A 57,671-nucleotide genomic window follows, 5' to 3' on the forward strand; every position below is an offset into this window, starting at 1 on the left:
GCTCGGTGCCGACCGCCGAGAAGGCCGAGCGCGGCAATACCGACCACGTCGCCGCGCCGTTCGCCGGCGTGGTCACCGTCGGGATCGCCGAGGGTGATCGGGTGAGCGCCGGCCAGACCATTGCCACCATCGAGGCGATGAAGATGGAAGCTCCCATCACCGCGCCCAAAGAGGCCACCGTGGAGCGGGTCGCGGTGTCGAGCACCGCGCAGGTGGAGGGCGGCGACCTGCTGGTGGTGCTCCGCTGACGCGACCGCGACGAGGCAGGGCCGAGCGATGAGGTGGGGGCACCTCCCGCTTGCGGGGGAGAGCGACGCCGATTGACCAGAATCATCGGCGGCGTCGCCGGAGGGCGGCGCATCGCGGTCCCGCAGCGCGGGACCCGGCCGACCACCGATCGGGTGCGCGAGGCGCTGTTCAACATCGTCACCGCGCGGCTGGATCTGGACGGCCTGGCGGTGTTGGACCTCTATGCGGGTTCGGGGGCGCTGGGGCTGGAGGCGCTGTCACGGGGCGCGGCATCCGCGTTGTTCGTGGAGTCCGATCAGCGCGCCGGCGCCGTCATCACGCGCAACATCGAGACCGTTGGCCTGCCCGGTGCGGCGCTGCGCCGGGGAACGGTGGCCGCCGTGCTCGCGGGCGGGGCCACGGCCCCGGTCGACCTGGTGCTGGCCGATCCGCCCTACGAGGTCGACACCGCCGAACTCGAGGCCGTGGTGGCGGCCTTGGCCGCGCATGGTTGGGTGCGCGAGGGCGCCGTCGCCGTGCTGGAGCGCGCGGCCGGCGGCGCGTCGTTGCACTGGCCGGAGGGCTGGGCCGCGTGGCCCGAGCGCGTTTACGGCGACACCCGTCTGGAGCTGGCCGAATTTGGTTGAGGCGCCCTGCTACCTTGATCGCTTATGAGCGGCGCGGTTTGCCCGGGATCGTTTGACCCGGTGACGTTGGGCCACATCGATGTTTTCGAGCGCGCCGCGGGCCAGTTCGATCAGGTGGTGGTGGCGATCCTGGCCAATCCCGCCAAGAAGGGCATGTTCGACCTCGACGAGCGGATCGCGATGATCGAGGAGGCGACCGAACACCTGCCGAACGTGCGAGTGGAGGCCGGCCAGGGCCTGGTGGTGGATTTCGTCACGTCGCGCGGACTGACGGCCATCGTCAAGGGGCTGCGCACCGACACCGACTTCGAATATGAGCTGCAGATGGCGCAGATGAACAAGCACATCGCCAATGTCGACACCTTCTTCGTGGCGACCGACCCGCGATACTCGTTCGTCTCGTCGTCGTTGGCCAAGGAAGTTGCGACCCTGGGCGGCGACGTCTCCAAGCTGCTGCCCGAATCCGTCAATCGCCGACTGCGCGAGAAGCTTGGGCGCTGAGTTCTAGAACGGCGGGTTGTCGGGCCGGGCGCCGACGGACGACTCGTCGTAGACCCAATCGGCGGGTAACGCCTCGGGCTCCCGAGGTTCGTTGACCCAGGTGCACAGCGGGCTGGTGCTCGGTATGCCCTTGAAGATGAACAGCTTGTCGCACATATGGTTTCGGAATTTGGGCGCGGCGATCCCCTCGTTGCACGCCGCCTGGCGCCGGTTGTGCAGCCGCACCTGCGCGATGCGGGCACGCCGCCGTCGCGACCAGCCGGCGCCAGGTGCCAATGGGTCCGGCCCTCGGCCAGCAGTGCCGCGACCCGGGTAGCCGGGTGTCCAGCGCTAGCACCTCGGGGCCCGCTCCTCCGAATATGCATTCGATGATGGCGATGGCGGCTGGCATGATTCCCCTCCGAATGCGCGAAACCGGTAATCACGTTTTGGCGCGCGTGCTGCCTGTTCATGACAAAATCGGTTGGATTTCGTGAGTTATAGGTATCGGGCCTTCTGGGCAATACCCGTCAGCACTGACGTTTGAGGGGAATTGGCAGTGAACGAGCGACCTACCGCCCTATTGGGACAACGCGCTGAGGCGGGCTCCGTTCTGGGTGGGTGGCGCCGGACGACTGTGCCCCCGGCATTCGCTTCGCAAGACATTGCTCACCTTCTGCAATATGTGCGGCACCCGGTTCACGTGGTGCGCGAAGAGGCGACGGGCCAATTGGGATTGACGATGGGCGGCGAGTTGGTCAGCGCCGGCGAATCCGATATTTCGTTGGTGGGAACCCTGCCCCCGATCTACCCGGAATGGTTGGGCGATCGCGAGTTCTGCGAGGCCCACGGACTGCGCTTCCCCTACGTCACGGGGGCCATGGCGAACGGTATTGCCACTCCGGAGCTGGTGGTGGCGATCGCCGAGGCGGGGATGCTTGGCTTTTTCGGCGCCGGCGGCCTCTCGTATGCTGGCGTGGAGCGGGGACTGGCCGAGATCCAGACGCGGTTGGCGGGCCGGACCGGCCTTGCCTGGGGCGCGAACCTGATTCACTCCCCGAACGAAGCCGCCCTCGAGGGGCGCGTCGCCGAGCTGTTCATCGAGCGGGATGTCCGGATCGTCGAGGCGTCGGCGTTCATGAAGCTGACGCCCGCGGTGGTGCATTACGCCCTGTCGGGCTTGTCGACGGATCCGAGCGGCGCCATCGTCCGCGCGCACCATGTGATGGCGAAGGTGTCACGCCCCGAAGTGGCCCGCATGTTCATGGAACCGGCGCCTGACGCGCTGGTGTCGGCGCTCGTGGCCGCCGGCAAGCTGACGGCCCGGGAAGCCGAGCTCGCGCGGCACGTACCGGTCGCCGAGGACATCACGGTCGAGGCCGACAGCGGCGGGCACACCGACAACCGGCCCCTGCCAGCCCTTTTCTCGGAAATCGTGATGCTGCGCGACCAGCTGGCGCAGCAGCACCGCCGGGATTTTCGGGTGCGCGTGGGTGCCGCCGGTGGACTCGGCACGCCCCAGTCCGTCGCCGGCGCGTTCGCGATGGGGGCCGCGTACGTGCTGACCGGCTCGGTCAACCAGTCGTGCGTCGAGTCGGGGCTGTCGCCGCAGGCACGCGCGATGCTCGCCAAGGCCGGGGTGGCCGATGTGATGATGGCGCCGGCCTCCGACATGTTCGAGATGGGCGTCAACCTGCAGGTACTCAAGCGTGGGTCCATGTTCGGACCGCGCGCGAGGAAGCTCTACGAGTGGTACTCCCGCAACCCGAGCGTGGCCGCGGTCGCGGAGCAACACGGGCCCGAACTGGAGAAGATCCTCGGCAAAACCGTCGACGACGTCTGGTCGGAGACGGAGCAGTACTGGGCGCAGCGCGACCCGGCGGTGCTCGAGCTCGCGACGCGGGACCCGAAGTATCAGATGGGGCTGATGTTCCGCTGGTACCTCGGTAAGTCGAGCCGGTGGGCGATCGACGGCGACGCCGACCGCGTGCTGGACTACCAGATCTGGTGCGGTCCATCCATGGGAGCTTTCAACAGCTGGGTGGCCGGTAGCTACCTGGAGGAGTGCGAGAACCGCAACGCCGTCCAGGTCGCGCTCAACCTGCTCGAAGGCGCCACTCAAATCAGCCGGGCGCAGCAGGCGCGCAAGTGCGGGATACCGGTCCCGGCGACCGCGTTTGGCTACCTTCCGCGCCCGTTGTCCCTGTAGCGGCCGCCAAGCCGTCAATGGTCTTTGCTTTCGCCCGCCGCCTTTCCGCGGGGCGCATTGCGCATTGTTATAAATCGCCTCACGGATTTCGGAATTGGTTTTCCAAAACCGGATGTTGAAAAAGCTTATCGAGAGAACCCGTCGGGGCCGTCGGCAGAATGCCACCGAACGGGCGCGCGGCATCGCGTTCCGGGCGACGACTCGGTGCGTCCAAAGGGCCGGAATCACGTCGCGAACGCCCGCGCCTGGGCGGGAAACCGGCAGGTCAACGATCGCCTGAGAGTCAATCTATCGGTATTGACAATTCGTCAGTACAGTAGTCGTCGTTCTGATAGCGTCCAGGCGAGCGCTGGAGCTGCCTCGGCTGTCAACGATGCCAGAATCCTCGATGGTCAGCCTTTATACGACGCAGGTCAACAAACGATGTTGACCTGCTAAACCGTGCAAAGGAGATTCATGGAATCCAAGCATCCTCCTGTCGCGGTTGTCGGAGTGAGCGCGTTGTTCCCGGGATCTCCGGAAGCCACCCGTTTCTGGCGCAACATCGTCGAGGGCGTGGACCTGTTCTCCGATGTTCCCGAGTCGCACTGGCGTATTGACGACTTCTACGACCCTTCTCCCCGGACGCCGGACAAGGTCTACGCCAGCCGCGGCGGATTTCTGCCGGACGTCGATTTCTCGCCCATGGATTTCGGAATTCCACCGAATGTTCTGCCCGCGACCGATACGGCCCAGCTACTCGCGCTCAGAGTCGCCCAGCAAGTATTAGAGGACGCCGCCGACGGCGACTTTTCCCACCTTGATCGGGAGCGCATCAGCGTCGTGCTGGGCGCATCCGGTGGCACCGAATTGATTACTTATATAAGTGGCCGCCTGCATCGTCCGGTCTGGGAGCGCGGGCTGCGCGCCGCGGGTCTTTCCGAACCCGAGCTGGAGGCATTCAGCGAGCGGGTGGCGTCCAACTACACGCCGTGGCAGGAGAACACCTTCCCGGGGCTGCTCGGCAACGTCATCGCCGGGCGAATCGCCAACCGCTTCGATCTCGGCGGGACGAACTGCGTCATCGACGCGGCGTGTGCGAGTTCGTTGGCCGCCCTCGAGGTCGGACTGCACGAGCTGTATCTCGGCGAATCGGACATGGTGATCGCCGGCGGGGTCGATGCCTTCAACGACATCTTCATGTTCATGTGCTTTGCCAAGGTCACCGCTCTGTCGCCGAGCGGCGATTGCCGCCCCTTCTCCGATCAGTCGGACGGCACCATGCTGGGCGAGGGGTTGTCCATGCTCGCGCTCAAGCGACTCGACGACGCCGAACGCGACGGCGATCGGATTTACGCCGTGATTCGCGGCATCGGTACCTCGTCGGACGGCCGCGCGAAGAGCATCTACGCGCCGAGTCCGACGGGCCAGGCCAAAGCCCTGCGTCGCGCCTACGCGGCGGCCGGCTACGGCCCCGAGACGGTGGGGCTCGTGGAAGCGCACGGCACCGGCACCAAGGCGGGTGACGTCGCCGAGTTCACCGCGCTGCGCGAGGTCTTCGACGCATCAGGGCGTGCCGACCGGCAGTGGTGCGCGCTGGGCTCCGTCAAGTCCCAGGTCGGCCACACCAAGGGGGCCGCGGGGGCATGCGGCCTGTTCAAGACCGTGATGGCGCTGCACCACAAGCTGCTGCCGCCGACCATCAAGATCGATCAACCCAACCCGGGTCTCGAGATCGAGAAATCGCCGTTCTATCTCTCGACGCGCACCAAGCCGTGGCTGCCCGACCACGGAGTCCCGAGGCGGGCGTCCGTGAGCTCGTTCGGCTTCGGTGGCACCAACTTCCACGTCACCGTCGAGGAGTACACGGGTAGCGGGAAGCGGGCCTGGCGGTATCGGTCCTGGGATTCGGAACTGGTCGTGCTCGGGGCGCCGTCGGCTGCGGCGCTCGCCGGGGAAGCCGCCCGCCTGTCGGCCTCGCTGGTCGACAGCGACGACATGCTCAGCTACGTCGCGCGCAGCACGCAATCGGCGTACGACGCCGCGCAGCCGCACCGCCTCGCCGTCGTCGCCGACAGTGTCGCGACGTTGCGCACGATGCTCGACGAAGCCGCAGCGAAGCTCGAAACACCGGATTTGGCGCCGTCTTTCAGTTCGCCGAAGGGTTACTTCTACTCGGCGCGCAAGGCCGGGCCGGTCGCGCTGTTGTTCCCGGGGCAGGGTAGCCAGTACGTCGGCATGGGCGCGGACATTCCGCAGCTCTATGACGCGGCTTTGGCGCCGTGGGAACTTGCACGCGCCGAGCATTTGAACGCCGACCGCGACCTGCATCAAGTGGTGTGGCCGAAGACGGCCTTCACCGACGAGGAGCGGGCGCGGCAGGCCGCCGAGTTGACGAAGACCGAGTGGGCACAGCCCGGCATCGGCGCGCACAGCCTGAGCCTGTTGTCCGTGATTCGCTCGCTGGGCATCGCCCCGGTGGCCGTCGGCGGGCACAGCTTCGGCGAGGTCAGCGCGCTCTGCGCCGCCGGTGTTTTCAGCGAAGAGGTCGCGCTGCGGATCGCGCGGGCCCGGGGAGTGCTGATGGCCCAGGCCGCGGCCAGTAGCGACGGGGCCATGTGTGCGGTTGCGGCGTCGGCCGAGCAGGTCCGCAAGCAGATCGACGAGTGGGGCCTGTCGGTCGTCATCGCGAACCACAACGCCCCCGACCAGGTGGTGCTGTCCGGCGACAGCGCGTCGATAGACGATGCGGCACAGCGGTTCAACGCGGTGGGCATGAAAGCGCGCCGCCTCGATGTCGCTACCGCGTTCCACTCCGAGATCGTGAGCTCGGCGGCCGTTCCGTTCGACTCATTCCTGGCGAATGTTCCGTTCGGCACGCCCGAGGTACCCGTGTACGCCAACGCGACGGCTCAGCCGTACGCCGCCGATGCTCGGGCAATGCGGACCACACTCGCCAACCAGATCGCTCAGCCGGTGCGGTTCGCCGAGCAGATTCAGGCGATGTGGCAGGCTGGTGCGCGCACCTTCGTCGAGGTCGGTCCCGGCGGCGTGCTGACCAGTCTGGTCGGCAAATGCCTTGCCGGCCAAGAGCATTCCGCGGTATCACTGGACGCCAAGGGCCGCAACGGCATCCGGTCGCTGTGGATCGGGATCGCGCAACTTGCGGCCGCCGGCGTGCCGATGAATTTCGCCGGCCTCTGGGCCGATTACCGGCCCAGCGATGACCCCCGGAAGCGCGAGCAGCCCAAGCTGACCCTGAAGATCAACGGATCCAACTACGGACGGCCGCAGATCAACGACGAACCTGTGCGGCGGCCGGCCCAGAAAGTCTTATCTCCCGACCACAGTGGCCACACCAACCCACACAGGACCGAATCGGAGTCCAAATTGGCGCCATCCGAGTCAATTACACCTGCTGCCCACGTCAACGGGTCGGCATCCGCGGGCGCACCTTCGGCGCCCCCGATCGTGCTGCCTCCCGCACCGGTTCCGGCCGCCCGCAACGGCAACGGTGCGCACGCGGTGGCTCCTGCCGCAGCCGCCGCCGTGAGTAACGGCGCTGTTCGGCCGGTCGCGGCGCCCGCGCCCGGCCTCAACGCCGACGCCGTAACGGCGATCCTTGCCGCTGTGGGGGCTTTGCAGGAATCTATCGGTCAGCTGCAAGGGGTCTTACAGGGCCTGGTGACCCAGAGCCCGGTCACCGCACCACCCGCCGCGCCTGCGGCGGTATCCGATGGCACCTCGGTGCTGCCGGCTCCGCGGGTTGCTCCAGCCGCTACCAACGGCAGGTCGGCGCTGCCCGTTCCGCCGGCGCCGCTCGCGCCGACAGCGGCGAATGGTGTTGCGGTAGCCCCGGTTCCGCAGCCGCCGGTGCCGGTCGTGCCGGCTGTCGTTTCGGTGGGGTCTGCGGAGTTGGTGTCGCAGATGTTGGCGGTGGTGGCTGATAAGACGGGTTATCCGGTGGAGATGCTGGATCTGTCGATGGCGTTGGAGGCCGATCTGGGGATCGATTCGATCAAGCGGGTCGAGATTTTGTCGGCGGTTCAGGAGCGGATTCCGGCGTTGCCGGAGGTGGATACGGCGACGATGGGTGCGCTGGTCACGCTGCAGGAGATCGTGGGCTACCTGCAGGGCTTGTTGGCTCCGGTGACGTCCAGCGGTGTCGCGCACGCGCCCAGCAACGGTGTGGTACAAGCGGTTTCGAATGGGGTCGCGGTGAAGCCGGTGCCGGTCGTGCCGGCTGTCGTTTCGGTGGGGTCTGCGGAGTTGGTGTCGCAGATGTTGGCGGTGGTGGCTGATAAGACGGGTTATCCGGTGGAGATGCTGGATCTGTCGATGGCGTTGGAGGCCGATCTGGGGATCGATTCGATCAAGCGGGTCGAGATTTTGTCGGCGGTTCAGGAGCGGATTCCGGCGTTGCCGGAGGTGGATACGGCGACGATGGGTGCGCTGGTCACGCTGCAGGAGATCGTGGGCTACCTGCAGGGCTTGTTGGCTCCGGTGACGTCCAGCGGTGTCGCGCACGCGCCCAGCAACGGTGTGGTACAAGCGGTTTCGAATGGGGTCGCGGTGAAGCCGGTGCCGGTCGTGCCGGCTGTCGTTTCGGTGGGGTCTGCGGAGTTGGTGTCGCAGATGTTGGCGGTGGTGGCTGATAAGACGGGTTATCCGGTGGAGATGCTGGATCTGTCGATGGCGTTGGAGGCCGATCTGGGGATCGATTCGATCAAGCGGGTCGAGATTTTGTCGGCGGTTCAGGAGCGGATTCCGGCGTTGCCGGAGGTGGATACGGCGACGATGGGTGCGCTGGTCACGCTGCAGGAGATCGTGGAGTACCTGCAGAGCTTGCTCGCTGCGCCACCCCCAAACGGATCGCCACCACTTACCGCGTCGCCACCCAACGGCAGCCCGGCAGGTGGTCGCCTCCCTTTTGAGTTAGCCGGAGCAGCGATCGCCCGCTACGCGGTGCACGCGGTGGCTGCTCCGGCCAGCGGGATGGGAATGCCGGGCCTCTACGGTGGCGCCGACGTGCAGATCGTCGCGGCCGAGGACGCCGCCGTCGCCGATGCCCTGGCCGCGACCCTGCGCACGTACGGCCTTCCGGCGTCCGTCGTGGCCGAACCCAGCGCCGACGCCGACGCAGTGATCCACCTCGGTGGCTTGCGGCCAACGGCCGGGCGGGACGAGACGCTGGCCGTCAATCGGGTGGCGTTCGCCGACGCCCAACGCATCGCCGCGAAATTCGAGGAGCGCGGGGGCGTCTTCGTCACCGTCCAGGACACCGGCGGCACCTTCGGGCTGCTCGCCGAGCCCGGCCCGCGCGCCTGGGCCGGCGGTATCGGTGCGCTTGCCAAGACGGCCGCCCAAGAGTGGCCGAAGGCACAGGTCAAGGCGATCGACATTGCAACGCAACAGTATTCGCCCACCGCCGTCGCCGAACAACTCGCCCAGGAACTGTTGGCGGGCGGGGCGGAACTGGAAGTCGGCCTGGGCAGCACGCACGGCCGCGTCACTGTCGTCGCGGGCCCGAGCCGACCGAGCGCGCACATACGCCGCATCGACAACCGCGACGTCATCGTGGTGTCCGGTGGGGCGCGCGGCGTCACCGCGGCGTCGGTGATCGCCCTGGCGCGGGAGACCCAGGCCACTTTCGTCCTGCTCGGACGGACGGAACTCGCCCACGAACCCGCGGCGGCGCGCGGACTGGCGACCGCTGCCGAGCTCAAGCGCGCCCTGCTCGCGAGCGCGGCGGCCGACGGCCAGAAGCTCACGCCCCGTCAGCTGGAGCAGCAGGTCCAGCGGATCCTGGCCGACCGCGAGGTGCGTGCGACCCTCGCCGAGCTCGAAGCCGCCGGCTCGCGGGTCCGTTACGCCGCGGCCGACGTGCGCGACGCGGCGCAGCTCAGCGCCCTTCTCGACGGCGTGCGAGCCGATTTCGGCCCGATCACGGGGCTGGTGCACGGTGCCGGCGTGCTGGCCGACGCGCCCCTGCACAAGAAGACCCTCGACGGATTCGACCGCGTCTTCGAGACAAAGGTCGGCGGCCTGGGTGCGCTGCTGGACGCCACGGCCGCCGACGCGCTGAAGATCGTCTGCCTGTTCTCCTCGGTGGCCGCACGCAGCGGCAACGTCGGTCAGAGCGACTACGCCATGGCCAACGAGATCCTCAACAAGGTGGCCCTGGCCGAGCAGGCCCGGCGCGGTCCGGGCTGCCTGGTCCGGGCATTGGGTTGGGGGCCATGGGATTCCGGCATGGTGACGCCTGCGCTCAAGACGATGTTCGAGTCCCGGGGTATCTCGTTGATACCGCTCGCGGACGGCGCGCGGGCCTTCGTCTCGGACGTGCTCGACGCCGCGACGGACGGTCCCGAGGTGACCCTGGGCGACGGTGTATTGGCGGGCCTGCCAACGCATCCGCTGCCCCCGGAGGGCCGGGTCGCTTGCGTGGCGGCCCATGTGACACGCCAGCCCTATCTGACCGACCACCGCGTCCAGGGCAACGTCGTACTCCCCGTTGTGCAGGCGTGCGAGTGGTTCGTGCGACTGGCGGAGGCCTGCCGGCCCGGGTATCACGTGGACCGGCTGCTCGACCTCAAGGTGCTGCGCGGCGTGACATTGCAGGACTTCGACCAACACGGCGAGCTCCTGCTGGTGCGCTGCGCGCCGGTGGAAGACCACCCGGACCGGCTGACCTGCACGCTGTCCGATCGCGAGGGATCGGTGGCCTACTACTCCGCGACCATCGAAATGAGTTGGGGCGCAACGGTTGCACCGACGCTCGCGGTTTCCCCGCGCGGCGTCCGCCAGCTGAGCCGCGAGACCTGCTACACCAACGGTGCCCTTTTCCACGGGCCCGCCTTCCAGGTCGTCGAGAACGTGGACTGCCAGGCCACCAGTGCGACGGCGGCGCTGCACGGTCTGACGACCGCCGGGTGGCCGGGCGACGACTGGGCGACGGACGCCGCGGCTCTGGACGGCTGCCTGCAGGTGGCGTTGGTGTGGAGCTTCGAGCAGTTGGGCCGCAAGGTATTGCCGTTGCGGGTGGGCGAGGTCGTCCGGTATCGGGCCGGTGCGCTCGACGGCAGCCTGCGCTGCGTGCTTTCCAATGGCGATGCCAAGAGCAGCAGGGCCAGCTGCGATCTCGACCTCGTCGACGCCGACAATCGCGTGGTTGCCAGCCTCAAGCGGCTCGAGTTGTACCCCTACGGCAGCTGATCCGATATGCCGCGGAGTCGTCTTGAAGTTTGAGCCCATTGCCATCGTCGGCCAGGGCTGCGTACTTCCGGGCGGCCTCAACCCCGACGAGTTGTGGACGACGGTGTGCGAGGGCCGCGACGTCCTCGGCTCACCGCGGCCGGACTACTGGGGCGTGTCCCCTACGCGGGTCTTGCGCGATCAGCGCGACGGGTCCTACCTGGACCACACCTGGTCGGACCGCGGAGGGTACGTGCGCGGCTTCGAGGACGTGTTCGACGGCCGCGGCCTGCTGCTCGGCGCTGCCGACCTCGACGGCCTCGATCCGCTGTACCTGTGGGCCATCGAGGCGGCGCGGCAGGCTCTCGCAAGCGCCGGCTGGACCGCAGGCGCGATTCCCGGCTCGGCCGGGGTTGTCCTCGGCAATCTGAGCTACCCGACCAAGTCGATGACCGACCTCGCCGAAAAGTTCTGGCGCGGAACCGGACACGGGATCGATTGGCGAAATCGCTTCATGTCCGGGCTGCCGGCCCACCTGATCGCCAACGCGCTGGGGCTGACCGCAGGAGCGGCGGCCCTCGACGCCGCATGCGCGTCCTCCATCTACGCGATCAAGCTGGCCTGCGACCGGTTGCACGACGGCACCGCGGACGTGATGCTGGCGGGCGGAGTCAACGGCGCCAGCGATTTGCTTCTCCACGTCGGCTTCAGCGCGTTGCAGGCGCTGAGCCGCACCGGCCGGTCGCGCCCCTTCCATCAGGGCGCCGACGGACTGGTGCCCGCCGAAGGTGCGGCGATTCTGATCCTTCGCAGGCTCGACGACGCGATCGCCGCCGGTCAGACCATCCTGGGCGTGATCCGGGGAATCGGCCTTTCCAACGACGGCCGGGGCCGGGGTCTGCTGGTGCCGTCGCAGGACGGTCAGGAACGCGCGATGCAGGCGGCTTATCAAATGGCCGACCTTGAGCCGCAGGACATCTCGCTCGTCGAGTGCCATGCCACGGGCACGTCACGCGGCGACCTGACCGAGCTGATGAGCATGGCACGCATCTTCGCCGGCATGGCCAATGTGCCCATCGGATCGCTGAAATCCAATCTGGGGCACTCGATCACCGCGTCGGGTGCCGCGGGCGCCATCAAGGTGCTCGCGGCGATGCGAGCGGGTGTGCGGCCGCCGACGCTGCACGTCGACGATCCGCTGCCGTTCATCGCCGGCTCGCCGTTCCGGCTGCTCGAAGCGGCCGAACCGTGGGTGTGCGTCGGGCCGCGCCGCGCGGCGATCAACAACTTCGGCTTCGGCGGCAACAATGCGCACCTGCTGCTCGAGGAATGGATCGAGCCCGCCGAAAAGCGGCACGCCCGGGTGAGCTGGCCGGTGACCGGGCCGCCATCCGAGCATGACATCGCCATCGTGGGCCTGAGCCTGCTGGTGGGCGACGGGCACGAAACCGCCTCGGTCGCCGATCATCTGATGACCGGCCAGTCGATACCTTGCGACGACGGCGGACGGCTCAGGGCGCGCATGTCCGAGGTGTCCCTCGACCTCACGCGAACACGTTTTCCCCCTGCGGATCTCAAGCAGACTCAACCGCAGCAACTCGCCCTGCTCGGCGCCGCCCTCAATATCGACGAAGTCATCAAGGGCCTGCCGCCCGACACGACGAGCGTCGTCGTGGGGATGGGCTGCGACGCCGAGGTGACCCGGTTCGGCGTCCGGTGGCGGCTGGCCGACGAGATCGACGACCCCGACGACCTGGCGGCGGCGCGGGACGAGGTCGTGCAAGGGTGGACCGCCGCCGGCGTGGTGGGTGCCATGCCAAACATCGTGGCCAACCGGTTGAACAGCCAATTCGACTTGCGTGGGCCAAGTTTCACGGTGTCGCGGGAGGAACTGTCCGGCACCACCGCCCTGGAGCTGGCCGCGCGCGCGTTGCGGCGGGGCGAGGTGGATGCCGCGGTGGTCGGCGCCGTGGATCTCAGCTGCGAATCGGTCCACGAGGCGGCTGTCCGCGTGCTGCTGGGTCCGGGCGAGCAGGTGCCCGGCGACGCCGCGGTCGTCGTCGTCCTCAAACGCGCCGATGACGCGCGCCGCGACCACGACACGATCCTGGCCACGCTGCCCGCAAACCAACAACCGCGGGGCGAGTGCCTCCACCTGGGCACCGCACCGGGTGCATTGAACCTCTCGCCGCTGCTCGGCCATGCCCATGCGGCGTCGGGATTGCTGCACGTCGCCGCCGGCGTGCTCTACGGTTTCCTGGGCGTATGGCCCGACGGTACGGCGTGGGCAACCGACGAGCGGGCGGTTGTCGTGGCGCTCGCCGGCATCGCCGGCCAGGAACAGCAGATCGTGTTGCTGCCGCCGCCGCCCGGACACCGCGACGCCGGCGCGCGCGGCGGCCAGTTTCCGCCCGCCGCCCGGCCGCGCACCGGGAAGCCCACGCAGCTGTCCTTCCCGGCCCACCTGCCCGAGGTACGGCTGCCGGCCCGCGTCGCCGCCGCGTCTCGCACAGCACTGAATCCCGTTACCGCAGAACATCTCACCACGCATCACCTGGAGCAGCTCATGGCAACATACGTCCCGCTTCCGCCGCCTCTGCCCAGGGCCGCGGAGGCATTGACGCGGGTGCCGCTGGGCGAAGCGCTGATCGCGCAGACGCCGCCGGAGCCGCTGGCGATGGTGTACGACCTCGACTCGGAGATCGCCGTCGCGACCGCCGCCGAGGCGAGCGCGCAGCGCGCCGTCGCGCTGCCGGATGTCCAGATCGACGGCATGCCCGTCCCGACGGCCACCACGGCGCTGGAACCCTCGGTGCACAACGACGTCGACAAACCGTTTCCGAAAGGCGCCAGCCGGGCGATCCAGCCGACCCGGCCGGCCGGCAAGGAAGTGCCGGCGCCCACGGTCAAACGCGCACCGGTCGGGCTGACGCTGGACAAGGACGGCCTGCGGGTGCACGCGTCGGGAAAGATCTCCGAGATCTACGGTCCGGCGTTCGCCGTGCAAGACGACTACCTCCGCCAGGTGCGGATGCCCGAACCCCCGCTGCTGCTGGCGGATCGCCTGCTGGGCATCGACGCCGAGCCTGCCAAGTTCGGCACCGGAACCCTGTGGACGGAAACCGATGTCACCGCCGACGCCTGGTGGCTGCACCAGGGCCGAATGCCGGCCGGCATCATGATCGAAGCGGGGCAGGCCGACCTCATGCTCATCTCCTGGATGGGTGCGGACTTCCTCAACAAGAGCGAGCGGGTGTATCGGCTGCTGGGTTGCGAGGTGACCTACCTGGGTGGCCTGCCCGAGATCGGCGACACCCTGCGGTTCGACATCCACGTCGACGGCCACGCCCGCCAGGGCGACATCAGGATGTTCTTCTTCCACTATGACTGCACGATCGACGGCGTGGAGCGGATGTCGATGCGCAACGGTCAGGCCGGCTTCTTCTCCGACCAGGAGCTGGCGGCCTCGGGCGGCATCCTCTGGCGGCCCGAGGACGAAACCGTCGACGGCCCAATGGAACCGACGCCGGCGCAGACGGCGCGCACGTCGCTGCGGCGCGCCGATCTGGAGGCCGTGGCGGCGGGGGACATCTGGCACACGTTCGGCGCCGGCTTCGAGCGCGCGGCCAGCCACACCCGCACGCCCAGCATCGCGGGCGGCGACATGCTGTTCGTCGACGAGGTGACGCAGCTGGACCTGACCGGCGGCCCGTGGGGGCGGGGCTACCTGCGTGCCGTCGAACACATCAACCCCGAAAAGTGGTATTTCGGAGGTCATTTCAAGAACGATCCCTGCATGCCCGGGACGCTGATGTACGAGGCGACGATGCAGACGATGGCGATCTACATGACCGCCCTGGGCATGACGATCGGATGCGACGGGTGGCGCTTCGAACCCGTGCCCTTCGAGACCTACAAACTTGTCTGCCGCGGTCAGGTCACACCCCAGTCCCGCGAGCTGGTCTACGAGGTGTTCGTGCGCGAGGTCATCGCTGGGCCCGAACCCACGCTGTTCGCCGACCTGCTGTGCACCGTCGACGGCCTGCCGGCCTTCCACTGTCGCCGGATGGGCCTGCGGCTCTCTCCCGGCTGGCCGATGGACATGGGCGCCAAGGAGCTCGAGGAGTATGTCGAACCCAAGGCCGTCGCCGCGGCGGACGGCTTCGCCTTCGACTACCAGGCGATGCTCGCCAGCGCTACGGCCAAGCCCTCCATGGCTTTCGGCCCGCTCTTCGAAAAGTTCGACTCCCACCGCAAGGTGGCCCGGCTGCCGGGGCCGCCGTACCACTTCATGTCCCGGGTCACCGAGCTGGTCGGCGACATCGGCGTCGTCAAGTTCGGTGCGGAAGCCGTCGTCGAGTACGATGTACCCAGCGACGCTTGGTATTTCGCCGCGAATGGGGCGCCGACGATGCCCAACGCGGTGCTCATGGAGGTCGCGTTGCAGCCGTGCGGCTGGCTGGCCAGCTATGTCGGCTGCCCGCTGGACAGTGAGGTGGACCTGTATTTCCGCAACCTTGACGGCAACGGCACCCAGCATCTGGAGATCACGCCGTCGATCGGGACGTTGCGCACCAAGATCTCGCTGACCAGCATCGCCAAGGCGGCCGGGACCATCATCGTCAGCTTCGTCGGTGAGATCCACGCGCACGCCGGACTCGTCTACAGCTTCGACACGGTGTTCGGCTACTTCCGCAGCGAGGCGCTGCAGAACCAGGTCGGGCTCCCGGTCAGCGACGAGCAGCGGTCTTTGGTCGAACTCGCCTGCGACGCACCGGTCGTCGAGTTGCGGGAGCGCCCGCGGGGATTTTTCGGTCCGGGACCGCGGCTGGCGGAGCCGATGCTGTTGATGATCGACCGCGTCACCGGCCGCTGGCCCACCGACGGTGCCGCCGGGCTGGGGCGCTGGCGCGCGGTCAAGGACGTCGACCCCGCGGAGTGGTTCTTCAAGGCCCACTTCTGCCAGGACCCGGTGCAGCCGGGATCACTGGGCATCGAAATGCTGCTCCAGCTCCTGCAATTCGCGATGCTCGACCTCGGCCTCGGCAAGGAGGCCGGGCCGTCGGCGCGCTTCGAGCCGGTGGCCCAGCGCGACGCGATCACGTGGCGATACCGCGGGCAGATCATCCCAACCAACAAGCAGATCACGTCGCAGGTGGAGATCACCCGCATCGGCCGTGCAGACGATGGCATCCTGGCCGTCGCCGAGGCCTCGCTGTGGGTTGACGGGAAGCGGATCTACAGCGCGAGCAACCTCGGCATGCGGATCACCCGGGACGCACCGGACGGCCGATTCGCGGTCCGCGCCGGCTCGTCCGGCACGCCTGTCGAGACCCCGGCCGCCACCACGGTGGAGACGGTCATCGACCCGGCGCGCGACACCTGGATCACCGACCATTGCCCGACCTACGTCATTCCGTCGCTGCCGATGATGTCGATCCTGGACCTGTTCGCCGAGGCGGCCGGCGCGGCCTGCGGCCCGGCGAAAGTGGTGGAAGTCACCGACCTCAGGGTCGTCGGCTGGGTCGTCGTCGATTCGCCCAAGCGGCTGCGGGTGGCGGTGGAACCGGCCGGGCCGGGACGCTTCGCGGGCCGACTGGAGGCGTGGCGCGACGCGCCGAATCCGGTGCTGTCCCGCTGGGAGACCCACGCGACCGCCACGATCGTCACCGCGGACCAGTACGCCGGTGCACCGGTAGCCCCGGCCCCGCTGCGCGATGCGGTGCCCTTTGCCACGCCGTACGACGGCGCGGTCTTCCACGGACCGGCGTTCGCCAGCCTCATCGACGGCGCGCGCATCGGCCGCAACGGCTCGTCCGGGACGCTGGACGTGCAGCGGTGCACTGTTCCCGCGGGTCGGCTGCAGCCGGGACTGCTCGACGGTGCGCTGCACGTCGTTCCGCACGCAGCGATGAGCGTATGGACCACGGACGGCACAGATGTCGCGTCGTATGCCGAGGCCCCTGACCCGACGGTCGCGTTCCCGCGGTGTGTGGAGTGTGCCCGGTTCTACGGTGCCACGCCGGTGCAGGGAACGGTCGACGTGGAAACGCGGTTCGTCGGGTTCGACGACGCCGACGGCCGGATGCCGATCATCGACCTGTGGCTCAGCGTCGCGGGCAAGCCGTGGGCATACCTTCGCCTCGTCGAGATTCTGCTGCCCAAGGGCCCCCTGGCCGAGGCCGGCGGCCCGCGGCGGCTGGCGTTCCTGGGACAGCGCCGCGCGGTGCCCGCGATGTCGTTGAGCGAACGGCTGGACCACGGCGTGGTCGCGCTCGATTCCGCCCGCGCGGCGACGCTGGACTGGTTTCGGGGCACTCTGCAAGCGGTGTACCGGACCGACAGTCAAGGGGATTCGCTGCTCGCCGACATCGCGACCAAGGAAGCCGTCGCCGACGCAGCCCATGGCGCGATCCACCCGTCGCAGGTTCAGTTCGTCAACGGGTTGCCGAACTGCCCGGTGTTGCCCCTGGAACGGGTCACCGTCGAGGTCGACGCGCGTCCGGGCCGGTGCCGCGCCAGCGCGTCGCTGCAGACGGACTGGCAACCCGTACGCCGGTGGTGGGCCGACCTGCTGGGGTTGCCGCGGGACGGATTCGGCGACCTGCTGCACTGGGCTCTGCTGTCGCGTTACGTCAGGCACGTGATCGTCACGGATCCCGCCGCGATGTCGGCGATTCGCGGCCGCCCGGTATTGCTGCTGGGCAACCATCAGGTGCAGGTCGAGTCGCTGTTGGGCACGACGATCGCGTCGTGGGCGACCGGCACGCGGGTCATGCCGATCGCTAACGCCAAGCACGAAAACCGCTGGATTGGACAGCTTTTGCAGCTGCTGGACATAGAGGCCGGCCGGCAGCTCGGCGCCATCCGGTACTTCGACCAACAGCACCCGCAGCAGTTCCTGCGCCTGATGGACGAAATCAAGTCCGACGTCGCCGACCGCGGGGTCTCGACGCTGGTGCACGCCGACGGCACGCGCGCTGTGCACTCCGGGCAGCGCGTCGAGCGGCTCACCTCCACGCTGCTGGATATGGCGGTCGAGGCGTCGGTGCCCATCGTGCCGGTGTACTTCGCGGGAGGGTTGCCGATCGAGACGCTGGATCGAAAGCTCGAGGTCCCGTATCGCCATGCCGCGCAGGACTACATCTTCGGGCGGCCGATCATGCCGGACGAGTTGGCCGGGTGGGCTTATGCCCAGCGTCGACACCGCGTCATCGACGCCATCAACGCGCTTGCCCCGTTCAGCGATGCGCCGCACGAGCCCAATGTTGCCGTGGAGCAACGGATCAACGCTCGCGTGCCACCGGATGCGACGCCGCTCGAGTCGGTCTGGGCTTGCATCGAGGATGCGCTGGACGGACTCGCCGCGAACTGGCGGGACATGATCGGCGACGACTGGGCGGCGGCCAGATCAACCCAGCGCCACACCGCCGACACCGGCACCGGCCGTCAGTGATGGTGGTGGTGGTCGTCCGTCGCCTCGGGTGAGCCGCCCATCATCCGCACCATCGGCATTCCGCCGGAGGTGACGAACCGGGCCACCAGCAGCGCCGCGACGGCCAGGAAAGCGACGTTGAGCCAGCTGGTGTAGTTCCACGAGAACGTCGCTTCCATGACCGTGGCGTTGCGGTGGGTGGGAATGAGTTTGGCTGTGCCGAAGAGCAATTCGACGAGGTAGCCGGCGGCGACCATCGCCGTGTAGAAGGTTCCGAGCAGGATCAGCATCATCCGGGTGCCGTAGTACTTGCGGTAGATATTCAGGATCGGCACGATCAGCAGGTCCGCGTAGATGAAGGCGATCACGCCGCCGAAACTGATCCCGCCGTTCCACAGCACCGCCGCCAGCGGCACGTTGCCGATCGAGCAGACGAAGGACGCGATCGCCACGACGGGTCCCACGATGGGCCCCCACACCGCCGACAGGCCAGGGTGATCGGCCAAGAAGAAGCTTCGCCAGAACGTTTCGGGCACCCACGCCGCGATGGCGCCGGCGATCAACAGGCCCAGCACCAGGTCCCGCAGGATGGCCAGCCATTCCATGACGAACACGTGCGAGACCGAGGTGAACCCGGCACCGGAGAACAGCCGGCGCCAAAACGACCCCTCGCGCTGGATGGACATCTCCATCGCGGCGTGGCCTTCCATCGAGCCGGCGATGCCCAGCTCGGCCTGTTCGCGCGCCGCGTCGACCAGGCGGGGCCGCACGAACAGACGGAACAGGATCGCCAGCACGACGATCATCAGCGGGCCACCGATGAACTCGGCCGCGGTGAACTGCCAGCCCATCAGCAGGGCCAAGATGATGCCTAACTCGACGACCAGGTTGGTGGAGCCGATTTCGAACGCCATCGCGGCGGTGAAGTTGGCACCCTTGCGGAACAGCGACCGGGCCAGGGCCACGGCCGCATACGAGCAGGACGACGACGCCGCGCCCAGCCCGGCCGCCACCGCCAGGCTGCGCGGCCGGTCGTCGCCGAGCAGCGCTACCACCGTGGAGCGGTGGACCACCGCCTGCACGACCGCCGACAGGGCGAACCCGAGGATCAGCGCCCACAGGATTTCCCACGTCATCGAGCCGGCCAGCGCCAGCGCGTGCCCGACTGCTGCCAGCACCTTGCTTGTCACAAGACCCCGCTTCCTGCGCGCTCGGAGTCGATCATCGCGCATGCGCCGACCCCTGTCTCCCGCAGCCGCGCAACGCAGGGCTTCGATCGTGAGGCGTACTAACCACTTGTTGGACTGCCGTCCCAGTCGGCACGCTATATCGGCTGGTCAACGATATTTCCGATTCGCCTACGAGGTCGCCGGAGAAGGGGTAGGTTGCTCGCTGTGGAGGTTGTCATGACCGTGGGCGCTGGCTCATGTCAGCAGAGCGCCCCCGGATCGTCGTGTCCGGGGTGGTGCTGCCGCGATCGACGTCCGTAACGGCAATGGCAGGAGCGGGGGCTCCAGTAAGCCAGACCGCGCCATCCAGCGGGGGACGAGGATGCGCAAAAATACTTGGTAGAAAATTGAAAGGGTAGTTTGATGTCCTCAATTGAGTCCTCCATTCCTGCGGTGCTCGCCGAAAACGCTCGCCGGCACGCCGACGAAACGGCGTACACATTCATCGACTACGACGTGGACCCCGCGGGTTTTGCCGAAAGCTTGACCTGGTCGCAGCTGCAGCGTCGAGTGTCGACCGTCGCCGACGAACTCAGACGCACCGGCACGACCGGCGACCGCGTGGCGATACTGGCTCCGCAGAGCCTTGACTACGTGGTGGGCTTTTTCGGCGCGCTGCAAGCCGGTTTCCTCGCGGTTCCGCTGTCGGTCCCGCAGTTGGGCGCCCATGACAGCCGGGTGGAGTCGGCGCTGCAGGATTGCACACCCGCCGCCGTCATCACGACGTCCGCCGCCGTCGACAGCGTCGTCAAATATGCCGAGGGGAACGGTTCTTGGGCCGCGCCGGCGGTCATCGAAATCGACTCACTCGACTTTTTTTCCGCGGGTGATTTCACGCCGGTCGAGTACGCCCAGCCCAAGGAGGCGTATCTGCAATACACGTCGGGATCGACCGGTCAGCCGGCGGGCGTAATCATCACCCATGACAACGTGATCGCCAATTGCCAGGATCTGGAAAATGGTTTGTTCGACGTTTCCGGGCTGCCGGAATCGTTGGTGTCGTGGCTGCCCTTCTATCACGACATGGGGCTCATCCAGGGGATCTGCTTCCCCGCGGTCTGGGCACGCCCGTCGGTGCTGACCAGCCCGCTGGCGTTTCTGATCGAGCCCGCCCGCTGGATGAAGCTGCTCGCGGCCAACCCCCGGCCGTTCTCCGGGGGCCCGAACTTCGCCTTCGACCTGGCGGTGCGCAGAATTTCCGACGACGACATGGCCGGGCTCGACCTCGGCCACGTGGTCGGGCTCGCCAACGGCAGCGAACGGGTGCAGCCGGCGTCGATCGCCCGCTTCATGCAGCGTTTCTCCAAATACAACCTGCCGGAGACGGCGGTACGGCCGTCCTACGGGCTGGCCGAGGCGACGCTGTACCTGGCCAGCGCGAAGACGGGGCAGGCCCCCGCGTCCGTGCGCTTCCAGTACGACCAGCTTTCGGGCGGTCGCGCCAAGCCGTGCACCGAGGAGCAGGGCGGCAGCGAACTCATCAGCTACGGCGCCTTGAAGTCGCCGCTGGTGCGGATCGTGGACCCCAAGACCAACACCGAGACCCCGCCGGGCGTCATCGGCGAGATCTGGGCGCACGGCAAGAACATCGGCGCGGGCTATTGGCGCAACCCCGAGCGGACCAAGGGCACCTTCGGTGCGCGGCTTGCCTCGCCGTCCGAGGGCACGCCCGAGGGCCCCTGGCTGCGCACGGGTGACCTGGGCTTCATCTCCGACGGCGAGCTGTTCATCATGGGCCGCCTCAAAGACCTGCTCATCGTCGACGGCCGGAACCACTACCCGGACGACATCGAGCAGACCGTCACCCAGATCACCAAGGGCCGGGTCGCGGCGATCTCGGTCGCGAACGACACCAGCGAGCAGCTCGTCGCGATCGCCGAGGTGAAGAGCAAGGGCTCCGACGAGGATTCCCTGCAGAAGCTTCGCTCGATCCGGCGGGACGTCACAGCCGCGATCTCGAACGCACACGGCGTGCGGATTTCCGATCTCGTCCTGGTGGCGCCGGGTTCGCTCCCGCTCACGACCAGTGGCAAGGTCCGGCGGTCGACGTGCATCGAGAGCTACCGGCGCGAGGAGTTCGAGCGCTTGGACGTTTCGGCGTGACGGCGGCGGTCCCAGATGAGGCCGAGCTGCGTCGCTGGCTGATCGACTATCTCGTCACCGAGATCGGTTGCCACCCCGACGACGTCGGCCTGGACGTCACGTTCAACGATCTGGGCGTGGGGTCCCGCGACGCGGTCGTGCTCTCCGGGGAATTGGCCACCGTGGCGGGCCGGGCGGTGTCCCCGCTAGATTTTTGGCAGCATCCCACGATCGACGAATTGGTCCGGTTCCTGACCACACCCGAGGCCGCGGCGACTGCGGGCCCGGCAGGAAACGGTTGGGTGGACGAGCCGATCGCCGTGGTCGGGTTGGGCTGCCGGTTTCCGGGTGAGATCTCCGGGCCGGAGTCGTTCTGGCGCTTCATGTCTGAGCGCCGCTCGGCGATCACCGAAGTGCCTGCCGAACGCTGGCAGCCCTTCGACGACGGCTCACCGGAGATCGCGACGGCGCTGGCCGGCACCACCCGGTGGGCGTCGGTGCTGACCGACGTCGACGGTTTCGACGCGGAGTTCTTCGAGATCTCCGCGCACGAGGCGACCGCGATGGACCCGCAGCAGCGACTGTTGCTGGAGGTGGCCTTCGAAGCGTTGGAGCATGCGGGAATTCCCGCGGAATCGCTGCGGCATTCGCAGACCGGAGTTTTCGCCGGCGCCTGTGCGGCCGACTACGGCTACTTGGCGGGATCGGATCTGAGCCGCGTCGACGCGTGGAGCAACATCGGCGGCGCGTTGAGCATCGTCGCCAATCGGCTGTCCTACGCCCTGGACCTGCGCGGCCCCTCGGTATCGATCGACACGGCGTGTTCGTCGTCGCTGGTTGCCGTGCACCTGGCGGCGCAGAGCCTGCGCGGGGGCGATTGCGAGCTGGCCATCGCGGCCGGCGTGAACCTGCTGTTGTCGCCGGCCATCTTCCGCAGCTTCGACGGCGCCGAGGCGCTGTCGCCGACGGGTGCGTGCAAGTCTTTCGATGCCGGCGCCGACGGGTTCGTTCGCGGCGAGGGCTGCGGCGCGGTGGTGCTCAAGCGGCTGAGCGACGCCGTGCGCGACGGGGACCGGGTGCTGGCGGTGATCCGGGGATCGGCGGTCAATCAGGATGGCCGATCCAACGGGCTGATGGCGCCGAACCCGTCCGCACAGATGGCGGTGCTGCGCGCGGCGTGCGCCAACGCGGGTGTCGCACCGCATCAGGTGGACTACGTCGAGACGCACGGGACCGGAACGCTGCTGGGCGACCCGATCGAGGCGCGCGCCCTGGGCACGGTGCTGGGCCGCGGACGCCCCGAGACCGCGCCGCTGCTCATCGGCGCCGTCAAGTCCAACGTGGGTCACTTGGAGGGTGCGGCCGGGATAGCGGGACTGATCAAGGCCGTGCTGGCGGTGCAGCGCGGGCAGATCCCGCCGAACCTGAACTTCCAGACGCCGAACCCGCACATTCCCTTCAAGGACATGCGGCTGAAAGTCGTTGCCGAAAGCACCGATTGGCCGGACACGGGAGCCCCGCGGCTGGCGGGGGTGTCGTCGTTCGGCTTCGGCGGCACCAACGCGCACGTGGTGCTGGAGCAGGCACCGCCGGTGGATTCCGTTGCACCGCAACCGGAGCCGGCCGTGACCACCCTGGTGGTGTCGGGCAAGACCACCGAACGGGTGCAGTCGTGGGCAGCGGTGCTGGCCGAGTGGATGGACGGCGAGGGTGCCGAGGTGGCACTTGCCGACGTTGCCCACACGCTCAACCACCACCGGTCGCGGCAGGCGAGATTCGGCACCGTGTGCGCGCGGGATCGCAAGCAGGCGATCGCCGGCCTGCGCGCGCTGGCCGAGGGCACGCCGTCGGACGGGGTGGTGTTCCCCAGCGAGACCGCGGGGCGGCCCGGCACCGTGTTCGTGTATTCGGGGCAGGGCTCGCAATGGGTGGGGATGGGCCGGCAACTGCTGGCCGATGAGCCGGCGTTCGCAGCCGCCGTGGCCGGATTGGAGCCGATTTTCCTTGCCCAGACCGGATTTTCGCTGCAGCAGGTGCTGAGCGACGGTGGGCCGGTGACCGGGATCGAGCGGATTCAGCCGGTGCTGGTGGGTGTGCAGCTGGCGCTGACGGCGTTGTGGCGGTCCCACGGCGTGGAGCCCGACGCGGTGATCGGGCACTCGATGGGCGAGGTCACCGCGGCGGTGGTGGCCGGCGCGCTGAGCGTCGCCGACGGTTTGCGGGTCATCGCCACCCGGTCGCGGCTGATGGCCCGGCTGTCCGGCCAGGGTGCGATGGCGCTGCTGGAATCCGACGCCGCGGCCACCGAGGCGCTACTGGCCGACTACCCGGACGTGAGTATCGCGGTGTACGCCTCGCCGTCCCAGACCGTGATCGCGGGCCCGCCCGAGCAGGTGGACGCCGTGATCGCGGCGGTGGCCGGTGCCGATCGGCTGGCCCGGCGCATCGAGGTCGACGTGGCCTCCCACCACCGGATCATCGATCCGATCCTGCCCGAATTGCGTACCGAGCTAATCGATTTGGCCCCGGATGCCCCGGCGATCCCGGTGCTCAGCACCACCTGCGGCCCCGCCGACGATGCGCCGGTGTTCGACGCCGACCATTGGGCAGCCAACTTGCGCAACCCGGTTCGGTTCAGTCAGGCCATCGCGCAGGCCGGGGCCGACCACGGCACTTTCATCGAGATCAGCCCGCACCCGGTGCTGACCCACGCCATCAAGGACACCCTCGGCGGGGGCGATCACCTGATCGTCGGCACCCTGCAGCGCGACGCCGACGACACGCTGGCGTTCCACACCAACCTGAACACCAGTCGCACCGCCCATCCGCCCCAGACCCCGCATCCGCCCGAGCCACACGTGCCGCTGCCCACCGCGCCGTGGCACCACACCCGCCACTGGATTGGTGCCGCCGCACACCGCCCGCAGCTGGCGCTGGAATCGGTTGGCGGGCGGACTCTTTCGGTGCATCCGCTGTTGGGGGCGCACGTGCGCTTGCCCGAGGAGCCCGAGCGGCACGCCTGGGCGGGCGACGTCGGGACCACGGCCCAGCCCTGGTTCACCGACCACCAGGTGCACGCGGTGCCGGCGTTCCCCGGGGCCGCTTACTGCGAAATGGCCCTGGCCGCCGCCCGCGCGACGCTGGGCGACGCATGCGAGGTGCGCGACATCCGGTTCGAAGAGCTGTTGTTGCTCGACGACGAAACCCCGCTGAGCGCCGACGCGGTGGCGGAGGCGCCCGGCGTCTTCGCCTTCGAGGTGCAGACCGACCACGAGGGCGAGCGCGCGCGGCGCGCGTCGGCGACGTTGCGGGCGGTCGACAGCGAGGACCAACCGCCCGCGCACGATGTCGCCGCTCTGGTGGCCGCGCACCCGAACCGGGTGGCCGGCGAGGAGCTGCGGGAGTGGTTCGCCGACCGGGGTGTCAAGTTCGGCCCGGCCTTCGCGGGCCTGGCCGCCTCCTACACCGCCGCGGGGGCGGACGGCACCGTGCTGGCCGAACTCGAACTGCCGCAATCGATTCGCGCACAGCAGGCCGGTTACGGCATACACCCAGCACTGCTTGATGCCTGCTTCCAGTCCGCGGCGGCCCACGCCCGCAGCAGCGACGTCGGCGAGGGCGGCCTGCTGTTGCCGCTGGGGGTGAACCGGTTGCGCAGCTACGGCCCGGCGGCCGACGCCCGTTACTGCCTGAGCCGGGCGACCGAGAAGGGCCCGGCGGGGATGCGGATCGACCTCGACGTATTCGACGAGAACGGGGCCGTGCTGCTGGTGGTGCGCGGGCTGCGGGTGGGCAGCGACGTCACCGAAAGCGTTGCCCGGCAAAGGCTGATGGCCGAACGCCTGCTGACGATCGACTGGCAGCCGCGTGAGCTGCCCGCCCTGGGTGAAGACGGGGGCGACGGCGGCGCCGCGACGTGGCTGCTCCTCGTCAACTCCGGTACCGAGGATCTGTTGGCGGCCGGGCTGGCGGATGCGCTGAAAATCGAAGGCGCGCAATGCAAAACGGTGCTCTGGCCGGAACGCGGCACCGCCGCGCTCGAGCTGGCCGACGTCGGCGGCGTCGTGGTACTGACCGGTTCCGCGGGATCCAACGACGACGAGCAGTGTCCGACCCGCGGCCGCGAGCAGGTCCGCCAGCTGGTGCGGATCGCCCGGCAGGTGACGGAAAGCCGCGACGAGCCACCGCGGCTGTACGTCGTGACCCGCAACGCCGCGACGGTATTGCCCGACGACCGGCCCCAGCTGGACCAGGCGGGACTGCGCGGGCTGATGCGGGTGCTCGCCGCCGAAGACGCCCAGCTGCACGCCACCCAGATCGACCTGGACGAGGGCGCGGACGCTGCGCAGCTGGCGCGCCAGCTGCTGGCGAATTCGGATGAGGACGAGACGGCTTGGCGTGGCGGGCAGTGGTACACGGCCCGGCTGCTGTCGGCCCCGCTGCGCCCCGACGAGCGGCGAACCGCCTCCGCCGACCCGCGCAACGACGGCATGCGCCTCGAGATCCGCACCCCCGGTGACCTGGAAGGCCTGGAGCTCGTGGCGTTCGACCGGACCCCTCCGGGGCCGGGGCAGATAGAGGTTGCGGTCACGGCCTCCAGCCTCAACTTCGCCGATGTGCTCATCGCCATGGGACGGTTCCCGAGCGTCGACGGGCGCCAACCGCGCCTGGGTATGGACTTCGCGGGCGTGGTCACCGCCGTCGGTCCCGGCGTCACCGATCACCAGGTCGGCGACCGGGTCGGCGGCGTGTCCGGAAACGGTTGCTGGGCAACGTTCGTCACCTGCGACGCCAATCTCGCCGTCGCGCTGCCGTCCGGCCTGGACGCCGAGCAGGCCGTCGCGGCGACGACCGCGTACGCCACGGCCTGGTACGGCCTGCAGGACATGGCCAGGATCAAGCCGGGGGAGAAGGTGCTGATCCACTCCGGCACCGGCGGCGTGGGGCGCGCCGCGATCGCGATCGCCCGACTGGCCGGCGCGGAGATCTTCGCGACGGCGGGCAGCCCGCAGCGGCGCGCGCTGCTGCACGACATGGGCATCGAGCACGTCTACGACTCGCGCAGCACCGAATTCGCCGACGAGATCCGCCGCGACACCGACGGATACGGCGTCGACGTCGTCCTCAACTCCGTCACCGGCGCGGCTCAACGCGCCGGGTTCGAACTGCTGGCGATCGGCGGCCGGTTCGTGGAGATCGGCAAGCGCGACGTCTACGGCAACACCCGGCTGGGTCAGTACCCCTTCCGCCGCAACCTCACCTTCCACTACCTCGACCTGGCGCTGATGGCCGCCAGCCAGCCGCGGCACGTCAACGAGCTGCTGCGCACGGTGTACCGGTTGGTCGGCGACGGCGAGCTGCCCCCGCTGGAGCGCACGGTCTATCCACTTGTCCAGGCGGCCACCGCAATTCGGGTGATGGGTGCCGCCGAGCACACCGGCAAGCTCATTCTGTCCATCCCGCAGGACGGCCGGGCCGACGTGATCGTCCCGCCGGAGCGGGCCCACGTGTTCCGCGGCGACGGCTCCTACATCATCACCGGCGGCCTGGGCGGCCTCGGGCTGTTCCTGGCCAGGGAGATGGCCACGGCGGGCTGCGGGCGAATCGTGCTCACCGCCCGGTCGAACCCGACGTCCAAGGTGCTGCAGGCCGTCGAGCGCATCCGCACCGGCGGGGTCGACGTGGTCGTGGAATGCGGCAACATGGCCGAGGCCGACACCGCGGACCGGGTGGTGGCCGCGGCCACGGCCACCGGGCTGCCGCTGCGCGGGGTGCTGCACGCGGCCGCGGTGGTCGAGGACGCCACGCTGGCCAACATCACCGACGAGCTGATCGAACGCGACTGGTCGCCCAAGGTGTTCGGCGCCTGGAACCTGCATCACGCGACGCTCGGCGAGCCGCTGGACTGGTTCTGCTGCTTCTCCTCGGCGGCCGCGTTGCTGGGCTCGGCCGGGCAGGGCGCATACGCGGCCGCTAACAGCTGGGTGGACGCGTTCACACTGTGGCGGCGGAGCCTGGGCCTGCCGGCGCTGGCGATCGCGTGGGGGGCGTGGGGCGAGGTCGGGCGCGCCACTCACCTGGCCGAGGGCGGCCGCACCACGATGATCGCCCCCGACGAGGGCGCCCGCGCGTTCACCGAACTGTTGCGCCACAACCGTGCCTACACCGGCTACGTTCCGACGACGGGGACGTCGTGGCTGGCGGCGCTGGTCGGCCGCAGCCCGTTCGCCGAGGCGTTCCGGGGCGGCGGGGAGCAGCGGAGCGGCGCCAGCACGCTGCGGACCGAGCTGCGCTCGCTGTCGCAGGACGAGTGGCCCGCCCGGCTGCGTCGGCTGATCACCGAGCAGACCGGGCTGATCCTGCGCCGCACGGTCGATCCCGACCGCCCGTTCGTCGAGCACGGGCTCGACTCGCTGGGCAACCTGGAGCTGCGGACCCGCATCGAGGCCGAGACCGGAATTCGGGTCACTCCCAGGGCGATCGCCACCCACAACACGGCCCATGCGCTCAGCCTGCACCTGACCGAGACGCTGGTGGCCGAACAGGACCAAGCGCTGACGTCGGGGTAGCCGCCGGCGTCAGCTCAGCCGCGCCGTCCCGATGGACACCCCGGCGGCGGGCAGCCGCGCCAGCAGCGCGTCGCCCATCGCCGCGGCGGGAGTGAGCACGCCGGCCAACGGGGGAAGCCGGTCGCGGTCCAGCGCCAGCGCCAGGCCGCTCTCCCCGAGCATTATCGAAGTCCCTTGGTAGGCATCGCAATTCTGCGAGAAGTTCGCCAGGTAGCGGGCGCCGCTCGTGGTGGTGGTGTACGTCTCGACGGCATAGTGGCCGCGCTGGCGCGCCTTCTTGCCCGGGCCGGCGCCCGGCGCGGGCGCCAACCACTCCACCAGTCGCTCGGGCAGCCGGCTGAAGTACCGGTTGCCCAGGTACACGGCGGCCGACAGGGCGCCGGTCGCGAGCGCCGACACCACGGGGGCCACCCATGATTTCCCGAAGCTCATCGCCTCGGAGTAGCGGAAGTCGCGGCCATACGACCAGCCTTGTAATGCGTTGCTATGGCGGGCAATTCGAGTGTTGTGGCCGGCCAGAACAAACCCGCCGGTCCAGTAGCCGGCCAGCTCGGGGGCGATGTCGCGGCCCCGGCGCCAGCGGAAGTCCGGCTGCGGGCCCAGCTCCGGTTCGGCGGCCCGGTCGGTGGTCAGCGTGTACGGGTCGTCGATGATCGCGCGGGTTTGCGCGTCGGCCGAAGCCGCGCGAATGGTGCCCAGCAGCGAGGCGACGGTGCCGCCGGACGCCCCGAGTTGGGAGAAGGAGCGCAACACCAGGGTGGTGTCGCACAGCCCGCCGGCGCCGTCGTCGGCCGCGCGGCGGTACAGCTGGTAGACGTTGAGATCCGAAGGGATGGAGTCGAATCCGCACGACAGCACGATGCGTGCTCCGGTGTCGACGGCCTGCTTGTGGTACTGGTCGATGGCGTTGCGGGCGAACGTCAACTCGCCGGTCAGGTCGGCGTAGTCCGTCCCGGCCGCGGCGCACGCGGCCACCAGCGGCAGCCCGTAACGGGCATAGGGGCCGACGGTCGTGACCACCACCCGGGTCCGGGCGGCCATCGCCTCCAGTGTCGACGGCTGCGCCGCATCGGCTGTGAGCACCGGCCAGTCCCGTGCGGCCGAGCCGAGTGTCTGCCGCACGGCGGCCAGCCGGTCGGGGCTGCGGCCGGCCAGCGCGATGCGTACTTGCGCACCCCGCCGCGCGAGGTATTCCGCGGTCAGCTTCCCGGAAAAGCCGGTGGCGCCGTACAAGACGATGTCGAATTCGCGGTCGGTCACTCCATGACCCAGCTGTCCTCGGTGGCTGCCTCACACAGCCGGGAATGGATTGCCTCAAGCGGTTTCTCCACGCCCGGCAGGTTCGAATGGTGCTCGACGAGCAGCCGGCCCGCGAAGGTCACGCACGTGTAGAGATCGATCGGGGCGCGGGGCGCGAAGTAGAACTCGCCGCCGACGTCGACGACCTTGATGCCGGGCGGCGTGCGCATGTCGGGGATCCATCCGACGTCGGTGCACATCACGAACGGGGGGAGCCCGGGCAGCGACCCCTCGTACTGCAGGCGGAAGTGCAGCGACGATTGCTGGATCAGGCCCTCGGACAGGTCGGCCCGAAACGCGTCCTGGATGCCGCGGGCCAGGTCGACGAGTTCGGTGTCGGGCTCGATTTCGGCCAGGTAACTCGCCAACCCGAGGGGCAGCGTGCTTTCGGTCGCCCCCACCGGGGGCGTCAGATGGTAGCGCAGGTCGACGGGGTAGAAGTAGGGAATCGGAAGGTGCGGGGTATTGCGGATCTCCCACTCGGCCAGCAGGATGGCCGCGGCCACCAGGGAGTTGAGGCTGACCTGATTGTCGCGCCCCAGCTCCACCAGGTCGGTGGTCTCCTGCTCGGTCAACCGGAGCTGGGCAACCGGAATGGGTTGAATCACATCGGGATTCGTCACGATGTGTGGCCGCTGCACGCCGGACAGGTCGTAGCGGAACGCCGCCGGGTGCAGCCGCTCGAGCCCGGAACGCTGCTGCTTGGTCACGCCCCGTTGTTCGAGCAACGACTCGAGGGGTTCGGGCGCGGGCTGCGCGGTAACCGGCCCGGTGTCACCGTTGGTGACCACGTCGGTGTAAAGGGAGAGCAGCTCCTCGAAAAGACCGAACACATGGTGCCCGTCGGCCAGCGAATGGTGTGCGTACAGCGTCAATTCGGTTTGCTCGCTGCCGACTTTCAGCCGCAGGTTCAGCAGGGACTGGCCCTGGTCCAGGCGCATCCCGGCGATCGCGGATTCCGAGGTGCGGTCGGTGACCAACCACAACCCCGCGTGCATCAGGTCTTCGGCGACGATCTGATGCCGGCCGTCGCCGGCCTTCTCGAGATGGCCGGCGAAGATCGGATGCACCTGCAGCAGCGCGTCGAAGGCATCCGACATCGCGTCGATGTCGACGTCGCCGCTGACCTTGATGGTCAGCCCGAAATACGTCTCGTTGGTTGCGAACACTTCCTCGCTGTGCGCGAGCTTGCGGATCACGGATCCGGGAAACACCCCTGAACTCCCCCTATCTGCGCGTGCTGGCGCGGCGATAGCCGGCGAGCGTCGGCGCGATGCACACCGCGGTGATGCCGGCGATCCACAGCAACGTGCCGATCATCGGCCCTCGCACCGGGCCGCCCAGCGACAACCCGCGCATCGTGTCGATCGCGTAGCTGATCGGCTGGTGCGCGACCACCGGCTGTATCCACTTCGGAAACTGGTTGACGGGCAAGAACCCGGTCGAGAACAGGATGGCCAGCAGATGCACGAGCGTAATCGCCTCGAGCAGAAAGTTTTTCGATGCGTACCAGGCGATCGTGGTGATCAGCGTCGAGAAGGCCAGACCGAACAGCACCGGAATCATCAGCCACACCAAGGTCGCGACGATGCCCTGCTTGAAGTGGAAACCCAGGATGGCCCCCGCGATCAGCACGACCACTGTCGTGATCATGATCCGGACGATCTCGGCGACGACGCGCGAACAGATGCCGGACGCCCGGTGGATGGGCAGCACCCACAGCCGGCGCAGCAGGCCGTCGTCGCGCTCCCGGATGAGGCCGATCGCGCCGACCGCCGCCCCGTTGACCGCGGCGGCCAGCACGTTCATCGGAACCGTGTTGTACAGCCCGCTGTAGCCGGCCACCTGTGAAACCGCATGGCCCAGAACAATGTTCATGGTGATCAGGAACATGACCGGCAACACGGTCACCATGATGATCGCCGTGAGGTCGCGCGACCATTTCAGGAGTATCCGCCTGGTCTGCACCAGGGTCTGCGGAATCAGCACTCGCGCGGAGTTCTCGAGCACCCGGTCCTCGGTCTGCGGGCGATCGGTCTCCTCGTACACCAGGGTCATCATGCCCGCCTGGACAACACGAGCACCGAGACCGGGACCAGCAGGGCGGCCAAGCCGCACAACCACCCGACCGTCGGCGCCACGGACGACCAGGTGACCGCCACGCCGAATGGCGGCTTGTCGCCGGCCAGCGCGTGCAGGCTGTCGACGAGCCGGGAGATCGGCTGGTTGCGCACGAAGGGCTGCACCCAGTGCGGGAACTGGTCCACCGGTTGCACGCCGACCGACAGCAACCCGAAGATCAACGGCGGCAGGGTCAGCAGCGGGGCCATGGCCTCCGGATTGCGGCTCCCGGTGCCCATCAGGTCTGCGGCGAAGGACAGCAGCGCCCCGAACACCAGCACCAGCACGCAAAAGCCGACCGTGTCGGCCGCCGAGCCGCGGAACCGGAATCCGATGCTGTAGCCGGCGATCACGGCCACCGTCAACGACACCAGGCATCGGTAGACCGCGGCCGAGATGCGGGCGACCACCGGCGTGAACGGCGCGATAGGCATGGACCGGAACCGGCGGTTGATGCCCTGCACCGAGTCGGTCGCCGCCCGGAATGCCGTCGACATGGCGGCAAAGGTGATGGCTTCCAACGCGATCAACGGCATCAGGTACTGCGCGTAGCTGCTGGCGACGCCCCGGGTGGCATTGCCCATGATCTCGTGCAGCGGAATGTAGAACCCGGCCGTGAACACCACCGAGGCCGCGATGGTGACGGCGAGTTCACCGTTGCGCAGGGTCGGCGCGATGAAGCGGTTGGTGAGTACCCACCACTGCGCCCGCATCGACGGGTCGGGTCGCGCGACGGCGGCGGCGGTCAACTGACCACCTCCGGGACCGCGCGACGCGGGGCGGGGGAATCCTCGGTCAGCGCGAGGAATACGTCGTCCAGCGACGGCCGCCGCAGCGCGACATCGGCGACCGGGATGTTGGCCGCGGCCAGCCGGCCCACCGCCTCCAGCAGCGTGGCGGCGCCATCGGGTGCCGGCATCGCGATGCGATCGGACTCGGCCGTCAGGCCGGCCCGGTTCTTCTCCGGCAACAGCGAACCGAGGGTGTCGGCGATCGCGGCCAGATCGTGGAGATCGACCGGCACGATCTCGCAGTAGCTGCCGCCGGTGCGGGCCTTGAGCTCGTCGGCCGTTCCCTCGGCGATGACCCGCCCGTGGTCGATCACGATGATCCGGTCGGCCATCGCGTCGGCCTCCTCGAGGTACTGCGTGGTCAGCAGGGTGGCGATGCCGCGGTCCTTGAAGTGGCCGACCAGATCCCAAATGCTTTGCCTGCTGCGCGGATCCAGGCCTGTCGTCGGCTCGTCGAGGAAGACCACCTGGGGCGGAACCACCAGGCCGCACGCGATGTCGATCCGCCGGCGCATGCCGCCGGAGTACGTTTTGACGCGCCGATCGCCGGCATACGCGAGGTCGAACTCCTCGATGAGTTCCTTGGCGCGGCTGCGTGCGGCCTGCTTCTTGAGCCCGTAGAGGCGGCCGAACATGTACAGGTTCTCGACTCCGGTCAGCGTGTCGTCGAGCGCCACCTGCTGGCCGGTGAGCATGATCGACCGGCGCACCCCGGCCGCCTCGGTCACCACGTCGTAGCCGGCGACCACCGCCCGGCCCGAATCGGGGCGGCTCAGGGTCGACAGGATGTCGACCAGCGTGGTCTTGCCCGCCCCGTTGGGCCCGAGCAGCCCGAGCACCTCGCCGCGGCCGACTTCGAAGCTGACCTCGTGCAGGGCCACGAACTCGCCGAAAGACTTGCGGACCTTGTCGACGACGACGGCTTTTTCGAAGGCCTTGTCAAAGTTTCGCTGTGCGTTGCTCATCGGGAGTCCCTGCCTCAGGCGTCCGACAGATCCACCAGGGCCAGTTCCACGGGTTTCGGACCCGTGTCGCCGCCGTCGGGGACGACGTCGTCGGCGTCGCGGGTCAACTCGCGCAGCGCATCGCCGAACCGCTGCGCGAGGGCTTCGGCGCGGGCGCCCGAGACGCGGCGAGCGTCGTACCACCAATCGAGGTGCAGCACCCCGGAATGCCGGTACACCCGAAGCTCGAGGGCGTGGCCCAGGCCGGGAATCGCCTCACGCACCGGCATCGCGGCATCGGAGTCGAACTGGACCGGCGCGTCCAGCGGCGGCGGTTCGGGGATCATGCCGATGTAGCGCAGGTGAATGTCGGGCGACCCCAGCGGCGCCAACAGCCGGGCGGTGGGCGCGTAGACGTAGCGCAGCAGCCCGTAGCCGACCCCTTGGTGCGGAACGGATTTGACGGCGTCGCGCACGGCGGACAGCACGTCGAGCAGGGAGTCGTCCTGGTCGCACGGCAGCGCCGTCGGGTAGACCGTGGTGAACCGGCCGACGGTCCGGCGCAGATCGACGTCGGGCCGCAGCACCGAACGCCCGGCGCCCTCCAGGTCGACCGAAACCACGCCCACACCGACGATTTGGGCGATCGTCCGGCTCAACCCGGTCAGCAGGACTTCCTCCATCGGCACGCTCAGCCTGCGGCGCGCGTCTTCGAGCCCGGCGGTCTCGTCGAGGCTCAGCGCCGACGACAGCCGCACGAGGTCGCTGGCGCGAGGTTGCCCGGTGGCCTCGCGATCGCCCAGGCGCAGCGTGGCCGTGCTCGAGTTCTGCAGCCAGAAGTCGCAGGTGTCCAGCACCGCCGGATGGGTGGCCAGCGTCGCGGATCGCAACGACCATTCGCGCCAGGTGGCGGTGGTCGGGGGCAGCAGGATGTCGTCGCCGGCGAGCCGCTGGGTGAACGCGGTGAACAGGTCCAGCAGCAGGATCTCGCGCGAGGAGTTGTCCGCGACGATCTCGTGCGCCGACAAGATCAGGTAGGAGCCGTCGCGCCCGCCGATGAGATGGGTGGCGGTGAATGACGCCGCAAGGTCGTCCTGGGCGACCAGTTCGGCCACCACGTCCAGCACCGCCGCGCGCTCGGCGGCCGCCCCGTCCGCGGTGCCGGCCGGAAGCGACCGCGACGAAAGGTGCGCGAATTCCCGCGGTGCACCGATGTGCTGCCCCCACGTGCCCGCGCGGTCGACGAACTGCAGCCGCAGCGCGTCGTGCTGGTTCGCCAGGGCGGTGAGCACGGCGCGGACGTCGTCGAGGGTGACGCTGGAGGCGAGCCGGAAGATCAGCGGGATCCGCCAGCGGCCCGTCTCCTGCACGCCGTGTTCGAAGAAGCCGGCGATGTTCGCGGGCACCGGCAACTGCACCTCGGCGCCGAGCGGTTCGGTCAACCCGGCCCCGGTGAACTCCGCGTCGAGCGCCGCGGCCAGCCTGGCCACGGTCGGGTGTTCGTACAAGTGCTGCGGCGTGACGGTCAGGCCGGCGTTGTTCGCGTTGGTCGAGATACCGATCGCGATCAGCGAATCACCGCCCAGCTCAAAGAAATTGGCGTTGCGGTCCAGCGTAGTCACGCCCAGGCACTGCGACCAGATGCGATGCAGGGTCGCCTCGGTGGCCGACTCGCCGTGCACTGGCGCCGCGGCGGTCGCGACGCCGGTGCCGGCGGCGCCGTTGCGGCCCGACGGGGCCTCGGTCCACACGTTGGTTCGCGGCTCGATCCAATGGCGTTCGCGCGCAAAGGGATAGCCGGGCAGCGAGACCAGCTGGTTCGCCGACCCGGTGAGCGGGGAGAAGTCCACCGCCACGTCGGCCGTCCAGAGTTGGCCGAGCCCGAGCAGGAAGGCGTCACGGTCGGCGATGCTCTGCACGGGGTGACGCAGCAGCCGCACCCCGCGGTGGGTGCTCGACCACTTCGGGTGCCGGATCGCCGACCCGGTCAGGCTGCCGCCTGGCCCCACCTCGACGAGGACCCGGTTCGGGTCGCCGAGCATCACGTCGAGCTCGTCGGCGAACCGGACGGTGGCACGGATCTGCCGGGCCCAGGTCGCCGGGTCGGTGGCCTGCTCGGCGGTCATCCAGGTCCCGGTGACGTTGGACAGCAGCGGGATCTGCGGTTCGTTCAGCTGCACGCCGGCCAGGAATTCCTGGAATTCGTTCAGCACGGATTCCATTGCGGCCGAATGGAATGCGTGAGCCGTGCGAACCCGCCGGGCGGGGATGCCGTGCTCGCGCAGCTGCGCGGTGAACTCCCGGATCGCCTCGGGAGATCCGGCGACCACGCAGTTGCCCGGATCGTTGACCGCCGACAGGTCGACGCCGGCGGTGAGATGCTCGGCGATGTCAGCGGGGCTGAGCGCGACCGCGACCATGGCTCCGGCGGGCGAGGCGTGCATCAGCTGGGCACGCTTGGCCACCACCTTGATCGCCGTCGGCAGGTCGAAGACCCCGGCCAGCGTGGCGGCGGCGTATTCGCCGATGCTGTGTCCGGCCATCGCCGCGGCGCGCACGCCGTAGCTCTCGGCCAGCTTGCCCAGCGCGTATTCGACTGCGAACAGGGCGGGTTGGGCCCGGTCGGTGCGCTCCAGGTTGCCCTCGTCGCCCGGGCCCTCCGGTGACTCGGTGCCGAACACGATGGCCTTCAGGTCGATGCCGAGCTCGTCGCGGAATCCCGCCGCGCAGGCGTCGAAGTGCTGCGCGAAGACCGGCTCGGTGTCGTAGAGCCCGCGCGCCATCCCGGGGTGCTGGGCCCCCTGACCGGGGAACAGGAACACGACCCGGTCCGGGCTGCCCGCGGCGTCGGCGCCGCTGGCCTCGCTGACGAAGACGTTGTCGTGCTCGCCGGCCCGCAGCACGGCGGCCGCGTGCTCGCGGTCGTGCACGACGACGGCCGCGCGCACGTGATGCTTGCGCCGCCGCGCCAGGGTGGCGGCGGTGTCGCCCAGGCCGGGTGCGTGCGGGTTGTCCAGCGCGGCGGCCAGCGCCGAGCGCGCATCATCAACGGCCGCGGCGGTTTTCGCCGACAGCAGCAGGACCTGGGGCCCCGGGTGGGTGGCACCGGCCGGCACGGCGGGGGCCTCTTCGACCACGACGTGCGCGTTGGTGCCGCCCACGCCGAACGAGCTGACCCCGGCCCGGCGGATGCCGTCGGACTCCCACGGGCCGTATTCGGTCTGCACGACGAACGGGGTCTCGTCCAGGTGCAGCTCGGGGTTCGGGCTGGTGAAGTGCAGTGTGCCGGGGATCGCCTTGTTTTTCAGGCACAGAATGGTTTTGATCAGCCCCGCCACCCCGGAGGCGACCTCCAGGTGGCCGATGTTCGACTTGACCGCACCGAGCTTGCACGGGCCCGGCCGGGGTTGTTCAGACACCGCGAAAGCCGTTCGCAGGGCCTTGATCTCGATGGGATCGCCCAGCGGGGTGGCGGTTCCGTGCGCCTCGATGTAGCTCACGGTCGACGCGTCGATGCCGGCCACTGCGTGCGCCTCGGCGATGCAGTCCGCCTGCGCGGCCGGATTCGGCGCCGCATAGCCCATCTTCATCGAGCCGTCGTTGTTGATCGCCGAGCCGCGGATGACGGCGTGGATGCGGTCACCGGCCTCGACGGCGGCCTGCAGCGGCTTGAGGACCACGATGCCCACCCCGCTGCCGAAAACCGTTCCGTCGCAGCGCACGTCGAACGGCCGGCACTTGCCGAGGGCCGACACCATCGAGCCGGGCTCGTGCCAGTAGCCGACGTGATGCGGAACCCGTAGCGACACACCGCCGGCCAGCGCGACGTCGCATTCGCCGCTGAGCAGGCTCAGGCAGGCCAGGTGCACCGCGACCAGTGACGACGAGCACGCCGTCTGAATGGTCAGGCTGGGGCCGCGCAGGTCGAACTGGTGCGAGACCCGCGTCGACAGGTAGTCCTTGTCGTTCTGCATGGACAGCCCGACCGTCTCGAAGTTGAGGCCCTGCCCGACCGCGACGTGCGGGTCCTGGTGCGACATCAGGTTGTGCAGCAGGTAGGCGCTGGACGAGGTGGTCCCGTAAACACCGATGGAACCGTCGAATTCGGCCGGGTCGCAGCCCGCGTCCTCGAGCGCGTGCCAGGCGCACTGCAGGAACAGCCGGTGCTGCGGGTCCATGGTCCGGGCGTATTGCGGTGCGAGACCGAAGAATCCGGCGTCGAACTCGTCGATCCCGTCGAGCAGCGGTGCCCGCCGCACGTAGGACGGATTCGACAGCGCCTTTTCGCCGACCCCGGCCGCGCTCAGCTCCTGCTCGGACAGCGTGACGATCGATTCCCTGCCCTGGGCCAGGTTGTCCCAGAATTCGGTCAGGGAGTTGGCGCCCGGGAACCGCCCGGCCATGCCGACGACGGCAATCGCGTTGTCGGGCAATGTGGTCGGGTCCACAGCTCCGGTTGCGGGTGCGGTCAACGTACTATCCTCGCTTCCGCCGCATTGCGGCTTGTTGGCGCGCCGCCGCGCGCTGCTGCGCCCGGTCGCGCACGGCGTCTTCGGCGTTGGGCGCCTGCGTCTGCCCGCCGATGCCCAGCTGGCGCACCAGCTCGGCCGTCAGGTCGTGCAGCGACGCGCCCTGCAACAGCAGCGCCACCGGCGGCTCGGCGCCGAAATCCGCCCGGGCGGTGTTGCGGATGCGCACCGCCATCAGGGAATCCATCCCCAGCTCGATAAGCGGCACGCCGGCGTCGACCGCCGACCGGTCGGCGTAGCCCATGACCGCCGCGATGCGGGCCCGCAGCCGGTCGGTCATCAGCGCCTGTGCCTCGGCGGGCTCCAGCCCGGCCAGCGCCTCGGGACCCGCCCAGTCGCCGCCGTCGCCCGCGGCGTCGAGTTCTTCGACCACGCTGGTGAAGTAGCCCAGGCTGCGGATCTCGGGGAAGGCGATCAGCGCCCGGTCGGGACGCAGCCGCGCCACGCCGGTGTGGCCGCGGTCGACGGCCAGCAGCGGTTCCAGCGCCGCGGCGCCCTCGGTCGGAGTGATGGGATCCAGCGGGCCGCCGGTCAGGGTGCGGGCCAGGCCGACCTCGGCCCACGGTCCCCAATTGATCACCGTGGCCGGCAGGCCCGCAGCGCGCCGCCAGTCGACCAGCGCGTCGAGCCAGGCGCTCGCGCACGCGTACGACGTCTGTCCCGGGCCGCCCAGCAGCGACGCCGTCGAGGAAAACCCCAGCCACCAATCCAATTCGCAGCGAGTGCTGGCCCGGTGCATCCGCAGGGCCCCGGTGACCTTGGGTGCCCACACCCGCTCCAGGCTGTCCTTGGTCATGGAGAACACCAGGCTGTCGTCGAGCACGGCGGCCGCGTGCAGGATGCCGCGCAGGTTCGCTTCGCCGGCGGCGGCCACCAGCGCATCCGCCACGCCTTCGGCGGCGACATCGCCGGAGACCACCACGATTTCGGTCTTGCGCTCCAGCTCGGTCAGCGCGGCGCGCTGCTCGGCGGACGGTTCGCTGCGCCCGTTGAGGACGATGCGGCCCGCGCCGCTGTCCGCCAGCCAGCGGGCGACCACCAGCCCGAGGCCGCCGAGGCCGCCGGTGATGATGTAGGAGGCGCCGGAGCGGACCGCCGCGCGGGTGGGCTCGCCGAGGGTGGCCCTCGACAACCGCTCGACGAGCCGCTGCCCGCCGCGCCAGGCGACCACGTCGTCGATGACATCCGAAGCCGGCGCTGCCAGTTCGGCATTCAGCGCGGTCACCGGCTCGGCGGCGTCGAGGTCGACCAGTGTGGTGCGCAGCTCGGGGTGCTCGTAGGCCAGCACCCGCACCAGACCCTTCAGCGCGCCGACGCCGGGCTGACCCGGTTGGTCGCCGATGGCCAGGCCGTCCCGGCTGACCAGCCACAGCCGCGGTGACTGGCCGTGCCAGCCGCCGACGATCGCGCGGATGACGGTGGAGACCGCCCACACCGAGTCCCTGGCCCGCTCGACGCCGCGGTCGCTGATGTCCGGGTTGGGCGCGACGAACACGACGACGCCGACGGGCGGATGCTCGGGATCGCCGGTGGTTTCGTCGAATGCGGCGAGCATCGCGGCCTCGTCGTGCAGGTCCGCGGTGAGCACCCGGCGTGCCGGGGAGCGCCATGCCGCGACGAACTCCTCGGCTTGCTCCACAGTCGAGGCCGTGGATCCCTCGGTGAGCACGAGCCAGCTGCCGGGGGCTTCGTGCTGTCCGCCGGCGACGGGCCGGGCAACCCAGGTGGTGTCGAAGACCTTCTGCGACAGGGGAAGTGGCACGCTACGTCGTTCGACGCGGCGCACATAGATGTCGTTGATCTCGGCGGTGACGATCCCGTTGTCGTCGGTCAGGACGATCCGGCCGAGCTTGCCCGCGCCACCCTCGTCGAGGCCGGACAGCTGGGCCCGGCAGTGTGCGCGCCGGCCCGGGTTGCCGTACACCCGAACCGAGTCGAAGGACACCGGCAGATAACTGGCCTCGGTGGATCCCGCGAGTTCCTCCTCGGGCATGGCGGCGGCCAGGCTCTGCAGTGCGGCGTCGAGGATGACGGGGTGCAGCCGGAACTCCGGATGCCGTGGCGACTCGTCGGGAAGCACGATCTCGGTTTCGACCGAACCGCCGGGGAGCCGGCGAATCGCGGTCAGGGCGGCGAACGCGGGACCGTGATGTTGGCCGGCCTGGCGCAGCCCGCTGTACACGTCGGCTGGGTCGACCGGGGTGCCGCCCCGCTCGGCGAGCAAGGCTGGTCGCTCGGGGGCAGGCTCGGAGGTTCGGGCCTCGGCCCTGGCGGTGGCGTGCCGCGTCCAGTCGTCACCGCCTGAGCGGGAATAGATTTCGATGCGGATCTTGTCGTCAGCGCCACGGGTCAACTGGGTGGTCAGCTGCGTGTGGTCGTTCAGGGCGAGCATCTGCTCGACCTCGAGCTGGTTGATCGACAGCGCCTGCACCGGCAGGCCCAGCGCCTCGCTGGCCGCGGCCAGCGAGATTTCGGCGAACCCGGCGCCGGGCATGGTGGGCTGGCCGAAGACCTTGTGGTCGGCGAGCCAGGGGCTGACGTCGGTGCCGACATCGGCCTGCCAGACGTGGTCGTGGCTGGACGGCACTTCGATGTGCCTACCGAGCAACGGATGGCTGGCAACCGAGTCCGAGATCGCCGACCTATCGGCCACCCAGAAGTGGGCGTGCTGCCACGGGGTGATCGGCACGTCGGCCAGCCGGCCGTCGGTGGTGATCGGGTGGCCCGCTGCGGCGAGTTGCGCGTGGAAGGAGACGGTGTCGTCGGCGTCGCGCAGCAAGGTGCCCAGGGTGGTGTTGGTTTGACCCAAGGTGTCGGTGATGGCGTGGGTGAGCAGCGGGTGCGGACTGACCTCGATGAAGGTCTTGTGCTGTGTGCCCGCGGCGGTGACGGCCTGGTGGAAACGCACCGGGTTGCGCAGGTTCGCGGCCCAGTAGTCGGCATCCAGCACCGGCGCGGGGTCCTCGGTCGCGGTCGTGAAGATCGGGATGGTCGGCGTCTTCGGCGCCAAATCGGCTAGGGACGAACGTAATTGAGGCAGGATCGGGTCGATGATCGGGTGATGGGAGGCGACGTCGACCTCGATGCGGCGGGCCAGCAGGTTGCGCGCGGCCAGCTGCGCGATCACCGCGTCCACCTGGTCGGGCGGACCCGCGATCACCGATTGGGTCGGTGAGGCGTGCACGGCCAGCGTGACCTGCGGGTAGTCGGTGATCAGCGCTTCGACGGCGGGGGCGTCGAGCTCGAGCAGGGCCATCGCGCCCTGGCCGGACAACTGCGCCATCAGCTTGGAGCGGGTGGCGATCACTCGCAGCCCCTCGGCGGGGGTCAGCGCGCCGGACACCACCGCCGCCGACACCTCGCCCATCGAGTGCCCGATGACCGCGTCGGGTTCCACGCCGTAGTGCCGCCACAGCGCGGTGAGCGCCAGCTGGATAGCGACCAGCAGGGGCTGAATCTTGTCGATGCCGGTCACCGGTCTGCCCTCGGTCAGCGTCTGGCTCAGCGAAAAGCCGGTCTGGGCAACGAATTCGGGCTCGAGCTCGGCGACGGCGGCGGCGAACGCGGGCTCGTCGGCCAGCAGCCGGCGGCCCATGCCCGCCCATTGCGCGCCCTGGCCGGAGTAGACGAACACGGTGCCGGGCCCGCGGCCGGCCTCGGTTGCGGCCACCACGCCGGGGGCGGGGGCGCCGGTCGCCAACGCGCGCAGGCCCGCCGCGGCGCCGGCGTGGTCCCGCGCGACGACCGTGCCCAGCCAATTGTGCTTGGCGCGACGGTGATTCAGGGTGTGGGCGGTGTCGGCAAGCGGCACCGCGGCCCCGGGGCCGGCGAGCCAGTCGGCCAGCACGGCGGCCGTCGCCGCGAGCCGCTGCGGCGACTTGCCCGACACGGCCAACGTGGACACCGGCGCCGCGGCCGGCGGCGCCGCGGGTGCCGGGTCGGGCGCCTGCTCGATGACCACGTGCGCGTTGGTCCCGCTCAGGCCGAACGACGACACCGCGGCGCGGCGAGGTCCGTCGGCGGGCCACGCGGCGCCCTCGGTGGGCACGAACAGGCGCGTCGTCGACGCGTCGATGGCGGGGTTCCACCGGGTGAAGTGCAGGTTGGGCGGGATGAAGGCGTGGTGCACCGACAGGACCGCCTTGATGAACCCGGTGACACCGGCGGAGGCTTCCAGGTGCCCGATATTGGTCTTGACCGAGCCCAGCGCGCAGCGGCTCGCGCCGCCGCCGTAGGTCGCGGCCAGCGCCTCGAACTCGATCGGGTCACCCAGAATGGTTCCGGTGCCGTGGGTTTCGATGTAGTTCACGCTGTCGGCCGCGGCGTCGGCCATCCGCAGCGCGGTGGTGATGACGTCGCGCTGCGCGGCCGCGTTCGGCGCGGTCAGGCCGTTGGACCGTCCGTCGGAGTTGATCGCCGAGCCGCGAACCACGCCCAGCACCCGATCGCCGTCAGCCAGCGCGTCGGCCAACCGCTTGAGCACCACCACGCCGCAGCCCTCGCCGCGCACGAACCCGTCGGCCAGGGCGTCGAAGGTGTGGCACCGGCCCGTCGGCGACAGGGCCGACCACTTGGACAGCGCGATGCTGGTGAACGGCGACAGGGAAAGGTGCACGCCACCGGCCAACGCCACGTCGCTTTCGCGCAGTCGCAGGTTCTGGCAGGCCAGGTGGATGGCCACCAGCGACGACGAGCACGCGGTGTCCACGGCCACCGCCGGGCCGCGCAGCCCCAGCAGGTACGAGATGCGGCCTACCGCGGCGCTGTGCGGGTTGCCGGTGCTCATATAAGCGTCGATCTCGGCGTGGCGCTCCAGGTTGAGGATCGTGTAGTCCCAGGCCGACACGCCCATGATCGCGGAGGTCCGGCTGCCGTTCAGGGAATCCGGCGCGACCCCGGCGTGTTCGAGCGCCTCCCAGGCGACCTCGAGCAGGATCCGCTGCTGCGGGTCCATCGCGACAGCTTCGCGCGGCGTGATGCCGAAGAAGTCGGCGTCGAACCCGGCGACGTCGTCGAGGAAGCCGCCCCACTTGGTGGTCATCCGGCCCGGTGCCTGCGGATCCGGGTCGTAGAAGGCGTCGCCATCCCACCGGTCGGCCGGCACCTCGCCGACGGCGTCGCGACCGTCGACCAGCAACTGCCAAAAGCTCTCCGGCCCGGTCACTTTGCCCGGCAGCCGGCAACCGATACCGACCACCGCTATGGGTTCGGCGACCTCGGTGGGGAAGGCCGTTCCCGCACGTACCAGCTCACGCGCGAGGACCTCGCGCGCCTTGGGTGACATCTGTGCCGCGCGTTCGGCAAGACTTGTCATTACTCACTGCCCCCAGTTGCCGTCTCCAGTTCGCTCGCCGCAACGAGGTCGGACAACAATTCCATTTCCTCATCGGATAGCTCGGTCTCCAGGTCGGACGCCTGGTCGGCCTTGGCGGCCGTAGCAAGATCGGAAATCGTTGCGTAACCGAGGCGTTCGCACATCGCACCGGCGAGGTCGTGAATCGTCGGGTAGGCCCAGACCAAGGCGGCCGGCAGCGTCGCGCCCAGGCTCGCTTCCAGCCGGTTGCGCAGCTCGAGGGCCATCAGGGAGTCCAGCCCGAGCGACTCCATGGGCCGATCGTGGGCGATCGGCTCGGTCGAGCGCAACACCGCGCGGATCTCGTCGGCGATCGCCGCCGCCAGCCGGCCCGGGCGCTCGGCGGGATCGGTGGCATCCAGCTCCGCACGGATCGCGCCGCCGCCGCGCCGCTGCGGCTTCGTCGCGTCAGCCAGCTTCGCGAACAGCGACGAACCGCCCGCGGCGGGGAACGACTGGAACCACTGCCGCGCATCGAGGTGGATCACCCCGGTGCGGCCCCGGTCGGCGGCGAGCACCAATTCCATTGCCGCCAAACCCTGTTCGACCGTGATCAGCGAAACCCCGAGGTCGGCGAAGAACTGGGCGCGGCCCACTTCCGCCCAGGGACCCCAGTTGATCCCGACGGCGGGCAGCCCCCGAGAGCGCCGGTAGGCGACCAGCCCGTCGACCCAGGAGTTCGCGGCCGCGTAGGTGCCCTGGCCGGGCGTCCCCAGCAGCGACGAGGCCGACGAGAAGGTGAGCCACCAGTCGACGTCCAGCTGCGCGGTGGCCTGATGCAGCCGCCAGCTGCCGGCCACCTTCGGGGCGAACACCCGCCGCGCGGCCGAATCCGAGATGTTCAGCACGATCTCGTCGTCGAGGACCATCGCGCTGTGCAGGACGCCGGCCAGCCGGAAGCCGGCGTCGTGGACCGCTTGCACCAGCCGCTCGGCCGTGCCGGGGTCGGCGATGTCACCGGTGACGACCTCGACCCGGCTGCCCGCGGCGTTCAATTGCGCCACCGCCGCGGCCACCTCGGCGTCCGGAGCCGAACGTCCGTTCAGCACAACCATTCCCGCGCCGTTGCGCACCAGCCACTGAGCGACCACGAAGCCGAGGCCGCCCATGCCGCCCACGATGAGGTAGCCGCCGTCGGCGCTGACCAGCGGTTGCGGCGGTGCCGCCGCGATCGCGTCGACGCGGCCGTGTTGCGGTACCGACACGGCGATCTTGCCGGTGTGCCGCCCGGATGCCATCAGCGCGAAGGCATCGGCCGCGTCGTCGAGGGTGAACGTGGTGACCGGCAGCACCTGCAGCGTGCCGTCGGCGACGTGCCGCAGGATCTCGGTCAGCATCGTGCGGTACCGGGCCGGCTGCAGCTTCAGGTTCAGGTCGAGGTCGACGACCGAGAAGGACGCGCTCTTCGTCAGCGCCGCCAACCCCAGGGTGGCGTTGGCGTACACGTCCTTCTTGCCCAGCTCGATGAAACGGCCACCGGGGGCCAGGATCTTGACCCCGCGCTGGATCGCCTCGTCGGGCAGCGAGTTGAGAATGACGTCCACGCCGTAACCGTCGGTGAGATCCAGGATCTCGTCGGCGAAGTCGACGGTCCGCGAATTGCCCACGTAGTCGACACCGAGCCCGGCGAGCATGTCGCGCTTGGCGTCCGAGCCGGCCGTGGTGTAGATGCGGGCGCCGATCATCCTGGCGATCGCCATCGCCGCCACACCCACTCCGCCGGTCGCGGAGTGGATCAGCACCCGCTCGCCGGGGGCGAGCCGCCCGACCTCGACCAGCGAGTGCCAGGCGGTCAGGTATGCGATGCCGAACGCGGCGGCCTCGGGATCGGCCAGCGTGTCGGGGATCGGGGTGACCAGGTCGGCCAGCGTCGTCAGGTGGGAGCCGAAAGTGCCCGGGCCGATGGCGATCACGCGCTGCCCGACTTCGACGGAGTCCACCGCGCTGCCGACGGCGGTGACGACTCCGGCGCACTCGCCGCCGATGATGGGCGGGGCGCCGTCGAGGGTGGGGTAGATGCCCATCGCCTTGAGCACGTCGGAAAAGTTCAGGCCCGCGGCGGCGATGCGGACCTCGACCTCGTCGGGTGCCGGCGCGGCCCGCCGCACCGCGTGCAGGCGCAGCGCGTCCAGGCGGCCGGGTTCGTCGATCTGCAGGCGCACCGCGCCGCCGGCGTCGAGATCGACCACGGTGTGCCGGGTCTCGCCGGCGAGCTCACCACCCGCCGTGGTGGGTGCGGGCAGCAGTCGGTTGAGGTACCGCTGCCCGTCGCGCAAGGCGATCTCGTCGGCGTCGGCGCCGGCCAGCAACTCGTTCGTCAGCGCCGCGAGTGAGGCGGTGCCGTCGGCCTCGAGGTCGACGGTGGTCGCCCGCAGTTCCGGATGCTCGAATACCAGCACCCGGGCGATACCGCGAAGCTCGGTCTGTGCCAGCGTGACTCGTTCGTCGGCCCCGACCTGCTGGGCGCCGCGGGTGACGATCCACAGCCGCGGGGTGTTGCGGGCGCCGCGCCGCGTCACCGCCTTCGCGATTTCGGCGATCAGCAGCGTGCGCGACAGCGCCAGGTCGAGTTGGTCCGACTCGGCCGGCGACTCGTCGACGGCCTGCGGCGGGCACAGCACCACGATGCTGTCCCAGGCGATGTCGGTCCGGGCGATCGCCGTGCGCAGTCGCGCCGGGTCGGCCGGCGACACCACCTCGACCGCGGCGGCACCGTCGCGCAGCGAGGCCTGCAGTTCGGCGGGCAGCGGGTCGATGGCCGGGTCGCCGACCAGCAGCACGCCGCCGAGGCCGGCGGCCGGTTTGTCCAGCGGGGTGGGCTCCCACTCGAGAGCGAACAGCTGGCCGCCCAGTTCGGCTGCGCCGCTTGCCGATCCGAGCACCGCCATCTCGACTTCGTCGATGATCAGCAGCGGCCGGCCCTGCGCGTCGGTCAACACGACGTGGCCGCGCAGCCGGTCGGCGCTGTCGGTGGCCTGAAGCGTACCCACCGAGCAGACGCCGTCGGCCACGTCGCCGTACACGTGCACGCCCGCGAATCGGACGGGCAGCACCAGGGTTTGGCGGGCGTTGTGGCCGCCGGCCAGGTCGGTCGCGGCGCGGGTGGCGCCGAGCGCCTGCACGGCGATGTCCATCATCACCGGGTGCAGCACGAAGTTGCGGGAACCGGCCCGAGCCGACGAGGGCAGGTGCACCTCGGCGCGGGCCGCGCCGGATGGTGCGACGCGCAGGCCGGTGATCCCGCGGAACGCCGGCCCGTGCTGTTGCCCGGCGGCACGCAGCCGCTGATACAGGTCATCCGGATTGAGCTCGGCGCCAACATCATTGGCGTCCACTGGCCCGGATACCTCGGGCGAGGTCTCGGGTGCCAGGGTGGCGGTGGCATGTTTGACCCATCCGGAAGTGTCGCTGTGCGTGCGCATTTCGACCTGGCAACTCTGCTCGTTGCCGGTGAGCGTCGTGACCAGGACAGTGCCGTCGGTCACCTGCAGCATCTGATGCAGGCTCAGCTCGCGGATCATCCATGGCTGCTCGTCGTCGGCTTCGCCGAACGCTTCCGTCGCCGCGGCCAGCGCCACGTCGGCGTAGGCCGCGCCGGGCAGTACGCACAGATCGTCGATCACGTGATCGCCGAGCCAGAGCAGCTCGGGGCTGAGCTCGGCCTCCCAGATTCGGGTGCCGTTGGTCGGGTCGGTGACACCGAAGCCGAGCAGCGGGTGGGTGTTTGGCGCATGATGTGACGCCGTGCTGGGGGTGAACCAGTGCGGCGTGTGCAGCCACGGGGTGGTCGGCAGCACCGGGCGCGGCCCGCAGATGTGCGGGGTTTCGGGCGGGCGGGTGGTGTGCGCGGCGTTGAGGTTGGTGTGGAACGCCCACGTGTCGTGCGCGTCGCGCTGCAGCGTGCCGATGCTCTGATAGCCGTCCCCGGAACCAGCCGAGTCGGCCAGCGTCTCGCCGATGGCGTGGGTCAACAGCGGGTGCGGGCTGATTTCGATGAAGGTGTGGTAGGGCCCGCCCGCTTGGCTAAAAGCATGAGCGATGGCCTGCTGGAAGCGCACCGGGTTGCGCATGTTGGTGGCCCAGTGCTCGGCGTCGAATACCGGGCGGGTGTCGAGGTCGGCGTAGGTGGTGGAGATGATCGGAATGGTCGGGGTCTGCGGGGACAGGTCGGTCAGCTCCGCGCGCATCGCCGGCTGCAGCGCGTCCATCGCCGGATTGTGCGGGGCCACTTCGATATTCACCCGGCTGGCCAGCCGGTCCTGCGCGCGCACGCGGGTGATCAACTCGTCGATCTGCGCGCTGGGTCCCGAGATGACCGTCTGCCGCGGTGAGGCATAGATGCCCAGGGTGACCTGCGGGTATTCGGCGATCAGCGCCTCGGTGGCGGCGGCGTCGAGTTCCAGCATGGCCATGGTGCCCTGCCCGGACAGCGGGGCCATCAGCCGGGACCGGATCGCGGTGATCCGCAGCGCCTCGGCGGGCGTCAGCGCGCCGGCCACCACGGCGGCCGCCACCTCGCCCAAGGAGTGCCCGATCACCAGATCGGGGGTGATTCCGTAGGAGCGCCACAGCGCGGTCAGTGCCAGCTGCATCCCGATCACGCCCAGCTGGATCTGCTCGATGCCGACCAGTTCGTTGCCGCCGGCGATCACGTCGTGCAGCGAAAACCCGGCCTGGGCAACGAAATCCGGCTCCAACTCAGCCACAGCCGCGGCGAATGCGGGTTCGTCGGCCAGCAGCCGGCGGCCCATTCCGGCCCACTGCGATCCGCGGCCCGAATAGACGAATACCGTGCCGGGTCCGATGGCGCTCTCGGGGCAGCCCACCACGCCGGCGGCGGGCTCACCGGCGGCCAGCGCGCGCAGCCCCGCCACGGCCTGGTCGCGGTCGAGCGCGGCGACGGTGGCGAACTTGGGCTGCCGGGCCCGGTGATGGTTGAGCGTGTGCGCGACGTCGGCCAGGGCCACCTCGGCCCCGGGGCCGGCCATCCAGTCGGCCAGGACCGATGCCGTCGCGGCCACCCGTTGCGCCGACTTGCCCGACACCACCAGGGTCGAGACGGCCGGATCGGGGGCGCGCTGCGGCACCGGCTGCGGATCCGGCGCCTGCTCGATCACCACGTGCGCGTTGGTGCCGCTCACCCCGAACGACGACACCCCGGCGCGGCGGGGCCGGCCGGTCGCGGGCCATGCCATGTCCTCGGTGGCGATCTTCAGCCGCGAAACGCCCTCGGCGGCACGGGGAGTCAGTGTGTTGAAGTTCAGGTTCTTGGGGATGCGGCCGTGTCCGACGGCCAGCACGGTCTTGATGAATCCGGCGATCCCGGCGGCCGCCTCCAGGTGGCCCAGGTTGGTCTTGACGGCCCCGAGCACCAGCGGCTCCCGGCCCTCCCGGTCGCCGAAAACCTTGCTCAGCGAGTCGAGTTCGATCGGGTCGCCCAGCGGCGTGCCGGTGCCGTGCGCCTCGACGTAGTCGATGTCGGCCGGCGTCAGCTTGGCCGTCGCCAGCGCCTGGCGCAGCAAGGCCTGCTGCGCCGGGCCGTTAGGCACTGTCACCCCGCTGCTGGCGCCGTCGGAGTTGACGGCCGTGCCGCGCACGACTGCGAGGATGCGATCGCCGTCGCGTTGCGCGTCGGACAGCCGCTTGAGCACTACCACGCCCGCGCCCTCGCTGCGCACGTAGCCGTCGGCGTCGGCGTCGAAGGTCTTGCACTGCCCCTCGGGCGAGAGCATCCCCCAGCGCGAGCACGCGATCGATGTCCCGGGGGACAGCAGCAGGTTGGTCCCGCCGACCAGCGCCATGTCGCTTTCGCGCCAGCGCAGGCTCTGGCAGGCCAGGTGGATGGCCACCAGCGACGAGGAGCACGCGGTGTCCAACACCACCGCCGGGCCGCGGGCGCCGAGCAGGTACGACGTGCGGCCGGCGGCGAAGTTCGCCGAATTGCCGGTCAGCACATAGGCATCCAGCTCCTCGGGACGCACCGCGCCGGACAGGTTCAGCATGTAGTCGTAGGCGGTGACCCCGACGAAAACGGAGGTCTGGCTGCCGCCGATGGTGTGCGGCGGAATTCCCGCATCCTCCAACGCTTCCCAGGCGACTTCGAGGAACAGCCGCTGCTGGGGGTCCATCGCCGCCGCCTCGCGTGGCGGTATCGCGAAGAACTCCGCGTCGAACTCCTGCGGCTCCCAGCCCGTCAGGAAACCGCCCTCGCGGTTGCAGATCGTTCCCGGAATGGTGTGGTCCTCGGTGAACAGGGCGTCGGCGTCCCACCGTTGCGGCGGCACCGGCACGATGCCACTCCGCCCGTTGCGCAACAACTCCCAGTACTTTTCGGGGCTGTCGACGCCGCCGGGCAACCGGCACCCGATGCCGACCACCGCGATCGGCTCGGTTCCGGCCTTCTCGGCGATTTCCAGCCGCGCGGTCAGGTCGTCGATCTTGTGCAGCGCCTCGGTGATGATCGCCCGGCGGTCCGGTGTGGTGGCGGTCATCGAGAGCCTCGTAGTCTTTCCGAAAGTTCCTCGAGCAACGCGTCCTCGTCCAGGTCGTCGTAGGCGTCGGTGACGGCTTCGGTGCCGCTGCCTTGCGGGGTGTCCCCCTCGGCGAGTTCGGGCAGCACGGTGGCCAGATGGTCGCTGAGGCTGTAGACGGTCGGGTAGTCGAAGACGACGGAGACCGGCAGCGCCTCGCCGAGCTCGTCCGACAACGACCGCCGCAGCATCGCACTCATCAGCGAATCCATCCCGAGTTGGAAGAACCCGGTCGACGGGTCGAGCGACTCGCCCGCTGGCAGTCCCATCGCCTTGACGGCCAGCATGGCGACCTGGTCGAACAGCATGGTACGCCGGCGCGCGGGCTCGGCCGCGCGCAATGCGGTGCGGAACTCGCTGACCGGCAGCGTCGCCGCCGCACCGGCCGCCGCCGCCAGCTCGTCGACGATGTGCAGCGCGCCGCGGGCCCGGTAGGCGTCCGCCAGCAGCTGCCAATCCGCCTCCACCACCACGGAATGCACTCCGGCGCCGGGGCTCAGTAGGTACGGCAGCGCGCCGATGGCCGTCTCGTCGTCCATGGGCAGCAGCCCGGACCCCACGCTGACCTGGCTGGCCTCGTCGGCGTCGGCCAGCGACTTCCACAGGCCCCAGTTGACAGTGGTGGCGGGCAACCCCATGACGCGGCGGGCGTACGCGAGCGCGTCCAGATAGCCGCTGGTGGCGGCGTAGTGGCCCAGCCAGCGCGACCCGGTCAGCCCGGAGATCGACGAGAACAGCAGGAAGTGGCGCACCGGCGCGCTCAGCGACAACCGGTGCAGCAGCGCGGCGGCGTCGAGCTTGGGCGCGAACATGGCTCGCACGTCGTCGTCGGTCATCTCGCTGAGCAGCACCGGCCGGCCGGCGAAGGCCGCCAGGTAAATGCCCTGCAGCGGCGGCAGGTCGCGGCCGAAGCGGTCGAACAGCGCGCGCATCACAACCTCGTCGGTGGCATCGGCGGCCACCGTGACGAGCGTCGCCCCCGCCGCGGCCAGGTCTTCGGTCAGTGCGGCCAGGCGCGACCCCGGATTGCGGGACACCGCGACGATGGTCTTGGCGCCCATGCGCGCGAGCTGACGGATCAGGTGCGGCCCGATGTTGCCGGTGGCGCCGACGACGAGCTGGCTGGTGTCGGCGTCCAGCGCCACCGGCGACTCGCCGGGCAGGTTCCGCCGCTGCAGCCGGGCCACGTGACGCGCGCCGCGCCGGTACACGACCTGGTCTTCACCGTCGGTGCTGCCGACTTCCTCGAGCAGCTGTCTGGCCACTACCGCTGCCGGCACCGATGCGTCGAAATCAACCATGCCACCCCAGATTTCGGGATGTTCGAGGGCAATCGTGCGGCCCAGGCCCCAGAGCAGGCCGTGGACGGGGTTGGCGCGATCGCCCTCGGCGACGGGTTGGGCGTTGCGGGTGAGCACGTACAGCTTCTCCGACGAGTCGCCGGCAGCCAGCACCGCGACGAGCCGGCGCACCTGGTCGAACAGCCGGTAGGCCAGCCCCACGTCGAGGGGGTCGTCGGCCACCGCGGGGGCGAACAACACATGGTCGACTTCGCCCAGCGCCTCGGCCAATTCCACCGGTTCCGCGGCCGAGTCGTCGAAGGCCACCGCCGACAGCTGGTTCGCCAGGCCGGCATCGCCGAGCACCAGCCAGCGGCCCGCGGCGCCCGGTTCGGCGTCCGGCGCCGGCTTGGCCTGCCACGACAGCTCGTACGACCAGTCGTCGAGCGGGCCGCCCGTGCCGGTGGCCGGCGCGGAACCGTTGCGCCGCAATGCCTCTGAAGGCTGCCGGACCAGCGGCGTGAGGTTCGCCCAGTGCCGGGTGTGCTGCCAGGGAGTGGTCGGGATCAGGACGTGCGGCTCGGGCGGATGCGGCGTTTGGACAGGGGTGGTCCGCACCGTGTTGAGGCTGGTGTGGAACGCGATGGTGTCGTCGGAGTTGCGCTGCAGGGTGCCGACGCTGGTGTATTTGCTCCCGTGCTGGGCGATCTGCATGGTCTCGCTGATGGCCTGGGTCAGCAGGGGATGCGCGCTGATTTCGATGAAGGTGTGGTGGTCGGTGCCCGCGTGCGCGATGGCCTGCTGGAAGCGCACCGGGTTGCGCATGTTGGTGGCCCAGTGCTCGGCGTCGAATACCGGGCGGGTGTCGAGGTCGGCGTAGGTGGTGGAGATGATCGGAATGGTCGGGGTCTGCGGGGACAGGTCGGCCAGTTCCGCGCGCATCGCCGGCTGTAGTGCGTCCATCGCCGGATTGTGTGGGGCCACTTCGATATTCACCCGGCCGGCGAACCGGTTCTGGCCGCGTACCCGCGTGATCAACTCGTCGATCTGCGCGGTGGGCCCGGAGATCACGGTCTGGCGCGGCGAGTTGTAGATGCCCAGCGTCACTTCCGGGTATTCGGCGATCAGCGCCTCGGTGGCGGCGACGTCCATGCCGAGCATGGCCATCCCGCCCTGGCCCGACAGGGGGGCCATCAGCCGCGAGCGCGTTGCCGTCACCCGCAGCCCCTCGGCGGGCGTCAGCGCGCCGGCCACCACCGCGGCGGCAACCTCGCCCATCGAGTGGCCGATCACCACGTCGGGCCGCACGCCGTAGGAGCGCCACAGCGCGGTCAGCGTCAACTGCATGCCGATCAGGCCGAGCTGGATCTGCTCGATGCCGACCAGTTCCCTGCCGGTGGCCAGCACATCGTGTAGCGAGAATCCGGCCTGCTCGACGAAGACCGGCTCCAACTCGGCCACGGCCGCGGCGAACGCGGGCTCGTCGGCCAGCAGTTGGCGGCCCATGCCGGCCCATTGCGACCCACGCCCGGAGTAGACGAACACCGTGCCCGGTCCCGCTTCGTCGCGTTCCAGGGGGCCGACCACGCCGGGGGCATGCTGGCCGGCGGCCAGGGCGCGCAGCCCGGCCACCGCCTCGGCGCGCCCGCGGGCCACCACCGTGCCGAACTTGGACTGCCGCGCCCGGTGATGGTTGAGGGTGTGCGCCACGTCGGTCAGGGCCACCTCGGCCCCGGCGCCGTCCATCCACTCGGCCAGCGCCGACGCCGTCGCAGCCACCCGCTGCGGGGTCTTGCCGGCCACGATCAGCGTCGAGATCCCCGGCTCGGCGGACGATTGCGGCGCCGGTGCGACCTCCTGTCCCTGCTCGAGGACCACGTGCGCGTTCGTCCCGCCGAATCCGAACGAGGACACCCCGGCCCGGCGCGGGTGCCGCGTGTGTGGCCAGTCCGTTTGGGCGTCAACGACTTTCATCCGCAGGTCGGTGAAGGGAATGTGGGGGTTCGGGCTTTCGAACCGCTGGTTGGGCGGAATCTGGCCACGCTGCAACGCCAGCACCGTCTTGATGAAGCCCGCGATCCCGGCCGCCGCCTCGGTGTGGCCGATGTTCGTCTTGACCGCGCCCAGCAGCAGAGGAGAGTCCGGCGCGCGACCGCGGCCCAGCACCGTGCCCAGCGCGCGCGCCTCGATCGGATCGCCCAACAGCGTTCCGGTGCCGTGGGTTTCGACGTAGTCGACCTCGTGGGGCTGCATGCCCGCGTTGGTGTAGGCGGCGCGCAGCACCGCCATCTGGGCGGCGGGGTTGGGGGCCATCAGTCCGTTGGAGCGGCCGTCCTGGTTCACCGCCGAGCCACAGATCACCGCGAGCACCCGGTCGCCGTCGCGTTGCGCGTCGGTCAGCCGTTTGAGCACCACGACGCCGGCGCCCTCGCCGCGGACGAAGCCGTCGGCGGCGGCGTCGAAGGCCCGGCACCTGCCCGTCGGGGACAGTGCGCCGGCATGGTCGAAGCCGCGGAACACCGTCGGGGTCAGTAACACGTTCACCCCGGCGGCGATGGCCAGCTGCGAATCCTGGGTACGCAGGCTCTGGCAGGCCAGGTGGATGGCCACCAACGACGACGAGCAGGCGGTGTCCACCGCGACCGACGGGCCCCGCAGGTCGAGGAAGTAGGAGAGCCGGTTGGCGATGATGCTCATCGCGCCGCCGGTGTTGTTCCAGGCGTCGACACCGCACAGGTCGCCGGATGCGATGGCGCCGTATTCGCTCGAGCAGGCCCCGGCGAACACCCCGGTCTGGGTCCGGCGCAGCGAGCTCGGCGGGATGCCCGCGTGCTCCAGCGCTTCCCACGCGACCTCCAGCAGCAGCCGTTGCTGCGGGTCCATCTTGTTGGCCTCGTTCGGGGAGATCTCGAAGAACTCCGCGTCGAAGGCGTCGACGTCGGGCAAAAACGAGCCCCAGCGGGTGGTGCGCCCGAGCGCCGCGGCCACCTCGGGCGAGCCGTCGTCGAACGGCCGCCACCGGTCCTCGGGCACCTCGGAAATCGAGCAGCCGCGCTCGACGAGGAATTGCCACAGCTCTTCGGGTCCCGAAATGCCGCCGGGAAAACGGCACCCCATCCCGATGACGGCGATCGGCTCGTCGAGCGAGTTCTGCGCCGGGCGCTGGGGGTCGGATTCGGGGTCGGGGGCGGGTGCCGTCAGGTAGGCGGCCAGCTCGTTGATCGTCGGGTGCTCCCAGAACTCGACGGGCGAGACCTTCCGCCCCAACAACTGCGACAGCTCGCCCGACAGCACGACCGACTCGCGAGAGCTCACGCCCAGGTCGGCCAGCGACAGTTCGGGGTCGACCTCGTCGGGGGTGCGGCCGATGTTGGTGACCAGGTAGTCGACGAGCCAATGCCGAAGGTCGGCTTCGCTGCGGATACTCGACGTCATGCCGCCACAGCCAGCCGGTCGGGTTGCCGGACCGTCGGCATCTCTAGCAAACCGAGCGCAGAAGAGGCGCTCACCCGCATTGCGTTACCTTCCCGTTTCGCCGTCGGCGCTATGTGCGCACGCCTGGCCGCCGCCCCGTGGAGCGGCTTTCGCGGGCCCTTTCGGAGCCCCCCTGGCACACGGCAGCTGCTGGTTGGAAACGTCGGCGCGCTAGAGCCGGATGGCCACAATTGCGACGATTGTTACCCCCGACCACCCGTCTCTGAAGAGCAACGTATGCAATCTTGGGCGGCCCCGTGGTGGTATTTACGAAATCCACAGGTTTTTGTACGGCCGTTCAATAACGGGGCCCGGGTGGGCATGACGTCCCGCCGACCGGGGCCCGATATTTCCGCAGGTCACGGCCCCGTGGTGCGGCAGTGACTGCTGGTGCTGGCGGTTAGGGGCGTGGCCATTTGGATCAGAGTGAGGCGATCTTCGGCCGCACCGACGACCGGCCGGCGCCGTCCAGCTAACTATCGGGCCGTCAACCGAGGACGCGTCCCTCGATCTCTTTCACCAGCTCGGGCAAGTTGCTGTTGAGGTAGAAGTGGTCCCCGGGGAATACCCGGAGGGAGAACTCGTCGGTGGTGCGGTCGGCCCAGGCCGTCATGTTCTCGGCGGCGACGATCAGGTCGTCGTCTCCGACGAACGCGTGGATCGGGCACGACACCGTGACCTGCGGCGGGCGGGTGTAGTTCGCGATGGCTCGCACGCTCTGCAGGGTGGGACTGATGTTGGAGGCGAATTCTTCGTTGGCCAGGCGGTCGGGATCCGTCTCGGTGACCTGGGCGACCAGGTTCAGAATGTCGTGATCCGATCCCTGCAGCTCCTTGTAGCGGATGTGGCCCGGCGCCGCGCAGGACGAGATGAACAGGTCGGTGATTCCGAATCCGGCCGATTGGAAGCGCAGCGCCACCTCGAAGGCGACCAGCCCGCCCATGCTGTGACCGAAAAAAGCGACCCGGCCGGCGGTTTTGGCCGACGGGGCCATCATCGTGAAGATCTCTTCGGCGAGTTCGGGAACGCTGGACAGCGGCGTCAAGCCGCGATCGCTGGTGTTCGGATACTGGACGGCGATCCGTTTCATCTCCGGTGAAAGCGCCTTGGCGAAGGGTACGTAGAAGGTCGCCGCACCACCGGCGTGGGGAAAGATGAACAGCGTCGGCTTCTCGTCGCCTTGTTCGGTGGGCCCGGTCACCGGTGCAGACTATCGCGGCGGGTCCGGCGGTCCCGGCCGAACGGCGCGACCTGGCCCGAGCGGGCGTCGGCGCAGAAGTGCTGGAAGAATCGATTTTGTCGCGCGATCGACGGCAAAGTTCGACACACCGGCGTCGCCACCGCCGTCACAGACGTAACACCAGGCACACTGGTAACAACAGGATCTTTTGCAGGATGCCAGGAGGGTATGGCCGTGTACCGAGTCTTTGAAGCGCTGGATGAATTGGGCGCCATCGTCGAAGAAGCCCGCGGCGTGCCCATGACTGCCGGCTGCGTGGTGCCCCGCGGCGACGTGCTGGAGCTGATCGACGACATCAAGGACGCGATCCCGGGTGAGCTCGACGACGCCCAGGACGTGCTGGATGCGCGCGATTCGATGTTGCACGACGCCAAGACGCACGCCGAATCCATGGTGTCCTCGGCGACCACCGAGTCCGAGTCGATGCTCAACCACGCCCGCGCCGAAGCCGACCGGCTACTCTCCGACGCGAAATCGCAGGCCGACCGCATGGTCAGCGAGGCCCGCCAGCACAGCGAGCGGATGGTCGGCGAGGCCCGTGAGGAGTCGATCCGCATCGCGACCGCGGCCAAGCGCGAGTACGAGGCCAGCGTCGGCCGCGCCCAGGCCGAGGCGGACCGCTTGATCGAGAACGGCAACATCGCCTACGAGAAGGCCGTGCAAGAGGGCATCAAGGAGCAGCAGCGCCTGGTGTCGCAGAACGAGGTCGTGCAGGCGGCCAACGCCGAGTCGACGCGGCTCATCGACACCGCGCACGCCGAGGCGGACCGGCTGCGCGGGGAGTGCGACATCTACGTCGACAACAAGCTCGCCGAGTTCGAGGAGTTCCTCAACGGCACCCTGCGTTCGGTGGGCCGCGGTCGGCACCAACTGCGGACCGCGGCGGGAACGCACGACTACGCGACGCGCTGACACCCGGCGGCGACGCCGTCGTCCGCGGGGCCGTGGCTTTGACCTACCGGCGCCGTAACATTCCTCCTATGGCGCGGCAACACGGCAGCACAGCGCAGCAACGTCCGACATCCCCGATGGCCATCGACATCACGCGGCTCGGGCGACGTCCGGGGGCGATGGTCACCCTGCGGCACACCGTGCCCAGCCCGTTGCGCATCGGACTGGACATGATCGCGATCCCGCAGGACGCCCCGCTGGACCTGGATCTGCGCGTGGAATCGGTGTCGGAGGGCGTACTGGTCACCGGGACGGTGGCCGGTACCACCGTGGGTGAGTGCTCGCGTTGCCTGACGCCGGTGCACGGGCGGGTGCAGGTGGCGTTGACCGAGCTGTTCGCCTACCCGGACAGCGCGACCGAGGCGACCACCTCCGAAGACGAGGTGGGCCGGGTGGTCGACGACGTCATCAACCTCGAGCAGTGCGTCATCGACGCCGTCGGGCTGGAGCTCCCGTTCGCCCCCGTGTGCAGGCCGGATTGCCCCGGGCTGTGTCCCGAGTGCGGCGCGCTGCTGGCCGACGAGCCCGGCCATCGCCACGACCGCATTGATCCGCGGTGGGCAAAGCTGGCGGCGCTGTTCCCCGCAAGCGGGAGGGACCCCCAGCCCGACGAGGCGGACGAACCGCGGGGTGATCGATGACCTCGCGACAGGTCCTGCTCGACGCCCTCGGGGCCGACCTCCCGGATGAGTTGCTGACGCTGGCGTTGACGCATCGCAGCTACGCCTACGAGCACGGCGGACTGCCGACCAACGAGCGGTTGGAGTTCCTCGGTGATGCGGTGTTGGGTCTCACCGTGACCGACGAGCTCTACCACCGCCACCCCGACCGTTCGGAGGGCGACCTGGCCAAACTGCGCGCCAGCGTCGTCAACACCCAGGCGCTGGCCGACGTCGCGCGCAACCTGTGCGAGGGCGGCCTGGGGATGCACCTGTTCCTGGGGCGCGGCGAGGCGAACACCGGCGGGGCGGACAAGTCGAGCATCCTGGCCGATGGCATGGAGTCGCTGCTGGGCGCCATCTACCTGCAGCACGGCATCACCGTTGCGCGGGAGGTGATTCTGCGGCTGTTCGGAGCGCTGCTGGACGCCGCGCCCACGCTGGGCGC

Annotated in this window: 23 protein-coding genes (2 of these 23 running past the window's edge); 11 read left to right on the plus strand and 12 right to left on the minus strand. The window is 69.6% G+C overall.

All coding sequences use genetic code 11. The features are described from left to right. The 3 genes from MSG_RS07965 to coaD form a co-directional block, all read left to right on the plus strand. Positions 1-248 carry the 3' end of a pyruvate carboxylase gene (locus MSG_RS07965; RefSeq protein WP_096438575.1) on the plus strand. The gene continues 3,148 nt to the left of window position 1, outside the view, so only the last 248 of its 3,396 coding nucleotides appear in the window; the start codon falls outside the window, past its left edge; the stop codon is at positions 246-248. Between the two features lie 72 nt (positions 249-320). Beyond that, complete coding sequence (rsmD, locus tag MSG_RS07970; RefSeq protein WP_096438577.1) at positions 321-875, plus strand: 16S rRNA (guanine(966)-N(2))-methyltransferase RsmD; 555 nt, start codon at positions 321-323, stop codon at positions 873-875. Between the two features lie 24 nt (positions 876-899). After that, positions 900-1,376: a pantetheine-phosphate adenylyltransferase gene (gene coaD / locus MSG_RS07975; protein ID WP_096438579.1), complete on the plus strand. Its 477-nt coding sequence runs from the start codon at positions 900-902 to the stop codon at positions 1,374-1,376. Between the two features lie 3 nt (positions 1,377-1,379). Here the strand turns inward: coaD and MSG_RS07980 are convergent, their stop codons facing one another. After that, positions 1,380-1,652: a hypothetical protein gene (locus tag MSG_RS07980; RefSeq protein ID WP_142404465.1), complete on the minus strand. Its 273-nt coding sequence runs from the start codon at positions 1,650-1,652 to the stop codon at positions 1,380-1,382. Positions 1,653-2,040: 388 nt separating this feature from the next. On the opposite strand from MSG_RS07980, the gene MSG_RS07985 reads away from it, so the two are divergent. The 3 genes from MSG_RS07985 to MSG_RS07995 all read left to right on the plus strand — a co-directional run bounded on the left by MSG_RS07985 (position 2,041) and on the right by MSG_RS07995 (position 18,193). After that, positions 2,041-3,564 (plus strand): PfaD family polyunsaturated fatty acid/polyketide biosynthesis protein, encoded by a 1,524-nt coding sequence (locus MSG_RS07985; protein WP_197705017.1) that lies wholly within the window; start codon positions 2,041-2,043, stop codon positions 3,562-3,564. A 456-nt stretch (positions 3,565-4,020) separates the two neighbouring features. After that, positions 4,021-10,758, plus strand: coding sequence for a type I polyketide synthase (locus tag MSG_RS25840; RefSeq protein ID WP_096438583.1), 6,738 nt, complete (start codon positions 4,021-4,023; stop codon positions 10,756-10,758). Between the two features lie 22 nt (positions 10,759-10,780). Then, positions 10,781-18,193 carry a beta-ketoacyl synthase N-terminal-like domain-containing protein gene (locus tag MSG_RS07995; protein ID WP_170063146.1) on the plus strand — a complete coding sequence of 2,471 codons (7,413 nt, stop codon included), beginning with the start codon at positions 10,781-10,783 and terminating at the stop codon, positions 18,191-18,193. On the opposite strand, the gene MSG_RS08000 is transcribed toward MSG_RS07995, so the two are convergent. Further along, positions 18,187-19,404, minus strand: a complete 1,218-nt coding sequence (locus MSG_RS08000) for a permease (protein WP_096438587.1) — start codon at positions 19,402-19,404, stop codon at positions 18,187-18,189. The two genes, MSG_RS07995 and MSG_RS08000, sit on opposite strands and share 7 nt — an antisense overlap. A gap of 360 nt (positions 19,405-19,764) precedes the next feature. On the opposite strand from MSG_RS08000, the gene MSG_RS08005 reads away from it, so the two are divergent. Then, the gene (locus tag MSG_RS08005; protein ID WP_096438589.1) at positions 19,765-21,504 is read left to right on the plus strand and encodes an AMP-binding protein; all 1,740 of its coding nucleotides are present in this window, start codon (positions 19,765-19,767) and stop codon (positions 21,502-21,504) included. Further along, entirely contained in the window at positions 21,501-28,052 is a 6,552-nt protein-coding gene (pks2, locus tag MSG_RS08010; RefSeq protein WP_162899172.1) for a sulfolipid-1 biosynthesis phthioceranic/hydroxyphthioceranic acid synthase, read from the plus strand. The genes MSG_RS08005 and pks2 overlap by 4 nt, the downstream gene beginning before the upstream one ends. A 9-nt stretch (positions 28,053-28,061) precedes the next feature. Here pks2 and MSG_RS08015 read toward each other — a convergent pair whose 3' ends face one another. From MSG_RS08015 to MSG_RS08060, 10 genes are all read right to left on the minus strand, one after another. After that, complete coding sequence (locus MSG_RS08015) at positions 28,062-29,312, minus strand: saccharopine dehydrogenase family protein (RefSeq protein WP_096438593.1); 1,251 nt, start codon at positions 29,310-29,312, stop codon at positions 28,062-28,064. Next, complete coding sequence (locus MSG_RS08020; protein ID WP_096438595.1) at positions 29,309-30,565, minus strand: phthiocerol/phthiodiolone dimycocerosyl transferase family protein; 1,257 nt, start codon at positions 30,563-30,565, stop codon at positions 29,309-29,311. Before MSG_RS08020 ends, MSG_RS08015 begins: the two co-directional genes overlap by 4 nt. Before the next feature lie 13 nt (positions 30,566-30,578). Further along, the gene (locus MSG_RS08025) at positions 30,579-31,409 is read right to left on the minus strand and encodes an ABC transporter permease (RefSeq protein WP_232011193.1); all 831 of its coding nucleotides are present in this window, start codon (positions 31,407-31,409) and stop codon (positions 30,579-30,581) included. Next, positions 31,409-32,185, minus strand: a complete 777-nt coding sequence (locus tag MSG_RS08030) for an ABC transporter permease (protein ID WP_096438599.1) — start codon at positions 32,183-32,185, stop codon at positions 31,409-31,411. Before MSG_RS08030 ends, MSG_RS08025 begins: the two co-directional genes overlap by 1 nt. A gap of 32 nt (positions 32,186-32,217) precedes the next feature. Then, a complete protein-coding gene (locus MSG_RS08035; protein WP_096438601.1) occupies positions 32,218-33,228 on the minus strand; it encodes an ATP-binding cassette domain-containing protein in 1,011 nt (336 codons plus the stop codon). A gap of 14 nt (positions 33,229-33,242) precedes the next feature. Continuing rightward, positions 33,243-37,679, minus strand: coding sequence for a type I polyketide synthase (locus MSG_RS08040; protein WP_096438603.1), 4,437 nt, complete (start codon positions 37,677-37,679; stop codon positions 33,243-33,245). A 4-nt stretch (positions 37,680-37,683) separates the two neighbouring features. Beyond that, on the minus strand, positions 37,684-43,050 hold the full coding sequence (locus MSG_RS08045; protein WP_096438605.1) for a type I polyketide synthase: 5,367 nt from the start codon (positions 43,048-43,050) through the stop codon (positions 37,684-37,686). Then, a complete protein-coding gene (locus MSG_RS08050; RefSeq protein WP_096438607.1) occupies positions 43,050-49,580 on the minus strand; it encodes a type I polyketide synthase in 6,531 nt (2,176 codons plus the stop codon). Before MSG_RS08050 ends, MSG_RS08045 begins: the two co-directional genes overlap by 1 nt. Further along, entirely contained in the window at positions 49,577-54,334 is a 4,758-nt protein-coding gene (locus MSG_RS08055; protein ID WP_096438609.1) for a type I polyketide synthase, read from the minus strand. Before MSG_RS08055 ends, MSG_RS08050 begins: the two co-directional genes overlap by 4 nt. A gap of 526 nt (positions 54,335-54,860) precedes the next feature. Further along, positions 54,861-55,574: a thioesterase II family protein gene (locus tag MSG_RS08060; protein ID WP_096438611.1), complete on the minus strand. Its 714-nt coding sequence runs from the start codon at positions 55,572-55,574 to the stop codon at positions 54,861-54,863. A 213-nt stretch (positions 55,575-55,787) separates the two neighbouring features. Here MSG_RS08060 and sepIVA point away from each other — a divergent pair, with 213 nt between their 5' ends. The 3 genes from sepIVA to rnc form a co-directional block, all read left to right on the plus strand. Further along, complete coding sequence (gene sepIVA / locus MSG_RS08065) at positions 55,788-56,525, plus strand: cell division protein SepIVA (RefSeq protein ID WP_096444222.1); 738 nt, start codon at positions 55,788-55,790, stop codon at positions 56,523-56,525. 68 nt (positions 56,526-56,593) lie between these two features. Beyond that, entirely contained in the window at positions 56,594-57,205 is a 612-nt protein-coding gene (locus MSG_RS08070) for a YceD family protein (RefSeq protein WP_181159150.1), read from the plus strand. Next, on the plus strand, positions 57,202-57,671 hold the 5' portion of the coding sequence (gene rnc, locus MSG_RS08075; RefSeq protein ID WP_096438615.1) for a ribonuclease III. The gene runs 244 nt beyond the window's last position; only the first 470 of its 714 coding nucleotides appear in the window; its start codon is at positions 57,202-57,204; its stop codon lies beyond the right edge, outside the window. The genes MSG_RS08070 and rnc overlap by 4 nt, the downstream gene beginning before the upstream one ends.

The organism is Mycobacterium shigaense, from assembly GCF_002356315.1.
GTDB classification, from domain to species: Bacteria; Actinomycetota; Actinomycetes; order Mycobacteriales; family Mycobacteriaceae; genus Mycobacterium; species Mycobacterium shigaense.

Bases quoted from the DNA above. Each gene is read 5' to 3' on its own strand.
- coaD (WP_096438579.1), top strand. From the start codon at position 900: ATGAGCGGCGCGGTTTGCCCGGGATCGTTTGACCCGGTGACGTTGGGC.
- MSG_RS25840 (WP_096438583.1), top strand. From the start codon at position 4,021: ATGGAATCCAAGCATCCTCCTGTCGCGGTTGTCGGAGTGAGCGCGTTG.
- MSG_RS08000 (WP_096438587.1), bottom strand. From the start codon at position 19,404: ATGCGCGATGATCGACTCCGAGCGCGCAGGAAGCGGGGTCTTGTGACA.
- MSG_RS08005 (WP_096438589.1), top strand. From the start codon at position 19,765: ATGTCCTCAATTGAGTCCTCCATTCCTGCGGTGCTCGCCGAAAACGCT.
- MSG_RS08025 (WP_232011193.1), bottom strand. From the start codon at position 31,409: ATGACCCTGGTGTACGAGGAGACCGATCGCCCGCAGACCGAGGACCGG.
- MSG_RS08030 (WP_096438599.1), bottom strand. From the start codon at position 32,185: ATGCGGGCGCAGTGGTGGGTACTCACCAACCGCTTCATCGCGCCGACC.
- MSG_RS08035 (WP_096438601.1), bottom strand. From the start codon at position 33,228: ATGAGCAACGCACAGCGAAACTTTGACAAGGCCTTCGAAAAAGCCGTC.
- MSG_RS08045 (WP_096438605.1), bottom strand. From the start codon at position 43,050: ATGACAAGTCTTGCCGAACGCGCGGCACAGATGTCACCCAAGGCGCGC.
- MSG_RS08050 (WP_096438607.1), bottom strand. From the start codon at position 49,580: ATGACCGCCACCACACCGGACCGCCGGGCGATCATCACCGAGGCGCTG.
- MSG_RS08055 (WP_096438609.1), bottom strand. From the start codon at position 54,334: ATGACGTCGAGTATCCGCAGCGAAGCCGACCTTCGGCATTGGCTCGTC.
- MSG_RS08070 (WP_181159150.1), top strand. From the start codon at position 56,594: ATGGCGCGGCAACACGGCAGCACAGCGCAGCAACGTCCGACATCCCCG.